At 69.4% G+C, this 55,817-nt stretch carries 58 protein-coding genes and 1 riboswitch (2 of these 59 cut by a window edge); of the genes, 24 read left to right on the forward strand and 34 right to left on the reverse strand.

Annotation, left to right across the window (positions count from 1 at the left end; genetic code table 11):
* Window positions 1-402, forward strand: partial view of an SDR family NAD(P)-dependent oxidoreductase gene (locus HFP15_RS01395; RefSeq protein WP_168510509.1) — the 3' portion only. 360 nt of this gene lie to the left of the window's left edge; 402 of the gene's 762 nt are visible here — the last part of the coding sequence; the start codon falls outside the window, past its left edge; its stop codon occupies window positions 400-402.
* Between the two features lie 13 nt (window positions 403-415).
* The gene (locus tag HFP15_RS01400; protein WP_168510511.1) at window positions 416-1,024 is read left to right on the forward strand and encodes a TetR/AcrR family transcriptional regulator; all 609 of its coding nucleotides are present in this window, start codon (window positions 416-418) and stop codon (window positions 1,022-1,024) included.
* Here the strand turns inward: HFP15_RS01400 and HFP15_RS01405 are convergent.
* The 6 genes from HFP15_RS01405 to HFP15_RS01430 are packed head-to-tail and all read right to left on the reverse strand — an operon-like array spanning window position 1,005 to window position 6,825.
* Window positions 1,005-1,823, reverse strand: coding sequence for an NAD(P)-dependent oxidoreductase (locus HFP15_RS01405; protein WP_168510513.1), 819 nt, complete (start codon window positions 1,821-1,823; stop codon window positions 1,005-1,007). The genes HFP15_RS01400 and HFP15_RS01405 overlap by 20 nt on opposite strands.
* Window positions 1,824-1,839: 16 nt before the next feature.
* On the reverse strand, window positions 1,840-2,715 hold the full coding sequence (locus HFP15_RS01410) for an alpha/beta hydrolase (RefSeq protein WP_246271248.1): 876 nt from the start codon (window positions 2,713-2,715) through the stop codon (window positions 1,840-1,842).
* Complete coding sequence (locus HFP15_RS01415) at window positions 2,712-4,364, reverse strand: thiolase C-terminal domain-containing protein (protein ID WP_312871376.1); 1,653 nt, start codon at window positions 4,362-4,364, stop codon at window positions 2,712-2,714. The genes HFP15_RS01410 and HFP15_RS01415 overlap by 4 nt, the downstream gene beginning before the upstream one ends.
* Before the next feature lie 10 nt (window positions 4,365-4,374).
* Window positions 4,375-5,727 (reverse strand): cytochrome P450, encoded by a 1,353-nt coding sequence (locus tag HFP15_RS43745; RefSeq protein WP_210716596.1) that lies wholly within the window; start codon window positions 5,725-5,727, stop codon window positions 4,375-4,377.
* 28 nt (window positions 5,728-5,755) lie between these two features.
* Complete coding sequence (locus tag HFP15_RS01425; protein WP_168510517.1) at window positions 5,756-5,947, reverse strand: ferredoxin; 192 nt, start codon at window positions 5,945-5,947, stop codon at window positions 5,756-5,758.
* Window positions 5,948-5,964: 17 nt separating this feature from the next.
* Complete coding sequence (locus HFP15_RS01430; protein ID WP_168510519.1) at window positions 5,965-6,825, reverse strand: mycofactocin-coupled SDR family oxidoreductase; 861 nt, start codon at window positions 6,823-6,825, stop codon at window positions 5,965-5,967.
* 201 nt (window positions 6,826-7,026) lie between these two features.
* On the opposite strand from HFP15_RS01430, the gene HFP15_RS01435 reads away from it, so the two are divergent.
* Both HFP15_RS01435 and HFP15_RS01440 read left to right on the forward strand, forming a co-directional pair.
* Window positions 7,027-8,526, forward strand: coding sequence for an aldehyde dehydrogenase family protein (locus HFP15_RS01435; RefSeq protein WP_168510522.1), 1,500 nt, complete (start codon window positions 7,027-7,029; stop codon window positions 8,524-8,526).
* Window positions 8,523-9,731 carry a CaiB/BaiF CoA transferase family protein gene (locus HFP15_RS01440; RefSeq protein WP_168510524.1) on the forward strand — a complete coding sequence of 403 codons (1,209 nt, stop codon included), beginning with the start codon at window positions 8,523-8,525 and terminating at the stop codon, window positions 9,729-9,731. The genes HFP15_RS01435 and HFP15_RS01440 overlap by 4 nt, the downstream gene beginning before the upstream one ends.
* A 55-nt stretch (window positions 9,732-9,786) precedes the next feature.
* Here HFP15_RS01440 and HFP15_RS01445 read toward each other — a convergent pair whose 3' ends face one another.
* Entirely contained in the window at window positions 9,787-10,506 is a 720-nt protein-coding gene (locus HFP15_RS01445) for an alpha/beta hydrolase fold domain-containing protein (RefSeq protein WP_168510526.1), read from the reverse strand.
* A gap of 121 nt (window positions 10,507-10,627) precedes the next feature.
* On the opposite strand from HFP15_RS01445, the gene HFP15_RS01450 reads away from it, so the two are divergent.
* The 6 genes from HFP15_RS01450 to HFP15_RS01475 are packed head-to-tail and all read left to right on the forward strand — an operon-like array spanning window position 10,628 to window position 16,251.
* Window positions 10,628-12,184: an AMP-binding protein gene (locus HFP15_RS01450; RefSeq protein WP_168510528.1), complete on the forward strand. Its 1,557-nt coding sequence runs from the start codon at window positions 10,628-10,630 to the stop codon at window positions 12,182-12,184.
* A 16-nt stretch (window positions 12,185-12,200) separates the two neighbouring features.
* Window positions 12,201-13,379, forward strand: a complete 1,179-nt coding sequence (locus tag HFP15_RS01455) for an amidohydrolase family protein (protein ID WP_168510530.1) — start codon at window positions 12,201-12,203, stop codon at window positions 13,377-13,379.
* A gap of 9 nt (window positions 13,380-13,388) precedes the next feature.
* On the forward strand, window positions 13,389-14,819 hold the full coding sequence (locus tag HFP15_RS01460) for a FadD3 family acyl-CoA ligase (RefSeq protein WP_168510532.1): 1,431 nt from the start codon (window positions 13,389-13,391) through the stop codon (window positions 14,817-14,819).
* Window positions 14,816-15,274 (forward strand): hypothetical protein, encoded by a 459-nt coding sequence (locus HFP15_RS01465; RefSeq protein ID WP_168510533.1) that lies wholly within the window; start codon window positions 14,816-14,818, stop codon window positions 15,272-15,274. Before HFP15_RS01460 ends, HFP15_RS01465 begins: the two co-directional genes overlap by 4 nt.
* Entirely contained in the window at window positions 15,271-15,582 is a 312-nt protein-coding gene (locus HFP15_RS01470) for a Rieske (2Fe-2S) protein (RefSeq protein ID WP_168510535.1), read from the forward strand. Before HFP15_RS01465 ends, HFP15_RS01470 begins: the two co-directional genes overlap by 4 nt.
* Before the next feature lie 24 nt (window positions 15,583-15,606).
* A complete protein-coding gene (locus HFP15_RS01475; RefSeq protein ID WP_168510537.1) occupies window positions 15,607-16,251 on the forward strand; it encodes a PASTA domain-containing protein in 645 nt (214 codons plus the stop codon).
* 20 nt (window positions 16,252-16,271) lie between these two features.
* Here HFP15_RS01475 and HFP15_RS01480 read toward each other — a convergent pair whose 3' ends face one another.
* From HFP15_RS01480 to HFP15_RS43750, 5 genes are all read right to left on the reverse strand, one after another.
* Entirely contained in the window at window positions 16,272-16,949 is a 678-nt protein-coding gene (locus tag HFP15_RS01480; RefSeq protein ID WP_210716597.1) for a class I SAM-dependent DNA methyltransferase, read from the reverse strand.
* A gap of 95 nt (window positions 16,950-17,044) precedes the next feature.
* Window positions 17,045-19,201 (reverse strand): MMPL family transporter, encoded by a 2,157-nt coding sequence (locus tag HFP15_RS01485; RefSeq protein WP_168510541.1) that lies wholly within the window; start codon window positions 19,199-19,201, stop codon window positions 17,045-17,047.
* Between the two features lie 192 nt (window positions 19,202-19,393).
* Window positions 19,394-20,968 (reverse strand): GMC oxidoreductase, encoded by a 1,575-nt coding sequence (locus HFP15_RS01490; protein WP_168510543.1) that lies wholly within the window; start codon window positions 20,966-20,968, stop codon window positions 19,394-19,396.
* A gap of 71 nt (window positions 20,969-21,039) precedes the next feature.
* Window positions 21,040-21,594 (reverse strand): TetR/AcrR family transcriptional regulator, encoded by a 555-nt coding sequence (locus tag HFP15_RS01495; protein WP_168510545.1) that lies wholly within the window; start codon window positions 21,592-21,594, stop codon window positions 21,040-21,042.
* Window positions 21,595-21,619: 25 nt separating this feature from the next.
* Window positions 21,620-22,897 carry a cytochrome P450 gene (locus HFP15_RS43750; protein ID WP_168510547.1) on the reverse strand — a complete coding sequence of 426 codons (1,278 nt, stop codon included), beginning with the start codon at window positions 22,895-22,897 and terminating at the stop codon, window positions 21,620-21,622.
* A 289-nt stretch (window positions 22,898-23,186) separates the two neighbouring features.
* Between HFP15_RS43750 and HFP15_RS01505 the strand changes: the two genes are divergently transcribed.
* The 4 genes from HFP15_RS01505 to HFP15_RS01520 are packed head-to-tail and all read left to right on the forward strand — an operon-like array spanning window position 23,187 to window position 27,702.
* Entirely contained in the window at window positions 23,187-25,517 is a 2,331-nt protein-coding gene (locus tag HFP15_RS01505; protein ID WP_168510549.1) for a xanthine dehydrogenase family protein molybdopterin-binding subunit, read from the forward strand.
* Window positions 25,514-26,389 (forward strand): FAD binding domain-containing protein, encoded by an 876-nt coding sequence (locus HFP15_RS01510; protein WP_168510551.1) that lies wholly within the window; start codon window positions 25,514-25,516, stop codon window positions 26,387-26,389. Before HFP15_RS01505 ends, HFP15_RS01510 begins: the two co-directional genes overlap by 4 nt.
* Entirely contained in the window at window positions 26,382-26,858 is a 477-nt protein-coding gene (locus tag HFP15_RS01515) for a (2Fe-2S)-binding protein (RefSeq protein ID WP_168510553.1), read from the forward strand. The genes HFP15_RS01510 and HFP15_RS01515 overlap by 8 nt, the downstream gene beginning before the upstream one ends.
* A 7-nt stretch (window positions 26,859-26,865) precedes the next feature.
* Complete coding sequence (locus HFP15_RS01520; protein ID WP_168510554.1) at window positions 26,866-27,702, forward strand: mycofactocin-coupled SDR family oxidoreductase; 837 nt, start codon at window positions 26,866-26,868, stop codon at window positions 27,700-27,702.
* Window positions 27,703-27,895: 193 nt separating this feature from the next.
* Here the strand turns inward: HFP15_RS01520 and HFP15_RS01530 are convergent, their stop codons facing one another.
* Genes HFP15_RS01530 through HFP15_RS01585 form a run of 12 tightly spaced genes read right to left on the reverse strand, consistent with a single transcriptional unit; the run spans window position 27,896 to window position 38,845 of the window.
* Window positions 27,896-28,450: a hypothetical protein gene (locus HFP15_RS01530; RefSeq protein WP_168510008.1), complete on the reverse strand. Its 555-nt coding sequence runs from the start codon at window positions 28,448-28,450 to the stop codon at window positions 27,896-27,898.
* Window positions 28,447-29,025 carry an Rv1363c family protein gene (locus HFP15_RS01535; protein WP_168510556.1) on the reverse strand — a complete coding sequence of 193 codons (579 nt, stop codon included), beginning with the start codon at window positions 29,023-29,025 and terminating at the stop codon, window positions 28,447-28,449. The genes HFP15_RS01530 and HFP15_RS01535 overlap by 4 nt, the downstream gene beginning before the upstream one ends.
* 20 nt (window positions 29,026-29,045) lie before the next feature.
* Window positions 29,046-29,582: a hypothetical protein gene (locus tag HFP15_RS01540; protein ID WP_168510558.1), complete on the reverse strand. Its 537-nt coding sequence runs from the start codon at window positions 29,580-29,582 to the stop codon at window positions 29,046-29,048.
* Window positions 29,583-29,591: 9 nt separating this feature from the next.
* Window positions 29,592-30,365 carry an MlaE family ABC transporter permease gene (locus HFP15_RS01545; protein WP_312871379.1) on the reverse strand — a complete coding sequence of 258 codons (774 nt, stop codon included), beginning with the start codon at window positions 30,363-30,365 and terminating at the stop codon, window positions 29,592-29,594.
* A gap of 13 nt (window positions 30,366-30,378) precedes the next feature.
* Complete coding sequence (locus HFP15_RS01550; RefSeq protein WP_168510560.1) at window positions 30,379-30,951, reverse strand: Rv1363c family protein; 573 nt, start codon at window positions 30,949-30,951, stop codon at window positions 30,379-30,381.
* The gene (locus HFP15_RS01555; RefSeq protein WP_168510562.1) at window positions 30,948-32,471 is read right to left on the reverse strand and encodes an MCE family protein; all 1,524 of its coding nucleotides are present in this window, start codon (window positions 32,469-32,471) and stop codon (window positions 30,948-30,950) included. Before HFP15_RS01555 ends, HFP15_RS01550 begins: the two co-directional genes overlap by 4 nt.
* Window positions 32,471-33,697 carry an MCE family protein gene (locus HFP15_RS01560; RefSeq protein WP_168510565.1) on the reverse strand — a complete coding sequence of 409 codons (1,227 nt, stop codon included), beginning with the start codon at window positions 33,695-33,697 and terminating at the stop codon, window positions 32,471-32,473. The genes HFP15_RS01555 and HFP15_RS01560 overlap by 1 nt, the downstream gene beginning before the upstream one ends.
* Complete coding sequence (locus HFP15_RS01565; RefSeq protein ID WP_168510567.1) at window positions 33,694-34,824, reverse strand: MCE family protein; 1,131 nt, start codon at window positions 34,822-34,824, stop codon at window positions 33,694-33,696. Before HFP15_RS01565 ends, HFP15_RS01560 begins: the two co-directional genes overlap by 4 nt.
* Window positions 34,821-35,828, reverse strand: a complete 1,008-nt coding sequence (locus tag HFP15_RS01570; protein WP_168510569.1) for an MCE family protein — start codon at window positions 35,826-35,828, stop codon at window positions 34,821-34,823. The genes HFP15_RS01565 and HFP15_RS01570 overlap by 4 nt, the downstream gene beginning before the upstream one ends.
* A complete protein-coding gene (locus tag HFP15_RS01575; protein ID WP_168510571.1) occupies window positions 35,822-36,829 on the reverse strand; it encodes an MCE family protein in 1,008 nt (335 codons plus the stop codon). The genes HFP15_RS01570 and HFP15_RS01575 overlap by 7 nt, the downstream gene beginning before the upstream one ends.
* Complete coding sequence (locus HFP15_RS01580) at window positions 36,826-38,010, reverse strand: MCE family protein (RefSeq protein ID WP_168510573.1); 1,185 nt, start codon at window positions 38,008-38,010, stop codon at window positions 36,826-36,828. Before HFP15_RS01580 ends, HFP15_RS01575 begins: the two co-directional genes overlap by 4 nt.
* Before the next feature lie 7 nt (window positions 38,011-38,017).
* Window positions 38,018-38,845: an MlaE family ABC transporter permease gene (locus tag HFP15_RS01585; RefSeq protein WP_168510575.1), complete on the reverse strand. Its 828-nt coding sequence runs from the start codon at window positions 38,843-38,845 to the stop codon at window positions 38,018-38,020.
* Window positions 38,846-39,063: 218 nt separating this feature from the next.
* Between HFP15_RS01585 and HFP15_RS01590 the strand changes: the two genes are divergently transcribed.
* A complete protein-coding gene (locus HFP15_RS01590; protein WP_168510577.1) occupies window positions 39,064-39,681 on the forward strand; it encodes a TetR/AcrR family transcriptional regulator in 618 nt (205 codons plus the stop codon).
* On the opposite strand, the gene HFP15_RS43755 is transcribed toward HFP15_RS01590, so the two are convergent.
* The gene (locus HFP15_RS43755; protein ID WP_210716598.1) at window positions 39,671-40,879 is read right to left on the reverse strand and encodes a cytochrome P450; all 1,209 of its coding nucleotides are present in this window, start codon (window positions 40,877-40,879) and stop codon (window positions 39,671-39,673) included. The genes HFP15_RS01590 and HFP15_RS43755 overlap by 11 nt on opposite strands.
* A gap of 104 nt (window positions 40,880-40,983) precedes the next feature.
* Between HFP15_RS43755 and HFP15_RS01600 the strand changes: the two genes are divergently transcribed.
* Complete coding sequence (locus HFP15_RS01600; RefSeq protein ID WP_168510579.1) at window positions 40,984-41,595, forward strand: TetR/AcrR family transcriptional regulator; 612 nt, start codon at window positions 40,984-40,986, stop codon at window positions 41,593-41,595.
* Between the two features lie 39 nt (window positions 41,596-41,634).
* Window positions 41,635-41,695: riboswitch (guanidine-III (ykkC-III) riboswitch) on the forward strand.
* Between the two features lie 29 nt (window positions 41,696-41,724).
* A complete protein-coding gene (locus HFP15_RS01605; RefSeq protein ID WP_168510581.1) occupies window positions 41,725-42,039 on the forward strand; it encodes a DMT family transporter in 315 nt (104 codons plus the stop codon).
* A 23-nt stretch (window positions 42,040-42,062) separates the two neighbouring features.
* Here HFP15_RS01605 and HFP15_RS01610 read toward each other — a convergent pair whose 3' ends face one another.
* The 8 genes from HFP15_RS01610 to HFP15_RS01645 are packed head-to-tail and all read right to left on the reverse strand — an operon-like array spanning window position 42,063 to window position 48,016.
* A complete protein-coding gene (locus tag HFP15_RS01610) occupies window positions 42,063-43,343 on the reverse strand; it encodes a TetR/AcrR family transcriptional regulator (protein WP_168510583.1) in 1,281 nt (426 codons plus the stop codon).
* 22 nt (window positions 43,344-43,365) lie between these two features.
* Window positions 43,366-43,800 (reverse strand): hypothetical protein, encoded by a 435-nt coding sequence (locus tag HFP15_RS01615; protein WP_168510585.1) that lies wholly within the window; start codon window positions 43,798-43,800, stop codon window positions 43,366-43,368.
* A 2-nt stretch (window positions 43,801-43,802) separates the two neighbouring features.
* Entirely contained in the window at window positions 43,803-44,120 is a 318-nt protein-coding gene (locus HFP15_RS01620; RefSeq protein ID WP_168510587.1) for a DUF4286 family protein, read from the reverse strand.
* Between the two features lie 28 nt (window positions 44,121-44,148).
* A complete protein-coding gene (locus tag HFP15_RS01625; protein WP_210716599.1) occupies window positions 44,149-44,475 on the reverse strand; it encodes a 2Fe-2S iron-sulfur cluster-binding protein in 327 nt (108 codons plus the stop codon).
* 2 nt (window positions 44,476-44,477) lie between these two features.
* On the reverse strand, window positions 44,478-44,726 hold the full coding sequence (locus HFP15_RS01630; protein ID WP_210716600.1) for a biotin/lipoyl-containing protein: 249 nt from the start codon (window positions 44,724-44,726) through the stop codon (window positions 44,478-44,480).
* Complete coding sequence (locus HFP15_RS01635; protein WP_168510589.1) at window positions 44,719-45,708, reverse strand: alpha-ketoacid dehydrogenase subunit beta; 990 nt, start codon at window positions 45,706-45,708, stop codon at window positions 44,719-44,721. The genes HFP15_RS01630 and HFP15_RS01635 overlap by 8 nt, the downstream gene beginning before the upstream one ends.
* Window positions 45,705-46,685: a thiamine pyrophosphate-dependent dehydrogenase E1 component subunit alpha gene (locus HFP15_RS01640; protein WP_210716601.1), complete on the reverse strand. Its 981-nt coding sequence runs from the start codon at window positions 46,683-46,685 to the stop codon at window positions 45,705-45,707. Before HFP15_RS01640 ends, HFP15_RS01635 begins: the two co-directional genes overlap by 4 nt.
* Complete coding sequence (locus tag HFP15_RS01645; protein ID WP_168510591.1) at window positions 46,682-48,016, reverse strand: aromatic ring-hydroxylating oxygenase subunit alpha; 1,335 nt, start codon at window positions 48,014-48,016, stop codon at window positions 46,682-46,684. The genes HFP15_RS01640 and HFP15_RS01645 overlap by 4 nt, the downstream gene beginning before the upstream one ends.
* 161 nt (window positions 48,017-48,177) lie before the next feature.
* On the opposite strand from HFP15_RS01645, the gene HFP15_RS01650 reads away from it, so the two are divergent.
* The 7 genes from HFP15_RS01650 (at window position 48,178) to HFP15_RS01680 (ending at window position 54,876) form a co-directional block, all read left to right on the forward strand.
* Window positions 48,178-49,761: a PucR family transcriptional regulator gene (locus HFP15_RS01650; RefSeq protein WP_168510593.1), complete on the forward strand. Its 1,584-nt coding sequence runs from the start codon at window positions 48,178-48,180 to the stop codon at window positions 49,759-49,761.
* Between the two features lie 125 nt (window positions 49,762-49,886).
* A complete protein-coding gene (locus HFP15_RS01655) occupies window positions 49,887-50,972 on the forward strand; it encodes an amidohydrolase family protein (protein ID WP_210716602.1) in 1,086 nt (361 codons plus the stop codon).
* A 17-nt stretch (window positions 50,973-50,989) separates the two neighbouring features.
* Entirely contained in the window at window positions 50,990-52,138 is a 1,149-nt protein-coding gene (locus HFP15_RS01660; protein ID WP_168510595.1) for an amidohydrolase family protein, read from the forward strand.
* 2 nt (window positions 52,139-52,140) lie between these two features.
* Window positions 52,141-52,530 (forward strand): Rieske (2Fe-2S) protein, encoded by a 390-nt coding sequence (locus tag HFP15_RS01665; protein WP_168510597.1) that lies wholly within the window; start codon window positions 52,141-52,143, stop codon window positions 52,528-52,530.
* A gap of 12 nt (window positions 52,531-52,542) precedes the next feature.
* Window positions 52,543-53,406 (forward strand): alpha/beta fold hydrolase, encoded by an 864-nt coding sequence (locus HFP15_RS01670; RefSeq protein ID WP_168510598.1) that lies wholly within the window; start codon window positions 52,543-52,545, stop codon window positions 53,404-53,406.
* Window positions 53,403-54,665, forward strand: a complete 1,263-nt coding sequence (locus tag HFP15_RS01675) for an NADH-ubiquinone oxidoreductase-F iron-sulfur binding region domain-containing protein (RefSeq protein ID WP_168510601.1) — start codon at window positions 53,403-53,405, stop codon at window positions 54,663-54,665. The genes HFP15_RS01670 and HFP15_RS01675 overlap by 4 nt, the downstream gene beginning before the upstream one ends.
* A 4-nt stretch (window positions 54,666-54,669) precedes the next feature.
* The gene (locus tag HFP15_RS01680) at window positions 54,670-54,876 is read left to right on the forward strand and encodes a ferredoxin (protein ID WP_168510603.1); all 207 of its coding nucleotides are present in this window, start codon (window positions 54,670-54,672) and stop codon (window positions 54,874-54,876) included.
* Here HFP15_RS01680 and HFP15_RS43760 read toward each other — a convergent pair.
* A protein-coding gene (locus tag HFP15_RS43760) for a LacI family DNA-binding transcriptional regulator (RefSeq protein ID WP_168510605.1) crosses the window boundary here: on the reverse strand, window positions 54,848-55,817 show its 3' portion. Its footprint extends 41 nt past the window's final position; the window shows 970 of its 1,011 coding nt (coding positions 42-1,011); its start codon lies beyond the right edge, outside the window; it ends in the stop codon at window positions 54,848-54,850. The two genes, HFP15_RS01680 and HFP15_RS43760, sit on opposite strands and share 29 nt — an antisense overlap.

Here is a 55,817-nt window from a genome sequence, read left to right on the forward strand (position 1 = left end):
GTCGCGGTGAACTTCAAGGGCCCGTTCCGGCTGTCGGCGATCGTCGCGGAACGGATGGCGGCAGGCGAGGGCGGTTCGGTGATCAGCGTGTCGAGCACCGGCGCGCTGCGGCCGGCACCGAACTTCGGCCCGTACGCCGGATCGAAGGCCGCACTGAACGCCGTCAGTGTGGCGCTGGCGCAGGAGTTCGCACCGAAGGTCCGCTTCAACGTGATCTCGCCCGGCGGGTTCTACACCGACATCTCCAAGGCGTGGGCCGTGCCGGGGCAGGAGGCGCCGACGGTGCTGGGCCGGTACGGCGATCCGGACGAGATCGTGACGGCGGCGCTGTACTTCGCCAGCGACGCCTCCGCGTACACCACTGGTTCGCTGCTGCGGGTCGACGGCCTCGGCCCGGTGTGAGGTGGAGGAGACGATGACCGACGTCGCGGGCCGCATCGCGCAGCGGGCGCTGGCCAAACGCGGTGCCAGCTATGCCGGCGAGGTGCGCAGGCTGCTGGACGCGGCACTGGAGATCATGCGGCAGCGCGGCACGGCGTCCCGGCCGCGCGTCGCCGACATCGTGAGCGCCGCCGGACTGTCCAATGAGGCCTTCTACCGCCACTTCCCGTCCAAGGACGCGCTTGTGGCCGCGTTGCTGGAAGACGGCACCGAGCGGCTGCACAGTTACGTGGCGCACCGGATGAGCAAGCAGGACACCGCACGGGACCGGGTCCGTGCCTGGGTGGAAGGCGTGCTGTCCCAGGCGTCGGAGGACATCGCGGCCACCACCCGGGCGGTGCTGTGGAACGGCAGGGAGATCACCGCGCAGCCACCCACCGCCGGCGAACGGCTGGCGCGCCTGCTGCACGAGCCGTTCGCCGAACTGGGCAGCGCCGATCCGGGGTTCGACGCGGCGCTGGCCGCGCACGCCACGTTCGGCAGGCTGGCCGAGTGCCTGTGGCGGTCGGTGGAACCGGGTGCGGCCGACGTCGACCGCGTCACGGCGTTCTGCCTGCGCGCGATCACCTCGGATGCTTCATGAGCGCCAGGGTCGCGTCCGCGGCGTCGAGCACGATGCCGGGCGCGGCCCCGGCGGCCTTCGCGATCTCGGCGACCAGGCCGACGTCCTTGCGCAGCAAGGGGCCCGCGTGCCGGCCGATGCGGTCCACCGTCCCGTCCGCCGAGGCGATCCGTTCCAGCGCGAAACTGTTCGCGGTGCCGCGAGAGACAACGGCGCCCAGCTTCAGCGGGTCGACGCCCAGCTCCCGGCCCAGCGCGAGCGTCGCGGCCGCCGTCGCCAGATTCGCCGTGAACAGCAGGTTGTTCAGCAGCTTGGTGACCTGCCCGGAACCCACCTCGCCCAGATGCACGATCGGATCGCCGTAGGTCGCGAACACCGGACGGCACCGCTCGACGGTCTCGGTGTCGCCGCCGGCCATGACCAGCAACCGGCCCTCGGCCGCGGCCATGCCGCCGCCGCTGACCGGCGCGTCGAGCAACGTCACGCCGTTGTCGCGCAAACGATCGGCGAGACGACGGCAGGTGTCCGGGTGGACCGTGCTGTGCACCGCGACCACCCCGCCGGAGGCGAGCCCGGCCAGCACGCCGTTCTCCCGGTCGAGCACCTCCTCGACGTCGGCGTCCCCGACGACACACAGGCACACGAGATCGCTCGCCGCGGCCAGTTCCGCCGGCGTGGCGGCGATCTTCGCGGCCGTGCCCGCGTACGGTTCCAGCGACGCGGACCGCCTCGCCCACAGCGTCGTCTCGTACCCGGCGTCGATGATCGCCCGCGCCATGGGGCCACCCTGGCTGCCTAGCCCGATGAATCCGACACGCATGTCCGTCCTTCCGTTGTCAGCCCTGCCCGGCCAGCACACATTCCTCCACGAACGACAGGATCCGCAGGTGGTAGGCGAGCGCGGACCGGCCCACGCTCAGGTTGTGCCCGCTCTCGGTCATCTCGTGCGTGACCACCCGGGGCGAGGCGGTGAACAGCGCGGCCACCGCACCGGCGTCGTTGCGCCAGATCACCTCGTGGTCGGCGACCGTGAAATGCACCGGCACCCGCACCCGCGCGGCCAGCGCGGGGAAATCGCGCTCGGTCCAGTGCGCCACGACCTCGCCCTCGTACCCGGGGGAGGCGCCGGCGAAGCGCAGGCCCAGCGCGACGCCGCCGGGATACAGCCGCGGCGGATGCCACAGCAGCGACCGCAGCCCGCTCGGCCGCTTGCCCGGCTCCCCGTTGCCGAGGATGTCCTCGGCCAGCGGGTGGTACCGCAGACCCGTGCCGGACAGTTCCAGGCCCAGCAGGTTCCAGCCGTGCCCGTCGCCCGCCATCCGCAACGCCAGCTCGCATCCGGCCGAATGCGCCAGCACGAACAGCCCCGCTCCGCGCCCGCCGGTCCCCAGTAGACGCTCGAGCGCGCCGTAGGCCAGTTCGGTGCGGCGCCGGGGTGACGCCAGGTGCGCGCCGTCCGGGCCCGAGCCGCCGTAGCCGGGCCGGTCGAGCGCCACCACGGTGAACCCGAGCGCCGCGCCGGCGTTGAGCAACGACGACCGGGGCTGTCCGGGATGGTGGAAGTACCGTGCCGTGGCCCCGCCGCCGTGCAGCGCGACGATCACGGCACGGGGATCGGCGACATCGCGCACCAGCGCGGACATCGGCACCCCGTCGACGTCGACGACACACCGCACGGCGCGATCGTCGTCGAGCGTCATGGAATCGGTCATGCTCCGGACCTGAGCAGCAGCACCCCGCTGGGCGTGAGGCCACCGCTGGTGGCGATCCCGATCCGCGCACCGGGCACCTGCCTGGCGCCGCCTTCGCCGCGCAGCTGGGTGATCGCCTCGTGGATCAGGCCCATTCCGTGCGTGCGGCCGTGCGAGAGCTGCCCGCCGTGGGTGTTGATCGGCAGCAGCCCGTCGCGCGCGATGTTCTTGCCGCCGTCGAGGAAGTCCTTCGCCTCGCCGATGCCGCAGAAGCCGAGACCTTCCAGCCAGGACAGGCAGTTGAAGGTGAACCCGTCGTACAGCTGCGCGACGTCCACATCGGACGGTCGTAGCGAAGTCCGTGACCACAGGTGCGCGGATTGGCCCAGCACCTGCGGCTCGTGGGTGAGCGTGCTCTGGTCCCACTCGAGCCGTTCGATGATCTGGGTGCCGACGGCCTCGACGTACACCGGCGGTTTCGCCAGGTCGCGCGCGGTCTCCCTGGCCGACACGATCACCGCGACCGCCGCGTCACACGGCACGTCACAGTCGTAGAGCCCGAACGGCGTGGTGATCGGCCGCGCGTCGAGATAGTCCTCCATCGTCATCGGGTCGCGGTAGATCGCCGTCGGGTTGAGCGCGGCGTTCGCGCGCTGGTTGAGCGCGATCCAGCCGAGCGTCTGTTTCGTGGTTCCGTACCGGTGGAAATGCCGCTGCGCGTTCTGCGCCAGTATGTGCGCCGCCGAGGTCGCGCCGAAAGGCAGCACCCAGCTCGTCGTGCGCCCGCCCGGCGGTGTGACCCGGCCGCTCTTGAGCAGCTCGCCGTAGGTGGACTCCCAGATCGTGCGGAAGCACAGCACGTGCCGGGCGAGCCCGCCCGCGACGGCGAGCATCGCCGCGATCACCGATCCGCCGGGCCCGAACGTCTCGCCGCCGCCGTTGTACCAGGTCGGCCGGATCCCGATCGCCGACTCCAGCGCCGTGACCCCGCCCTCGGAAAAACCGCTCAGCTGGCCCGCGCCGGGCCAGGTCGACAGCCCGTCGATGTCCTCAATGGACAGACCGGCGTCGGCGATGGCCTGCTCGCAGGCCTGGACCGTCAGCTCCAGCGGCGGCTTCATCAGCCGTCGCCCGATCTCCGACATCCCGATGCCGGTGATCGCGACCTTGTCCTCGAACTTCTCCGCCGTGGCCATCGGCCGCACGTGCCGGCAGAACTGCTCCGGTTCGATCTCGTCGTGCGGCAGGGGTGCCGGTGCACCCTGCTCGGCGACCGGCCGGAACAGCGGCACCCACACGTCCTCCGCCTGCTCGAACACGACCTCCATGCGCATGCCGAGTTCGAGGTCGCCCGGATCGCATTCCACGGCGTTGGTGGTGAGCCGGACCCGCGGATCTTCCTCGATCGCGACCTGCGCGATCACGAACGGCGCCGGCATTCCCGGCAGGCTGAAGCGGTGGTTGACGGTGAACCCGATCAGCGTCGCGTAGCCGGAGACCACCCGTGTGCCCAGCCGCCGGCCACGGCAGTGGCGGCAGACCGGTTGCGGGGGATGGATCAGCGCGGAGCAGGACTCGCACGCCTGAAACCGCAACCGGCCATCCGCCCCCGAGGTCCAGAAGAACTCGTTGTCCGCCGTCAGTTGCGGCAGGGGACGCGTCTGCGCCACGAAACCTCCCTCAGCCCGCGATCTTCGCATTCGTCCTGCGGCTGGTGATGGGCTCGGCCAGCCGCTGCTCCTCACACGCCTGCTGCAGGGTGTCCAGCGTCTTGTCGAGTCCCTCGCCGAGGCGCGGGCCGGGGGTGAAGGTGGCGGGCAGATGACGCATGCCCTGGATGACGCCGATCGTGTCGTAGTGCACGGTGCCCTCGGAATCGCATACGTAGTCGGGCATCCGGTCGAGTACCGCGGTGAGCATGCGCTTGAACGCGGTGCGCGCCACGTTCGAGCCGATGCAGCGGTGGATGCCCAGCCCGAAGCTGTGGTGCCGGTTTCCCTTGCGCTCCATGTCGACGTGGTCGGGGTCGGGGAACACCGCGGGGTCCCGGTTGGCCATCGCCCAGGACAGCCACACCCGTTCGCCCTCCTTGAAGCGTGCGCCCGCGATCTCGCAGTCCTCGGTGAAGGTGCGCGCGTCGCCGGGCGCCGGGGTGAAGAAGCGCAGGAACTCCTCGGTCGCGGAGTCCAGCAGGGTGTCGCGTTCGCGGGAGAGCCGGGTGCGTTCGTCCGGGTGCTCGCCGAGCCATTCCAGCGCGTGCGCGGTCAGCGCGGTGGTGGTGTCGAAGCCGCCGCCGATGATCAGCGCCAGCGCACCGAGCAGGTCCATGTCCAGTGGCCGCTCGCCGTCGATGCGCAGGGTGTGCATCGCGTCGATCAGGCCGGGACGCGGATTGTCGCGGACCTCGTTGAAATGGCGCATGAGGTCGCCGAACATGACCTGCTGCTGCTCGCGGACGCGGGCCATCTCCGGCGTGTTCGGCGGCGTGTACACCGCCGCGTGCGTCGGCTCGTTGTAGAGCGTCCAGTTCTTCAGCGGAACGCCCATCATCGCGAGCGTGAACACTGCGGGCACCACGTTGGCCAGATCGTCCACGAAGTCGATCCGCCCCGACTCGATCTTCTCGTCGATCGCGGCACGCACGATCTCGTCGATGAACGGGATCCACCGGCTGACCGCGGCCGGGGACAGGTAGGGGTTGAGCGCCTGCCGGTACAGGCGCTGCTCCGGCGGGTCCATTTCGAGAAAACCGCCGCGGATGGGCGGTTTCGGGTTGGGCGCGGGGATCGAGATGCCCTGGTAGCCGCGCCGCTCGTCGTTGACGTCGTGGTCGTTGGACAGCTTGTCCGCCGACCGCGCGATCTCGAACAGTTCGCGCGCTCCTGCCGCCACCCAGTGCCCGCCGTGGGTGTCCGACCACGCGATGGGGCATTTCGACTGCATCTCGTGCGTGATCGACTCGAACTGTTCGCGGTATTCGGGCCGGTGCCGGTCGAAGTCGTACCGGGGCTTCTTGCGGTCCTCGTCGTCCACGACGTGTCCTCTCTGACGGGCGGGGCGGCTAGGAGATCGAAATGGCGCGTTCCGGGCAGGACTCGACGGCTTCCCGGACCTTGTCCTCCTGATCGACGGGAACGGTCTCGCTCACCGGCGAGGAGTGGCCGTCGATGTCGTCGAGCTCGAACACCTTCGGCGCGATCATCGCGCACAATGTGTGGCCCTGGCAGCGTTCCTGGTCAACGTGAACCTTCACGGTCGTCGTCCTCCCTTTCAGGCGCGGAAGTCGTACCACTTGAGGTAGCCACCGGCGTCCACCCGCAGCTGCATCCCGGTTATGTAACGAGCCTCATCGGAGGCGAGAAACAGGATCGCGTTGGAAATGTCGATCGGTTCCACCCAGGGGATCGGCATCGCCTGCTGCGCGGGGAACGCGGGTATGGCGTCCTCGCGGGTCGGATGCTCCAGGTCGGGCCGGAACGACTGGTACATCGGCTCGCTCTGCAGCATCGGGGTGTTGACGTTGGTCGGGTGCACGACGTTCGCGCGGATCTGCAGCGGCGCCAGGTTCGCGGCCAGCTCGTGCATGTACTCCGACAGGCCGCGCTTGGCCACCACATAGGCGGCCCCGCCGGGATCCTTACCCGCCTGCTGCATCGGCCTGGTGATCATCAGCGCGGCGGTCGAGCCGGTCGCGATGATCGACGCGCCTTCGGAAAGGTGGGGCAGTGCCGCCTGGATCGCGTTGATGACGCCGAGCATGTTGGTGCCGATCACGTCGCTCCAGGCCCGCATCGGCGGTTCGCCCTTCATCCCGGCGATCCCGGCCTGCGCGATCACGATGTCGAGGCGCCCCAGCTCGCCGATCCCGCGCTCCAGCGCCGCCCGCAGCTGCGCGGGTTCGCGCACGTCGGCCTCCGCGGTGACGATCCGGCGGCCGTGTCCCTCGACGAGACGCGCCGTCTCCTTGAGGTCCTCCGGGGTGGCCAGCTCGTACTTGATCGAATCGATGTTGCGGCAGAGGTCGACGGCGATGATGTCGGCGCCCTCCTCGGCGAGCCGCACGGCGTGACTCCGCCCCTGACCACGCGCCGCACCCGTGATGAAGGCGACTTTGCCTTGGACCCGTCCCATTCGCGCCGTCCTTCCCGCTTGCCCGGACAAGAATCTCGCTTTCGAATGCGAGAACCATACTCTCACGTGGCGTCATCACGGAAGACCCGCGCGGTGCCGTGACCTTGGCGGGTGTCCGCGGGCCCGTTCGCTGCTAGAGTCTGTGCAACCTCATTATCGAATAAGAGAATGAAGTTTTCACCCCCTCATCGAGGAGACGGGATGCGATCTCAGGACCAGGGGCCGGTCGCCACGCGAACCGGCGGCGAGGCGGCGGGCGGCGCCGCGAAGCGCATGCTCATCGACGGATGGCTGATGGAGGCAGGGCGCACCTTCCCGTCGCTCAACCCGGCGACCGGCGCGGTGCTCGGCCACGCGCCGGACGCCGGCACCGTCGAGACGGAGGCCGCCATCGCCGCGGCCCGCCGCGCGTTCGACAACACCACGTGGGCAACCGACGTCGAGCTGCGCGTGCGCTGCCTCGGGCAACTCCACCACGCCCTGACCGAGCACAAGGAAGAGCTGCGCGAGCTGACGATCGCCGAGGTCGGGGCGCCGCGTGTCACCACCTACGGCGCGCAGCTGGAAGAGCCGATCGGCATCGTCGGCTACTACGCGGACCTGCTGCGCGAACACCCGATGACCGAAGAGCTCGGCGAGACCGAGATCCGCGGCCAGCGTCACCGCCGCTGGGTGGAGAAGGAGGCGGCCGGGGTCGTCGCCGCCATCACCGCCTACAACTACCCGAACCAGCTCGCGCTGGCCAAGCTCGCTCCGGCGCTGGCCGCGGGCTGCACGGTGGTGCTCAAGGGTGCGCCCGACACGCCGCTGGTGACGCTGGCACTCGGCGAGCTGATCGCGCAGCACACCGACATCCCGCCCGGTGTGGTCAACGTCGTGACCTCCTCGGACGTGGCGGTGGGCGAACTGCTGACCACCCATCCCGACGTGGACGTGGTCACCTTCACCGGATCCACGGCCACCGGCAGGCGGATCATGGCCGCCGCGAGCGCGACGGTGAAGAAGGTCTTCCTGGAACTCGGCGGCAAATCCGCGATGGTCGTGCTCGACGACGCCGATTTCGCCCTGTGCGCGCAGTTCGCGGCGTTCACGATCTGCTCGCACGCGGGCCAGGGCTGCGCGATCACGTCACGGCTGCTGGTGCCGCGCGCCCGGCACGACGAGATCGTGGCGCAGGTCGCCGCGATGCTCGGGCACATCACCTACGGCGACCCCGCCGATCCCGACATCTACATGGGACCGCTGATCAGCGAACGGCAGCGGGACAAGGTGGACGGTATGGTCGCCCGCGCGGTCGAGGCGGGCGCGAAGCTGGTGACCGGCGGCAAGCGGATCGACCCCGGTTTCTTCTACTCGCCGACGCTGCTCGCCGACGTCGACCCGGACAGCGAGATCGCGCAGGAGGAGATCTTCGGCCCGGTGCTGGCCGTCATCGCCTACGACGACGACGAGGACGCGGTGCGCATAGCCAACAACTCGATCTACGGCCTGTCCGGCGCCGTGTACAGCGCCGACGAGCAGCGGGCGATCGCGCTGGCGCGGCGGATCCGCACCGGCACGCTGAGCATCAACGGCGGCAACTACTTCGCGCCCAACGTGCCCTTCGGCGGGTACAAGCAGTCGGGCATCGGGCGGGAGATGGGCGTTCCGGGGCTGGAGGAGTTCCAGGAGCGCAAGGCCTTCGCGGCGGTGATCGCATGAGCGGGCCGCTGGAGGGGATCCGGGTCCTCGAGGTCGCGATGTATGGATTCGTGCCCTCGGCGGGTGCGGTGCTCGCCGACTGGGGCGCCGACGTGGTCAAGGTCGAGCACGCGGTCACCGGCGATCCGCAGCGCGGGCTGCGGCAGACCGGCAAGTACGTCGTCCAGGGCGATCCGAACCCCAACATCGAGCACGCCAACCGTGGCAAGCGCAGTCTCGGCCTCGACATCGCCAAGCCCGAGGGACGCGAGGTGCTGCTCGAACTCGCGTCGCGGTCGGACGTGTTCCTTACCAACTTCCTGCCCAGGGCGAGGAAGAAGCTCGCGATCGACGTCGAGGACATCCGCGCGGTCAACCCCGGCATCGTCTACGCCCGTGGCAGCGCGCTCGGCCCGCGCGGGCAGGAAGCCGACAAGGGCGGCTTCGACATGACCGCGTTCTGGTGCCGCGGATCGACGGCCGCCAGCATCACCCCGCCCAATGTGGAGGGACTGATCAACCCGCCCGCACCGGCATACGGCGACACCATCTCGGGCACGAACCTCGCCGGTGGCATCGCGGCGGCGCTGCTCAAACGCGAGCGCACCGGCGAGACCTCCATTGTGGACGTTTCGCTGCTCGGCAGCGGGATGTGGGCGATGGGGCAGGCCATCGCCGTGTCGCTGCGGCTGGACCAGCCGTGGGAGGCGCCGGAGTCGGGCAGGCACGGCGCGCCGACGAACCCGCTGTCCGGGCTGTACCGCACCTCCGACGGGCATCACATCAACTTCGTCATGCTGCAGCCCGCCAAGTTCTGGGGCGACGTGTGCCGGCACATCGGCAGGCCGGAACTGGCCGACGACCCGCGATTCGGGACCGCGGAACAGATAGCCGAGAACACCGGGGTGGCCGTGGAGATCCTGCGCGAGGTGATCGGCGGCAGGACGCTGGCCGAATGGGCCGAGCGGTTCGCGACCCTGTCCGGGCCGTGGGCGCCGGTGCAGGACACGCTCCAGCTGCGCGACGACGGTCAGGTGCGGGCGAACGAGTACCTGGTACGGGCGGGGGAGCTGGACCTGGTGGCCAGCCCGGTGCAGTTCGACGTTTCCGCGCCGAGGCTGGGTGCGGCGCCCGAATTCGCCGCACAGACCGAGGAAATCCTGGTCGAACTCGGTGTCGGCTGGGACCGCATCATCGCGCTGAAGGAGGCGGGCGCGGTCACCTGAGCCATGGAACGACCGAGGGCCGGGCGCACGTGGCGCCCGGCCCTCAGTCGGTCCTTCAAGCGGCGGTGCTGGCGCGTGGCGCCGCGTGCTGCGCGGTCACGAAATCGGCCATCGCCAGGATGCTCTCGGCCTGGAAACCCGCCTGGTCCGGCCAGACGCGCAGATCCAGCCGGACGCGCGAGCGGGCCGCGCGGGTGGCGAACGCCAGCGAGTCGTCGAGCAGAGGATCGGTACCCGCTACCAGCAGCCGCATCGGCGGCAGGCCGTGCAGGTTCGCATACAGCGGGCTCAGCCGGTCGTCGGACAGGGCCGTGCCGCGGGCGTATTCGGACACCCGGCGGCGCAACGCCGCGACGTCGAAGCCGGGGTTGACGGCCGCGTTGAACGCCAGGCTCCTGGTCTCCAGCGTCAGATCCAGCAGCGCCGACTGCAGCACCGCGCAGCGCGGGGCCGTGGCCTCCGAATCGCGCAGCTGCACGAGCATCGCGGTCGCGAGCGAGGCGCCCAGACCCTCGCCGACCACCACGACCGGGCCCGCGGCCTGGCAGTACCGGTAGGCGGCGTGGGCGTCGATGATCGAGGCGGGAAACCGCGGCCGGTACCGAGGGCACACGATCATCGCGCCGGTCAGCAATGCCAGCTGGCGCCCGTCGCCGAGCACGGCGTCCGGCCCGTGCTCGTCCCCGTGCAGATACAACACGACCAGGTCGCTCTCGTCGCGCGGGTGCACCACCGGGCCGACGGTGCTTTCCTCGACGGTCACGTCATTCGCCACGGTTCATCACCCTTTCCGCCGCGGCCCGGTGCCTCTTCGGTGGACGCCACGGATATTGGAATTCTCCAATAGCGAGAATAGCATATCCACAGATGATCCCCGCCTTTTCGGAGCCGCCACCATGCGCAGAATTCCCGCCGACGTGATCGCACGCTACGAGGCCGAAGGCTGGTGGACGCGAGACACCATCGGCGAGATGCTCGCCCGCGGGCTCGCGGAGGCACCGGACGAGCCGTTCCGCGTCCATTCCGCCGTGCGCCCGTGGTCGGGCACCTTCCGCGACGTGGAAACCGTCGCGCGGCGGCTGGCGGCCGGACTGCGCGCCCGCGGTGTGGGGCCCGGCGACGTCGTGGCGTTCCAGCTGCCCAACTGGATGGAAGCCGCGGCCGTGTTCTGGGCCTCGGCGTTTCTCGGCGCGGTCGTCGTGCCGATCGTGCACTTCTACGGGCGCAAGGAGATCTCCTACATCCTGAAGGCCGCCGAGCCACGCGTGTTCGTCACCGCGGAACGCTTCGGGCGGATGGAGTTCCAGCCCGGCTTGTTCACCGGGGTGCCCATCGTCGGCGTCGTCGGCAAGGACTTCGGCGAGCTGCTCGCCGACGAGCCGATGCCCGGTGTGCTCACGACCGACGCCGCGCGGCCCGCGTTGATCGCCTTCACCTCCGGCACCACCCGCGATCCCAAAGGGGTCGTCCACAGTCACCAGACGCTGGGCTTCGAGACGCGTCAGCTCGCCGGCCGCTATCCGCCCGACCGCGGGCTCCAGCTCACCTCGGCGCCGGTCGGGCACTTCATCGGGATGATCAACGCGTTCCTGATCCCGGTGCTGGAGAGCAGCGCGATCCACCTTGCCGACGTCTGGGATCCGCAACTGGTGCTTTCGCTGATCGCGCGTGACGGGCTCAGTGTCGGCGGCGGCGTGCCCTACTACCTGACCAGCCTGCTCGACCATCCCGGCTTCACTCCGGAGCACTTGCGGGGGATGAAATACGCCGGACTCGGCGGCGCCGCCGTCCCGTCCGCGGTCACCACGCGCCTGGCGAGCCTTGGCATCACGGTGTTCCGCGCCTACGGCAGTACGGAGCATCCCTCGATCACCGCCTCGGAGCACACCGCGCCGGAGGACAAGCGGCTGCACACCGACGGAAACCCGTGCCCCGGCGTGGAGATCCGGCTCGCCGAGGACGGCGAGATCATCTCGCGTGGCCCGGATCTGTGCGTCGGCTACACCGACGAGGGCCTCACCGCGCGTGCGTTCGACGACGAAGGCTGGTACCACACCGGCGATATCGGGGTGCTGGACGAGGACGGCTACCTCACCATCACCGACCGCAAGGCCGACGTGATCATCCGCGGCGGGGAGAACATCAGCGCGCTGGAAGTCGAGGACATGCTGCTCGGCCTGCCCGCCGTCGCCGAGGCCGCGGTGATCTCCGCGCCGGACGACCGGCTCGGCGAGCACGCCGCGGCGTTCCTCCGGCTCCGGGCCGGATGTTCGCTGCCGACGCTGGACGAGGTCCGCGCGCACCTGGACCGGGCGGGCCTGGCGAGACAGAAATGGCCCGAGGAACTGCGCGAGGTCGAGGACTTTCCGCGCACCGCGAGCGGCAAGGTGCAGAAGTTCCGGCTCCGTGAGTCATTGCGGCTCGCGGGTGAAGAGAATAACATTCTCTCGTAGAGCAAAGGAGGATCTCATGGTTTCGCGAGTACTGCCGTACCCGCTGTTCGATGCGGACAACCACCTGTACGAGACCGAGGAATCGCTCACCAAGTACCTGCCGAAGGAGTACGCGGGGGCCATCCAGTACGTGCAGGTCAACGGCCGCACGAAGATCGCCATCCGGGGTCAGATCAGCGACTACATCCCCAACCCGACCTTCGAGGTCGTCGCCCGCCCCGGTGCGATGGAGGAGTACTTCAAGATCGGCAACCCGGAGGGCAAGAGCCGCCGGGAGATCTTCGGTGAGCCGATGCGGTCGGTGCCGGCGTACCGCGAGCCGGGCCCGCGCCTGGAGCTGATGGACGAGCTCGGAGTGGACCGCACCCTGATGTTCCCGACGCTGGCGAGCCTGGTCGAGGAACGCATGCGCGACGATCCGGAACTGATCCACGTCGTGGTGCACTCGCTCAACCAGTGGCTGCACGAGGTCTGGGGCTTCAACTACAAGGACCGGATCTTCACCACGCCCGTGATCAGCCTGCCCATTGTGGACAAGGCGATCGCCGAGCTGGAATGGTGCCTCGAGCGCGGCGCCAAGGCCATTCTCGTGCGGCCGGCCCCCGTCCCCGGCTTCCTCGGTCCGCGCTCGTTCGCGCTGCCCGAGTTCGACCCGTTCTGGAAGAAGGCGGAGCAGGCCGGCGTTCTCGTCGCGATGCACTCCTCCGACAGTGGATACGCGCGCTACACCAGTGAATGGGAGGGCGGCCGCACCGAGATGCTGCCGTTCAAGCCGAACGCCTTCCGCATGATCGGGGAGTGGCGTCCGGTCTCGGACGCGGTGGCCTCGTGGGTCTGCCACGGCGCGCTGTACCGGTTCCCGGAACTGAAGGTCGCCGTGATCGAGAACGGTTCGGCGTGGCTGGAGCCGCTGCTGGAAACCCTTGCCGACATCTACAAGAAGATGCCGCAGGAGTTCCCCGGCGACCCGGTCGAGATGGTCAAGAACCGCATCCACGTCAGCCCGTTCTACGAGGAGGACCTCGGTCACCTCACGAATCTGATCGGCGTCGAGCGGGTGCTGTTCGGTTCGGACTATCCGCACCCCGAGGGGCTCGCGCACCCGACGACCTTCGTCGACGCGCTCAAGGGCCTCGACGAGGAGGAGAAGGCCAAGGTCATGGGCGGCAACCTCGCCCGGCTGATGGGAATGTGAGCCGACACCATGGACTGGGAGACCATCCCCGCGATGGTCGCCAGCGCCGGCGATCGTTTCGGTTCGGCCGAGGCGGTCGTCGACGGCTCGCTCCGGCTCTCGTTCGCCGAACTGGCCGAGCGGGTCCGGGTCGCGGCGGGAGCCTATGCCTCGGCGGGCATCAGGAAGGGCGACCGGGTCGCGGTCTGGGCGCCCAACTCCGCCGAGTGGATCATCGCGGCGTTCGGGCTCGTCACCGCGGGTGGCGTACTGGTCCCGGTGAACACGCGGTTCCGGGCCGGCGAGGCAGGCGACATCATCCGCCGTAGCGGGTCGAAGATCCTGCTCGTCCAAAAAGGATTTCTCGGCCAGGACTACCTCGCCCCGCCCGGCGTGCCGGTGATCGATCTCAAGTCCGACTTCCTCGCCGGCGGCTCGCCCTATGTCTGCGGAGGCATACGCGGCGAGGACATCGCCGACGTGGTGTTCACCTCCGGCACGACCGGCAGGCCCAAGGGCGCGATGATGAACCATCGGCAGAGCCTGCGGCTGTACGCGGAATGGTGCGATCTGGCGGACCTGCGCGAGGGTGACCGGTACCTGCTCGTCAACCCGTTCTTCCACACCTTCGGCTACAAGGCGGGCCTGATCGCGTCGATGATCAGGGGTGCGACGATGCTGCCCGTGCCGGTGTTCGACGTGCCGCACGTGCTCGATGTGATCGAGCGGGAACGGGTGACGATGCTGCCCGGCCCGCCCACGCTGTACCACTCGCTGCTGCAGGCGCGCCACGATCGCGATCTGTCCTCGCTGCGCGCGGCGGTGACCGGCGCCGCCGACATTCCGGTGGAGCTGATCCGCCGCATCCGCAACGAACTTCCCTTCCAGTCGATCATGACCGGTTACGGGCTGACCGAATGCGGTACCGCGACCGCGTCGCGGCGCTGGGACTCCTTCGAGGACATCGCGACGACGGTCGGCACCCCGTGCGAGGGAGTGGAGATCCGTATCGCCGGCGACGGCGAGGTGCTCGTGCGCGGATACTCGGTGATGCAGGGATATCTGGACGACCCGGAGGCCACCAGGGCGGCGATCGACACGGACGGCTGGCTGCACACCGGCGATCTCGGTTCGGTCGACGAGCGCGGGCATCTGCGCATCATCGGCCGCAAGAAGGACATGTTCATCGTCGGCGGCTTCAACGCCTATCCCGCCGAGATCGAGGGCTTCCTGCTGGAGCATCCCGCCGTCGCACAGGCGGCGGTGATCGGCGTGCCCGACGACCGGCTCGGCCAGGTGGGCAAGGCGTTCGTCGTCGCGCGTGCCCCGGTGTCGGAGCGGGAACTGCTCGACTGGGCGAAGAAGCGGATGGCGGGTTTCAAGGCGCCCCGGTATGTGGAATTCCTCGACGAGCTTCCGCTCAACAGCACGGGCAAGGTCATGAAGGATCGGTTGCGATGAAACTCCTGACCGCGGACCAGGCGCTGGCCGGTGGTTCGGCCGGTGCCGCCCGGGGCTGGACCGCGGCGGAGTACCGGTCGGTATTCGGCTGGGACGTCGGCAAGAGCGACGGGCGGATCGTGCTCACACTCGGCCGCGGCGTGGTGGCGCTGCTGGTGCCGGTGCCGGTCGCGATGCGGGTCGTGCCGCGGCTGAAACGGCTCGACGCTGTCGGGCCGGTGTTCGCCGAGGCCGGTGACGAGCCGCACTGGGTGCTGCTCGCCGATGCCAACGAATTCGTGACCACCGCGGGCGACGTGCCGAAGGGAATCGTCGTACTCGGGGCAGGGCAACGGATTCCGGTACCGTGCGCCGAGACACGGGCGTCCGGGCCGCGCTGGATCGTGCCGCCCGATCCCCGGCGGCGGTGGCTGCCGACGTTGAGCACGGTACTGACGGCGATCTGGCGCGTATGACGGTTTTCGACCTCGGTCGCGCGGACGAGGTGCTGGCCGGCGGACGCGCGCGGGTGACCCTCGGGCCGGACGAGACGCCGGTGCTGATCGTGCGCACCTGGCGCGGCGTCTTCGCGATGCGCAACAGCTGCCCGCACCGCGCCCGCCCGCTGGACGAGGCCACCGTGCGCGGCCGGCTGGTGCGCTGTCCCTTTCACGGCAGGGAATACGACCTGCGCGGGGGCCGCTGCCGTTCAGCTCCGCGCGAACCGGGGCTGCGTGTGTACCGGGCGTGGATCCGGGGTGGGCGATTGTTCGTGGCACTGTGAGTTCTGTCAGGGTAGCCTGACAGCATGGACTTGTGGGAAGAAGGACAGCGGGCGTGGCACCGGCTGTCGGGATGGCGTCAGGCCCCGAGCGGGGGTGAGGACGCGCTGGCCGCGTTGACCGATCTCGGTCTCGTGCGGCGCTCGCTGGACCAGGTCGAGCTGGACGCGGTGCGGGAAGCGCGCGGGCATCGCAGGTCGTGGTCGGAGATCGCCGTGCGGCTGGGTGTCACCCGGCAGTCCGCGTGGGAGCGGTGGCGCGACGTCGACGAAGCGGTGGGGCGTGCTTCCGGGGAACAGGAGAGCGCGGCCGCGATTCGCGAGGCGGCCATCGGCGAGGTCGCGAGGGCGCGCCGGCGGGCCGGCACGGTGAAGGTGCCGGACGTGGTCGGCCTGTCCTGGGACAATGCGCGTTCGGCGTTGGTGCGCAAGGATCTCGTGCCCGCGACGCCGGATCCGGACGACCTGCCGCTGGCCGCGATCGGGTGGCCGGGTGGCGTGGTGACCGACCAGAGCCCGGAATCGGGGGCGAAGGTGGAGCGCGGTTCGACGGTCACGCTGTGGATCGACCGCAGCGGCGGTTCGGGCGTGCGTGAGCCCCGCCGCCCGAAGCCGGATCCGAAAACCGGCCGCAAACTACGGGACGAGATCACCGACGACGCGGTGACCTGAGCGGCTGCCTGGCCGAGTGCTCAGGATTCCTGGGGTTTGTGCATCAGCAGGTAGCCGTGGCGGAAGCGCTCGTCTTCGTGCGGCTCGCGCAGCATCCTGCCGATCTCGGCGAATCCGGCCTGGCGCAACAGTTCCGCGAGACGGTCGGGCGGCCAGCGATAGGCGAGCGCGACTTTGTGGTCGGCTGCTTGCGGCTGCGGGTCGTCGCCGGCGAGGAAACCGAGCAGCAGGTGGCCGCCCGGTGCGAGCACGCGGCCGAACTCGGCGAACACGGCCGGCAGCTCTCGCGGTGGCAGGTGGATGGTGGAGAAGAACGCGAGAATGCCGCCGAGTGAGCCGGTGTCCAGGTCGAGGGCGGTCATCGAGCCCTCGTCGAACCGCAGGTCCGGATGTTCCTGGCGGGCCAGGGCGACCATCTCGGGGGACAGGTCGATGCCGAAGGTGACCGGCCCGAGCGCGTGCAGGTGGGCGGTCACGTGGCCGGGCCCGCACCCGATGTCGGCGACGGGCCCGGCGTCGTGCGCCCGCACGAGCTCGGCGAACGCGGCCAGCAGTGCGCGCTCCAGCGGCAGGATCTCGAGCACGTCGCGGAAAAGCTCGGCGTAGAGCGAGGCGACGGAGTCGTAGGCGGCCCTGGTGTCGCGCAAGAGGAAGGATTCACTCACGGCGCGAATCGTAGCCGCGGCAGACGGTGCCATCGAGCACATTCGGCTCGCCGTGCGCACGGTTGTGCCGCAACCGGGCCGGTACCGGCGGGAGCCCGGCTCATGTGATCCGGGCTCCCGCCGGGTGCTCAGCCGTGCGTGAAACTGATCTTCGGTAGCACCCGGCGCATCCAGGCGGGGCACCACCAGGCGCCGTGTCCGGTGAGCCGGAGCAGTGCCGGGAGCAGCACCAGCCGTATCAACGCCGCGTCGAGCAGTACCGCGACGCCGAGGATGATTCCCATCTCCTTGGGCGGCAACGGGTCGGCGAGAGCGAAGGTGAAGAACACCGCGACCATGACGCCTGCGGCCGCCAGGATCACCCGCCCCGAGTGGGCCAGTCCTTCCAGCTGACCGGCACTGGGCTCACCGGTGATTTCGTAGTGTTCCTTCGCGGTCGAGAGCAGGAAAACGGTGTAGTCCATGGCGATGGCGAAGATCATCGCGAAGAAGAACACCGGAGCCCAGCCGTCGAGGAATCCCTGTGGGGTGAATCCGAGCAGGCTCGCGCCATGTCCGTCCTGGAAGATCAACTTGGCCGCGCCGAAGGCCGCGGTTGTCGACAGGAGGCTGACCACGGCGCCCAGCAGCGCGATCAGTGGCGCCTGGAGTGCGGCGAGCATGAGCAGGAAGCCCAGGCCGAGGATCACTCCGACCACCAGCGGCAGGTAGTTGTCCAGCGCCGTTTGCAGGTCGACGTTCTCCGCCGCGGCGCCGCCGACGAGCGAGCCGTCGGGCATGTGATCGCGCACCCTGTCCAGCGTGGTTTCGAATTGGGGGCTGGACGGATCGTCGGCGGGCAAGGCCTGGATCAGGCTGTATCCGCTACCATCCGGCGCCGGCTGCGGTGGCATTACCGCAGTCACGCCGTGGACACCGCCGGCAATCCTGGCCGCCTCCGAGGATTCGGCGGCTGGGGTGATGATCTGCAGCATGCCTGGCGCGCCTCGCCCCATGGCTTGCTGCACCGTGTCGTATCCCTGCCGGACGGGCGCATCGGCGGGCACGACCTGAATGGAGGGCATCGCCACTTTCAAGCCGAACACGGGAATGGTGAGCAGGATCAGCAGAGCCAGGGCGCCGACCGCGAAGGGCCACGGCCTGCGGTGCAGCAACGCGCCCCAGCGCGCGAACATCGGGGAGCGGTGCTGTTGCCGGCGGGCCCAGGGAAGCGAGGCGGCGTTCACGCGCCGGCCGAGTCGGCCCAACACGACCGGGAGCAGAGTCAGGGTGGCGGCGAGGACGAACACCACGGCGAGCATGATGCCGACCGCCATGGTCCGGACCGCCGGTGCGGGCACCAGCAGCACCGCGGACAGGCTGACGAGCACCGTCAGCCCGGACAACAGCACCGCCTTACCGGCCGTGTCCATCGTCTCGGAAACCGCCGCGAGCGGGTCGCCGTGGCGGCGGATACCGGCGCGGAAACGAACGACGAGGAACAGGGCGTAGTCGATGCCGAGCGCGAGGGCGAACATCATGGCGAAGTTCATCGCCCATACCGAGATCGGGGTTATTTCGTTGAGCAGCACCAGCCCGCCCGCGGAGGCGACGAGCCCGGCCAGGGTCAGCAGCAGTGGCAGGCCCGCCGCGACCAGCGAGCCGAAGGCGAGCACCATGATCGCCAGCGTGACCGGCCAGGACAGCATCTCGGCCGTGATCATGGCATCGTGGTTGGCCTGGTTGAAGTCGCTCCACAACGCCGACGCGCCGGTCGGGTTCACCTGGACGTCCGGTGTGGACAGACCGGTGAGCCGGCCTTTGTGGTCGTCGGCCACGCGGACCATGTCGTCGCTGCCGGCGCGGGCGCCGCCGAGCACGATGGCGGTGTGGCCGTCGCGGCTGATCGACGTTCCCGGTTGTGGAGCCACGACTGACGCGATCCGCTGATCGCCGTGGAGTACGCCGGTGACCTGGTCGATCACGTGCTGCATAGCAGGATCTGCGACGGTGAGCCGGTCGGAGTGCACCACAACCTGAAGCGCGGTCGATCCCTGCCCGCCGAAGTGCTGACGGGCGAGTTCACGGACCTGGACCGAGTCCGAGCCGTTGGCCTGCCAGCCGGCGCCGGCCAGAGAGGAGAACACGCTGGGCGCCAACGCACCTAGCGCGACCACCACGACGCCCCAGGCCAGCAGTACCCACCGCGCGTTACGCACCATAGTGGCACCCCACCGTCCCAGCAGGCCGGCGTGTGTTGAGCTGGGCGCCGCACCGGGCGGATCGGACTCGAGAGAAGTCACCATAGGTAAACGGTCAGCCTTTCGTGTGATCGAGAGAAGAGGTGGAGGCAAGTCCGATGTCGACACCGACTGCTGGGACGGGCCACCATGTGCTCGCCCCACACCAACTCCTCGCACGTTCATAACGAGATACCCCTGGGGGCATAAAAACATGCCCCCAGGGGTATTGGCCAACCGATCACCGGCGGTGGTGCGCTAGATCACGCTTCCCACGTCGGTGCGCACGATGTTGTCCAGTGCGCGTTCGGCGACGGCGGCGATCGTCATCGACGGGTTGCACGCGCCGGTGCTGCCGGGAATCAGGGCTCCGTCGAGCACGTACAGGCCCCGCTGCCCCCGCACCCGGCCGTCGAGATCGCACACCGTGCCCATCGGCGCGCCGCCGAGTGGATGCCACGTGCTCGGCACGACCGCGTTCGTGTCGGCCAGTGTGCCCAGTTGCCCCGCGATCCGGGTCGCGCGCTCGTGGATCGCGCTGTGTACCGCGGCGTCCCCGTCACGCGGCCACTTCAGCGTCGCCTGGCCGGTCAGTCCGTTGTAGACGAACTTTCCGCGCGCCGCGCTGACACCGAAACCGACCATCATCGTCGAGCGCAGGTCGAGACCGATCGGCGGGATGGAGGCCTGGATGACCGTGTTGGCCAGCTGCGGATCGGCCCAGTCCTTGGTGCCGTACACGACCGGACCACCCTGCGTGGCACCGAAATCGTCCTCCAGATTCGTCCACACGTAGATCCGGTCGCCGTTGGTGCCCCAGCCGCCGCCGAGCCCGTCCGGCAGATCGGGAATCGCGCCCTGTGCCGCCGCCCGCACCAGCATCCTCGTCGTGTTGACGCTGCCCGCCGCCATCACCAGCGCCGGGGTGGTGATGATCTTGTTCTCCAGCACCGTGCCACTGGTGTCGATGCGGTCAACGTCGATCTGCCAGCGGCCGTCGGCGGTACGCGAGATGCCGGTGACGTTGTGCAGCGGCGCGACGGTGACCAGCCCGGTGGCCTCCGCGGCCGCGAGGTAGGTGACGTCGACCGAGTGCTTGCCGCCGTTGTTGACGCCGAGCGCGCAATCGCCGTTGGTGTAGGACGGTTTCATCTCGCCCTTGAGCTCCCGCAGCGCATACGACCAGTCGATCGGCATCGGGATCTTCTCGACCATGTTGCCCGCCCGCTCGGCGTTGCGCTTGAACACCCGCGGTGCCTTGTAGGCCGGGCTGTCCACGAGCTCGTCCGGGGCCGTCGCGACCTGCAGCATGCTCGCCACGCGCGGATAGTGCACGCGCGCCATGGTCCGGTAGTCCAGTTCCTCGGGCAGCACGGCGTTGAACACGGCCTCGGCGGGCTGCAGCGTCATGCCCTGGTACACCAGGGATCCGCCGCCGACACCGGCCGCGGTCATCACGACCATGTTCTCCCCGACGACCGATTCGAGCACCCCCGTGTAGGGCGCCAGGCTCACCGGTTTGCCGAACAGCTGCGGCGCCGAGCCGTACCACAGCGCGCGCTTGTCGGGGCTCGCCGCGTGGGGGAAGGTCTCGGCGTTGGGACCGGTCGGCCAGCGCTTCCCGCGCTCGAGCACGAGCACCGGCACACCGGCCTCGGCCAGCCGCAACGCGGTCACGCCGCCGCCGAAGCCGGAGCCGATGACCACGACGCGGTGTTCCTCGCGCGTCAGCGGCACCCGGCTGGTACTGGCCCAGGCCGGTGCCGCGAAACCCGTCGCGATGCCGGCTCCGGCGGCAGCGGCCAGGAAGGAACGCCGGGTCAGGTCGGCCATGAAGTTCTCCACCCCTCGGATCGATCATCAGAGGAGCGCAAAACTAGACAGTTTGAATAATACTGTCAAGATCACTGGGAAGACAGGAACGGCGCCAGCCAGTGGGCGAGGTAGCGGCGCAGGTCGTCGTCCGAGCGCACGGCGTCGCTGTCGAACAGCACGACCGACAACGCGACCCTGGTGACCAGTTCGACGGTCGTGTCGTAGCCGGTCTCGTCGGCGAGGCGGGGATCGAGGGGGCGCACCGGGGACATCAGGTCGGCGACCACGGCCCTGGCCCGGCTGATCATGTCCTCGTCGAAGATCGGGTTGCCGTCCCCGGCGCGCACCAACGCGCGGAACACCGGCTCGCGACGGGTCAGCTCCCGTCCGGCGACGATCATCTCCACGACGTAGGCCAGCGCGTTCCCGGTCGCGTCCAGCCGGCACTGAACGCTCGCCCACGCGTCCACGGCGAGCGTCGCGACCGCTTGCGACACCAGCGCTTCGCGACTGCCGAAAATGGAGTACACGGTCTGCCTCGACACGTTCGCGGCGACGGCGACCGACGACATGTTCACCGCCGCGAACCCCCGCTCCTCGATCAGCGAGAGCGTGGCACGCAGAATCGTCGCCCTGGACCGCATCCGGACAGCCTAGAGGCGCCGGTCCTCAGCCCGCCGGGGTGTACTCCAGGTGCAGTTCGTTCAGCCCGCGCAGGATGAACGTCGGCTCGTAGTTGTACGTGCGCGCGCCCTGGGGCCCGTGGACCTTCTCGGAAATCCCGATCTCGCTCATCCGGTCGAGGATTCGTTCGAGGCTGACCCTGGCCTCGGCGCGGGCCAGCGGGGCACCGGCGCACGTGTGCACGCCGCGGCCGAACGCGATGTGCTCCCGGACGTTGGCGCGATCGACCTGGAACTCGGCCGGGCACGCGAACCGGCGCGGGTCGCGGTTGACCGCACCCGGCACGATCATCACCGTGGTGCCGGCCGGAACGTCCACGCCGCCGAGGGAGGTCGACCGGCGCGCCAGCCGGAAGTCCGATTTGACCGGGCTTTCGTACCGCAGCACCTCTTCGACGAAGTTCGGGATGCGCTCCCGCTCGGCACGCAATCGCTGCTGCAGCGCGGGATCCTCGCCGAGGATCAGCAGCGAGGACGCCAGCAGCCGCGCGGTGGTCTCCTGGCCGGCCGCGAACAGGAAGGTCGCCACGCGCACCACGTCGATGACCTCCGGTATCGACCCGTCGGGGAACGGGGCCGTCGCCATCCCGGTGAGTACGTCGTCGCGTGGCCCGGCTCGCCGATCCTCCACATAGGACGTGAACTTCTCGACGAGGAACTGCAGCGGATCGCTGACCGCCATCGCCTGTTCCTTGTCCAGTGAACCGGGCACCTGCGATTCGGTCTTCAGCAGCATCCGGAACAGCTCGTGGTCCTCTTCGGGCACGCCGAGCAGGTCCGCGATCACGAGCAGCGCGAAGGGCTGCGCGTAGGCGCCGATGAACTCGCACTCGCCGCGTTCGAGGAACGTGTCCAGCTGGCGGTCGGCAAGCCGCCACATGAATTCCTCGTTCTCCTTGAGCCGTTTCGGCGTCAGCAGCCGCTTCAGCAGATGCCGGTGCGCGGTGTGTCTCGGCGGGTCGAACGTGATCATGTGCTCGCTCAGCGGAAACGCGTCGCGGTGCTGCTCGATCTGCGCGCTGATGTCGTCGCCCTCTGGTTCGAACATCAGCCCGGGAAACGGCCCCATCGGCGAGTTGACCGAGGAATACGTATCCGGGTCGCGGTAGACCTCGACCGCCTCGTCGTAACCGGTCACCGCCATGACGCCGTGGTGTGGTTCGCGGGTGACCGGGCATTTCGCGCGCAGATGCTCGAAATACGGGTACGGGTCGGCGGTCAGGGACTGGTCGGTGAAGAAGTCGATCTCGTCGAACGTGGTCACGCGCGCCCTCCAGACACCGTCGGCTGACCGTTCGCGAGCGCTGAGCAGTCGCTTAAAACGGTTGCTCACTTGCTTAGCACAGGGCTTGCAGGGGGTCAAGGAATATGCCTTCGGCGCAAGGAAATCCGCCTGCTTCCGGGGATCCCGCGGCTTTCCTTGACCCCCGTGTCCCGAGCATGTTAAACAGTCGCTTAGCGCGGCGTTCGCGGCGCGGGCGACGAGGCCCGCCTCGAGTCGATGGAGGAACCCGTGTCATGAACCGGATCGAAATCCCGCGCCTGGAGCGCCGATGAGCGTCGTGGACGCGGCGGCCACCCGCTACGCAGGAACCCGTGTCCGCCGGGTCGAGGATCCGCGCCTGCTGACCGGGCACGGGACCTTTGTGGACGATGTCGTACGGCCCGGCATGCTGCACGCCTGTTTCGTGCGCAGCCCGCTGGCCCGCGCCCGCATCACCGGGATCGACACCGCCGAAGCGCTCGCGCTCGACGGGGTGCACGCGGTGTTCGTCGCCGCCGACCTGAATCCGGACGTGCGCGAACAGTGGTACACGTTGCTGGGCCGCGACATCCCGGACACTCCGCGGCCGCCGCTGGCCGAGGACGAGGTGCGTTTCGCCGGGGACCCGGTCGCGCTCGTGGTCGCGACGGACCGCTACATCGCCGAGGACGCGGCCGAACTCGTCGCCGTCGACTACGAGCCGCTCCCGCCGATCGTGGACTACGAGACGGCGCGGGAATCGGCGGAACTGGTGCACGAGAACTATCCCGGCAACGTCGCGGGCGAGCTCAGCGGCCGCCCCGCCGCGGATCTGGCGCCGGTGTTCGAGGGCGCGGCGCACGTGGTCGGCACGACGATTCACCAGCAGGCCTACGCGCCGGTGCCGATGGAAACCCGAGGCCTGGTCGCGGAATGGTCGGCCACCGACGGCGAGCTGACGATGTGGGCCTCCACCCAGGCCCCGCACGAGGTGCGCCTGTTCTGCTCCCGGCTGCTGGGCCTCGCCGAACACAGGGTGCGCGTCATCATGCGCGACACCGGCGGCGGTTTCGGCCAGAAGGTGCTGCCGATGCGCGAGGACATGTGCATCATGCTCGCGGCGCGCAAACTGCCCGCCGCGGTGAAATGGGTCGAGGACCGGCGGGAGAACCTGTTGTCGGCGGGCCAGGCCCGGCACGAGCACGCGGACGTCAAACTCGCCTTCGACGAGCAGGGCGTGATGCTCGCCGCGCAGATCGACCACGTGTCGGACGCCGGCGCGTATCCGACGCCGTGGCCGGTGCAGAGCGCAGCACCCGTCGGCATGCTCTTTCCCGGCCCCTACCGCATCACCCAGGCCACCTTCTCGGTCACATCGGTGTTCTCCAACACCAGCGGCCGCGCGGCCTACCGCGGCCCGTGGCAGTTCGAGTCGGTGGCGCGCGAGGTGCTCGTCGATCGCGCCGCCCGTGAGCTGGGTATCGACCCGGTCGAGCTACGCCGGCGCAACCTGCTGCGGCACGACGAACTGCCGTTCTTCAATCCCAACGGCATGCCCTATTCCGACATGACCCCGCTGGAAACCTTCGAGCACGCCCTGGAAATCCTTGACTACCAGGGATTCCGCGCCGAACAGAAACGGGCGCGCGCACAGGGCCGGTATCTGGGCGTGGGTACGGCGAGCTACGTCGAGCCGACGACCGCGGCCATGGGACTGCACGCCACCGAGGGCGCCACGATCCGGATCGAACCCTCGGGCAAGGTCAACGTGTACGTCTCGGGCGGCTCCACCGGCAACAGCCTGGAAACCACCGCGGTCGCTCTGACGGCCGACGAACTGGGCGTCGACATCGCCGACGTGCACACGATCCAGGGCGACACCGCCATCACCCCGTTCGGCGGCGGCACCGGGGGCAGCCGGTCGGGCTCGATGATCGCGGGCGCCGTCGCGGAAACCGCGTCGATCCTGCGGGAACGGATCGTGGCCATCGCCGCGCACCGGCTGGAGGCCGCCGCCGAGGACATCGAACTGGCCGAGAGCCGGGCCAGGGTGCGCGGTGTCCCGGACAAGGGCGTGAGCCTCGCCGACATCGCCGCCATGGCCTACTTCCAGGTCGACGCGCTGCCGCCCGATGTTCCGCCGGGTCTGGAGGCCAGCGCGCGCTATCGCGGCAAGAGCCCGATCATCTGGGCCAACGCGACGCACGTGTGCACCTGCGAGGTGGACATCGTGACCGGGCAGGTGAAGCTCCTGCGCTACATCGTCAGCGAGGACTGCGGCCCGATGATCAACCCGAACATCGTGGAGGGCCAGATCGCGGGCGGCACGGTGCAGGGCATCGGCGGCGCGCTCTACGAGCAGCTGGCCTACGACGACGACGGCAACCCGGTCAGCACGACGTTCATGGACTACCTCCTGCCCACCGCCACCGAAGTGCCCGACATCGAGTACGGCCACGTCGAAACGCCGGGCCCCGGTCCCGGCGGCTACAAGGGCGTCGGCGAGGGCGGCGCGATCGGCGCCCCGCCCGCGGTGATCAATGCCGTCGCCGACGCGTTGCGGCCGTTCGGGGCCGAGATCACCCGGCTGCCGCTGTCGCCCGCCGCGATCGTCGAGCTGATCGAGGCGGCGAACCGATGAAACCTCCGGCATTCGACTATCACGTGCCCACCGGCATCAAGGAAACCGTGTCGCTGCTGGCCGAACTGGGCGAGGAGGCGAAGGTCATCGCCGGCGGGCAGAGCCTGGTGCCGATGCTGGCTCTGCGGCTGGCCGTGTTCGAGCATCTCGTCGATCTGCGCGACGTGGCGGGACTGCGCGGCATCGAACACCGCGACGACGCGGTGTGGGTGGGCGCGGCGACCACACAGGCCACGATCGAACGGTCCGCCGAACTCGCCGCGGCCGTGCCGCTGCTGACCCGGGCCACACCGCTGATCGGGCACTTCCAGATCCGCAACCGGGGCACCATCGGCGGTTCGCTCGCGCACGCCGACGCGGCCGCCGAATACCCCGCCGTGGTGCTCGCGCTCGATGCGATGCTGGAGGCGGAATCGCCCGGCGGAACGCGCTCGATTCCCGCGACCGGGTTCTTCACCGGTTTGTGGGGTACCGAACTGGCCGCCGACGAGATCCTCACCGGCATCACTTTCCCGCTGTGGCAGGGGCGATCGGGGTTCGCGATCGAGGAGTTCGCGCGCCGCCACGGGGATTTCGCCATCGCGGGCGCCACCGTCGCGGTGCGGCTCGACGATGAGGACCGGGTGAGCCGGTGCGGCATCGGTTTGTTCGGGCTGGGGCCCGCGGCGCAGCGGGCGTCCGCCGTGGAAACCGAGGTCACCGGAAGGCCCGTCGCCGGGATCTCGGCGACCGAGGTGGGGCAGGCCGCGATGTCGGACCTGGACTCCGTGCCTTCGGATCTGCACGGCCCCGCCGCCTACCGCAAGCGGGTGGGGGCGGCGATGGTGGCGCGCGCGTGGGAGCGAGCAGTGGGAGAGGCACGCGATGTCTGAGGTCGAGATCGAGCTGAAGGTCAACGGCGGCGTTCGCCGCGCGGCGGTCGAGCCGCGGCTGACGCTGGCGGACTACCTGCGCGTGCACTGTGGACTCACCGGCACGCATCTCGGCTGCGAGCACGGGGTCTGCGGTGCGTGCACGGTGCTGGTCGACGGTGCCGCCGTGCGGGCGTGCCTCGTGTTCGCCGCGCAGGCCGACGGAGCCGAGGTCACCACCGTGGAGGGCCTCGCCGGTGATGACGGTGAGCTTTCCCCGGTGCAGGATGCCTTCCGCGACCACCACGGGCTCCAATGTGGATTCTGCACCCCGGGTTTCGTGGTCTCGGCCACCGCGTTCCTGCGGGACAACCCGCGGCCCACCGACGAGCAGATCCGCGAAGCACTGTCCGGGAACCTGTGCCGGTGCACCGGATACCAGGGAATCCTCCAGGCCGTCCGCGCGGCGGCGGAGTCCGATCAGGAATGAGGTAACGATGGCTGGACGAGTTGCGGGCAAGGTCGCTTTCATCACCGGCGCGGCGCGCGGCCAGGGCCGCAGTCACGCGGTCCGGCTGGCGCAGGAAGGTGCCGACATCATCGGCATCGACGTGTGCAAGCAGCTGGACAACGTGCCGTTCCCGATGTCGACACCGGAGGATCTCGCCGAAACGGTGTCACTGGTGGAAAAGGAAGGCCGCCGGATGCTGGCCACGCAGGCCGACGTGCGGGACTTCGCGGCGGTGAAGGCGGCCGTGGACGCCGGTGTCGAGGAGTTCGGCAGGCTCGACATCGCCATCGCGAACGCGGGGCTGGGCAACACCGGTGCGCCGCTGGCTGAGATGGACGAGCACCTCTGGCAGGACATGATCGGCGTCAACCTGACCGGCGTGTGGCTGTCGGCGAAGGCGGCGATCCCGCACATCCAGGCCGGCGGCCGGGGCGGGTCGATCATCCTCACCAGTTCGGTCGGTGGGCTCAAGGCTTACCCGAACGTGGGCCATTACGTCGCCGCCAAACACGGTGTGGTCGGCGTGATGCGCACGCTCGCGGTGGAGCTGGCGCACCAGAGCATCCGGGTGAACTCGGTGCATCCCACCCAGGTGAACACGCCGATGGTGATGAACGACGCCACCTTCCGGATGTTCCGCCCCGACCTGGAGAACCCGACCGTCGACGATTTCGCCCCGCTCTCGCAGATGGCGCACATGCTGCCGGTACCGTGGGTCGAGGCGCTCGATATCAGTAACGCGGTGCTGTTCCTGGCCTCCGACGAGTCGCGCTACATCACCGGCCTGACGCTGCCGGTCGACGCGGGCAGCATGCTCAAGTAGCCGTGGGGGACGTACGCGACTTCGCCGCGCCGAAATCCGCTGTGGACACCGTCGCGCGCGACCCTCTGCTGCCGGTGCCCTGGGTGGAGGCGATGGACGTCAGTAACGCGGTGCTGTTCCTGGCCTCCGACGAATCCCGCTACATCACCGGGCTGACACTGCCGGTGGACGTCGTCGTGGCAGGCCCGGCCGGTCACGACGACGTCGGCGTCAGCTCGCTGATGAGCCACTGGCCCGCGACCTTCGTCATGGTCACCCGGGCCGTGCTCGACGTGCTGCGCGGGTCCGGCTGGGCCTTGCTGGAGGTCTTCTGGTCGATGAAGACCACGACCACGACGGAGTCCGGGTTCACGCTCACCGCGGCGGCCCGGCTCACGATCGCGACCGACGTGGTGCCCTCCTGCTTGACCGCGGGCGCGATCGCCTGCCGGGCGAAAGGCACGTAGTACTGCGCGAAGGAGCCCGCCGTGCTCTGCTGGGCCCGTTCGATGTCGGCGTCGATGGTGTCGGCGCCGTAGCTGAGCACCTGCGCCACCCGTAGCCGCGCCTGCGCCACCGCGTCGGACCGCGCGTCGTCGATGGCCTCCGCGCGCCGCGCGGCGAAGACCAGCAGCGTGGTGCCCGCGACGGCCAGCACGGTCAGCACCGCCAGCAGCGAGACGGTGACCCGTCGCTTCCGGACGGAGACGGTCCTGGCGCGCGCGAGGCCGGGCCGGGGGAGACGGGGCCGGGGGAGGCGGAGTTTCATGCGATCACGTCATTCGACTGGACGAGCCACGTCTCGCCCTGGCGGACCAGGCCGATCGCGACGCGGTAGAACCGGTCGCGGGGAGTCGTGATCTCGGTGTTGGTCACGTGCGTGGTGATGGCGAACAGCACGGTGGCGGAGTTGTCGTCGGCACGTTCCACGCCCGACGCGGTGATCGTGCAGGTCGATCTCACCTTGCCCTGCGTGAGGATGTACTGCAGGCCCTGCTGGCTGTCGATCAGGCCCTGACGGTACGCGCCGGTCGTGGCCGCGACGATCTTCGGCATCTGCTGGGGGAACGTCTGGTAGTCCAGCGAGTAGGACTGCCGGGCCACGTCGGTGGCCACGGACAGGATCGCTGCCCGCCGGTCCGCGGTGGCGCGGTAGTCCAGCACGGAGCGCAGCAGAAGCCCGCCCACCACAAGGGAAGCCGTCAGCACCACCGCGAGCACCAGTGCCGCGACGAACCAGGTCGCCGAGCGCGGCGGCGCGGCGGTTTCCTCCGCCCGTGCCTCGGGCTCCTGTTCGGCGGCTTCGGCCTCGACGGCCTCTTGCGCTGTCTCGCTCGAGCTCATCACGATGCCCTTTCCCGCGCTCAGAGCGGCTCGAACCCGGCCAGCAGCCACTTGCCGTCCACCCGGGCGGCGGTGACCCGCGCGACGCGGCTGTCCACCCTCGGCGCGGTCAGGCTCTTGCCGGTGGTCGTCTGGTTCAAGAACACCAGGACGACGACCCGGTCGGGCTGCGCGTCGGCGACCCCGGCCGAGCGCACCACCGTCTGCGTGGTCGCCTGCTCCTGCACGACGGCGGGTTTGAGCGTCGCGGCGAGCCCGTTCTGCGCCCAGTACTCGCCCGTGGTGACCGACTTCGCGCGCTCGATGTCCGCGTCGATCGTGCGGTAGTCGAAGTTGAGCAGCTTCGGCGTGAGGTCGAGCACCGCCGACACCGCCTGCGCACCGGCCCGCTCCTTGGCGATGGTGTCCACCGTGGACAACGAAAGGACGGTCACCGCGGCGGCGGCCGCCGCGGCGAGCAGTACGGTGATCGCCGCCAGCACGATGCGCACGCGTCTGGTGGGCAGGACCCGGTCGGCCCGGCCGACCACCGCTCGGGGAAACGCGAAAACCGTCACCGGACCTCCCTAGAAACCGCCGGAACCGCTGAACTGCATGTAGATGAGGGTGATGATGGTGTTGACCACGAACAGGATCGCCACCACGAGCACCACCGTCTCGTTGACCGCCTCGCCGACGCCTTTGGCGCCCGCGCTGACCGTCAGGCCGCGGTAGCAGCCCACGAGCCCGGCCGCGAGACCGAACACGATCACCTTGATCACCCCGACGATCACGTCGGGCAGCCCGACCAGCAGCGTCAGGTTCGCGACGAACTGGCCGGGGCTGGCACCCTGCACGAGCACCGAGAACACGTATCCGGTGCTGATGCCCACGACGCACACGATCGCGTTGAGGCCGATCGCGACGAGCGTCGCGGCCAGCACCCGGGGCACGACGAGCCGCTGGATCGGGTCGACGCCGAGCACCTCCATCGCGTCGATCTCCTCGCGGATGGTGCGGGAGGCGAGGTCCGCGCAGATGGCCGTCGATCCCGCGCCGGCGAGCACGAGCACGCTGGCCATCGACCCGATCTCACGCACGACGGCCAGCGCCGTGCCCGCGCCGGAAAGGTCGATCGCGCCGATCTGGCCGAGCAGCTGGTTGACGAAGAAGATCGTCACACCGAGGAACGGGACCGCGAGGAAGATGCACGGCAATACCGTGACCCTGGCCAGGAACACGGTCTGCTCGAAGAACTCCGTGAGCTGGAACGGGCGGCGGAACACGGCCCTGATCGTGTCCAGGCTCATCGCGGTGAACCCGCCGATCGCCTTGATCGTGCCTACCGCACTCAGTGCCACCGATCCCACGTCCTCACGCGACGAACTGCAGATCCGACACGAGCCACTTGCCGTCCTGCTGCTCCATGCCCAGCAGCACCCGGTAGACCGCGGGATAACCCTGCGGCGAATCGGTGTTGGTGACCACCGCGTTCGCCGACACCAGCACCGTCGCCCGGTTGTCGTCGGCGTTCTGGATGCCCGAGGCGCTGATCGTGGCCTGCGCGCGCACCTGCCCGTCCCGCACGACCTGGGTGAACTGGTCGGCCTGCTGGGCGAACTGCTGCCGCCAGCCGCCGGTGGAGCCGGAGAGCACGCGGTCGAGCGAGCCCTGCACGCCCTCCGGGCTGAGGCTGAGCAACGCCAGCACTTCCTCTCGTGCCGCGACGGTGATCGCGGCGTCGCGCGCCTGGTGGTCGTGCGTGCCGCGCACGTACCACAGCGCGCCGCCCGCGACGACCAGCAGCACGACCACCACGAGGGAGACGACGACCGTGGCCGCCAGGCCGCGCTTGTGCCGCACGCTCCATTTTCGCGGAACGGGGGAGGGACGCGGCTTTTCTTCCGCTTCGGTGTCCTTTTCGGTCAGTTCGGAGGTCTCGGTCATGACCCTCCTCCAATCGGTGCGAGCAGCGGGGCGAGCAGGAACTGCTCCAGGGGAGTCACCGGCCCGCCCGGTGTGCTGACCTGCGGCAGCGGCAAACCGCCCTTGAGGAACGGCTGGCCGTCGGCGTAGAACAGCCCGTTCGGGCCCTCGTGCGAGGTGTTGCCGGCGCCGTTGATCGCGGGCGGTGGCTGTCCCGGTGGGGCCGCTCCCGAGAAGTCGGCATCGCCGATGAAGGCCTTGTTCTCCGCACGCGTCTTCGGGTTGCGTGCCGCGACTTCCAGCATGTGCGCAATGGCGGTGTCGGTGGCGGCCTTGGCTTCCTGTGGGGACTGGAAGTTCAGCCCGCACTGTGCGGCGGTCGCGCCCGTGCTGCCCGGACCGGCCGGACTGCCGGGCGGGCAGGGCGCGTTGCGGTAGCCACGCACCTCTATCGGGGAGTTCTTCGGTTCCTTGCAGTAGGCGTCCGTCGGTGGCGGGCGCGAGTTGGACAGGTCGGTCGGTGCCGTACGGTCCTGCTCGTACCCGTTGGTGCAAGGCGGCGGGGAACCGAACGTCAGCTTGAAGCCCATCGCCGAATACGGCGGCGGGTTCTGCCCGGAATCCTTGATGCCCCACGCGGTCGTGCTGGTCAGCGAGGAGATCGCGGCGGGGAAGATCACCAGTGTCTGCTGGATGTTCGGGATGAACACGCGCAGCACCTGGCCGGTCGAGGTGAGATCGCCCAGCAACTGCGGCAGCGTGGGGCGGATCTGGTCCAGCAGCCCGGTCAGCTGGTCGGCCATCGGCCCGGTGTTGTCGATCGCCCCGCGCAGGCTCGGATCCACCGAGCGCAGGGTCCCGGTCACGGCGGCGAGATCACCGGTGAACGCGGTGACCTGCGGCGCGATCTTGCGTTGCGTCGCCAGTACCGGCACCAGGTCGTTGAGTAGTTTCACCGTGGGGTCGAGGTTGGCCGCCGCCTGGTCCTCCAGTTGCGAGGCCGCGCGCAACAGCCCGGCGAGATCGGGGCCGGTTCCGTTGAACGCGCGGTAGACCTCGTCCACGGTGCTGTTCAGCTTGTCCAGCGGCAGGGTCGAGGCGAGCTGGTCCACAGCGGACAGCATGTCCCCGACGGGCGTCGGGAAGGACACCTGGCCGGCGGGGATGACCTGCCCGTCGCGCAGCGGTGCGGAGTCCGAGCGCGGTTCGAAGTTGACGTACTGCTCGCCGATCGCCGAGGTGCTGCGCACCGCGACGGCGGAATCGGCCGGGATCTTCGCGCTGTCGTCGATGCCGAGCACCGCGCGCACCCCACCGCTGGACAGTTCCAGCTTGTCGACCTTGCCGACCTTGATGCCGCGCAAGGTCACCAGTGCGTTCTCATACAGCCCGCCCGCCCTCGGCAGATCCAGCGTGACGGCATAGGTCCCGATCCCGAACATGCGCGGGACCTGGACATACCGCACGGCGGCGAACGCGACGCCGATCACCGTGACGATGACGAACGCGATGAGCTGGCCGCGGACCATCCTGCTGAGCATCAGTTGCCTCCCGGGATGATCAGGCCGAGCAGGCCACCGCTCTGCCCGTTCACCGGCTGGGGTGCCGTCGGCGTCGACGGGATCGGGGTCGGCACCGGTTCGCGCTGGCCGAGGGGCAGCGGCAGCAACTGTGCCACGCCTGCGGTGAGCGGGTTGGCGTTGACCAGGCCGCCGGCCAGCGAGGAACCGCCCAGCAGCGGCACTCCGGCGAGTGTGAAGCCACGCAACAGGTTGTCGGCCAGCACGTTGGCGTCCAGATCGACGGTCACGTACAGGTTTCCGTAGTCGCCGTTGATCACCGCGGGGAACGCGGTGTTGGAGGCGAAGGGGAAGGTGGGCAGGAAGCCCAGGGACCCGGTGAGGTCCTTGCCCGAGTTCGCGAGCTGGGTCAGCACCGGTTGCGCCGCCTGGAGATCGGCCCGCAGGTCGTCGCGGCCGGCGTTGATCACGTGCGACGCGACGTCGCCGAACGCCGACACCGAATTCAGCGTCTGCACCAGCGTCGTCCGCTGCCGTTCGAGCACGGCCAACCCCGGCGGGATCGTGCGCAGCGCGTTGTCGATGACCTGCGTTTGCCGGGCGAGTGTGCCGGTCAGGCGGTCGATGTTGTTCAGCGCGCGCACGATGTCGCCCTTGCGCGCGTCGAGCGTGCTCGCCAGCTGGCCGAGGTTGTGAATGAGCCCGCGGAACTCGTCCTCGTGCCCGGTGAGCGCGTTGTTCAGCTCGGTCGTGATCGTCTGGACCTGGGCGAGCCCGCCCTGGTTGAGCAGGGCCGACAGGGCGGTCAGCAGTTCCTCGGTCTCGGGGTACTGGCCGGTGCGGGTGACGGGGATGTCGTCGCCGGGGCGCAGCGTGCCGACCGGCTGACCCTGTCGCGGCGGCGACAGTTCCAGGTATTCCGCGCCCAGCAGGCTTTTCTGCGCCACTCGGGCTTCGGCGTTCGCGGGCAGGCTCACCGTTTTGAGCAGGTTCACCGTCAGCTTGGCCGTCCAGTTGTCGAACGCGACCGCGGTGACGGTGCCGACGGTGATGTCGCCGACCTTCACCTCGGCGTTGGGCACCAGGTTGCCCAGGTCGCTCATGTGCACGGTGATCTGGTAGCCGGCCTCGCCCGTGCCGGTGCGAAACGGCAGCGGCAGCGCGGTCAGCGGTGAGGCACTGCACGCGGTGAGCACGAGTGCCGCGACGAAGACGACGAAAAGACCGGCGGGGGACCGTTTTCTCATCGGCCGCCTCCGGAATTCTGCGGCGCCGTCTGCAACGGCATCACCAGCGGGACGTTGTTCATCTTGAGTATCTGGACGAACGGCACGAGCGCCGTCTCGCATGCCTTGTTCGTGTTGTCGTTGTGCCCGCCCGAGGCGAAGATCAGCGAGCAGATGAAGGTCGCCGGATCGCTCATGTTCGTGATCGCGAAGGCGCCGGCCATGAGACTGCCGGTCGGGTCGTAGACGTTGTTGAAGTTGGACACCCCGACGGGCGCGCGTTGCAGGAAGTCGGCCAGTGCCTGCCGGTTGCCGGCGATCTGTTTGGCCACTTTCGCCACCCCGTCGAGGTCGGTGGCCAGCGCGTTGCGGTTGTCGCGGACGAAGTTCTCCACCAGTACCGCGGTCTGGTCGAGTGTGCGCACCACGGTCGCGAGCTGGTCCCGGTTGTCGTCCAGCATCGCCGAGACGTCGGTGAGCTGCTTGCTGAAGGCCTGTACCGCACCGTCGTTCTGGGCGAGGCTGGTCACCACCGACTGCAGGTTGCGTACGGTGCCGAACAGGTCCTCGCCGCCCGCGGCGAGCGTGGTCATCGCGGCGGAGGCGTCGCGGATGGTCTCGTGGATCTGGTCGCCCTGTCCCGCGAGGTTGGCCTGCGCGGTGTCCAGCACCCGGCCGAGCGGCCCGGCGAGCTGCCCGGAGGCGGGGCCGAGCTGGGTGGCGAGCTTGTTCAGCTCGGCGACGGTGGTGTCCCATTCGACCGGGGTCACCGTGTGCGACAGCGGAATCGTGGCGTCGTCGGGCAGTTCGGGCCCGCCGGTGTAGACGGGCGTCAGCTGGATGAAGCGGCTGCTGACCATGGTGGGCGCCACGATCGCGGCCTTCACCTCGGCGGGCACCTTCAACGCCGCCTTGTACCGCAGAACCACTTTGACCCGGCCCGGTTCCGCCGTGATCGAGTCGATCTTGCCGACGTCGATGCCGAGCACCCGCACCGAATCTCCGGAATACAGCGCGGGCGCCTCGGTGAAATAGGCGGTCAGCGTCTTGTCGGGACGCTGGGGGGTGAGCACGGTGACCACCGCGCACACGACGAGTGCGACGATGATCCCGAGCACCAGCGTGGAGTGACTGAGCAGCCTGGTCATGGTCCGACCGCCTTCAGCACGTCGGGAAGCAGCGGGATGATGTTGGTCGGCGGCAGATCCGGGATGTAGCCGTAGAACCACGGGCCGCCGCCGACCGACTCGCCGAGCGTGCCCGCGTAGATGTTGAGTCCCTGCAACATGGAACCGAACAGCTGGTCGTCCTTGTTGAGCAGATCGAGCACCCCGTGCAGCTGCTGCAGCGCGGGCTGGAGCTGCTGCTGGTTGTCGTGCACCAGTCCGGTCAGCTGGTCGAGCATCGTGGTCGTGCTGGTCAGCAGCTCACTGATCACCGCGCGACGCCGGCTCAGCTCGCCCAGCAGCAGGTTGCCGTCGTCGAAGAGCTGCGACAGCTCGCGGTTGCGCTGGGCCAGCACACCGGTCACCGAATTGGCGCGGCCCAGCAGATCACGCAGCGCCCGGTCCTGGTCGGCGACGGTGAGCGCGAGCCGGTTCACACCGTCCAAAGTGGCGTGCAGCGAGTCCGGAGTGTCCTTGAGCGTGCTGCTTACCGTGTCCATCGCGGTGGCCAGTTTCGCGGTGTCGAGCTCGCCGGCCTGCGTGGTCAGCTGACCGAGGATCCCGGCGAGGTCGTAGGGCGAGCTCGTCCGCGTGACCGGGATCTGCGCACCTGGCGCGAGCTGCCCGCCACCGGAGGGCAGTACCGCGAGGAACTTCACGCCCAGCGGGGTCGCCGTCTTGATCGCCGCGCCGGTCAGCTCGCCGAGATTTCCCGGTCCCTCCACGCTGAACTGGACCTTCACGTGGTCGCCCTCGAGCTCGACACTGTCCACTTTGCCCACGTTGAGCCCGCCGATGCGGACCTCGGCGCCCGAGGCGAGCCCGCCGGCCTCGGTGAACAACGCCGAGTAGGACACGCTCGTCAGCGAACGGTAGATCGAACCGGAGGACATGGCGGTGGCGAGCAGCACCAGGACCAGCAGCACACCCGCGATCCCGACCTTGCGCGGATCGCGTTCGCGGAACCTCTTCTCGGCGTTCAGCATCGGGTCACGTTCCCGCTGTTGATGAAGGGCATGTCGATCCGTCCGGCCGGTGTCGTGACGCGCAACCGCACGCCGCACACGTAGAACTGGAACGCGCTCTGGTTGGCGCCGAGCCGTCCGAGCGGGATGTAGTAGCCGGGCAGCCTGCGGATCAGGTTGTCCAGCGCCTTCTGGTCGGCGTTGATCGTCTGCGAGAACCGGGTCAGCTGGGCGATCGTGTTCCGCAGATCCGGGCGGTCCTGCTGCAACAGGCCCCCGACGGTGCTGGTCAGGTTGTCGATGTCGGTCAGCGAACCGCCGATCTGCTCCCGGTCCGAGGCAAGCCCGCTGACCACCCGCTGCAGATTCACGATGGTGTCGTTGAGTTCCGGCGCGCGCCGCACCAACGTCTCCAGCACGGTGTTGAGCTGGTTGACCACGTCGCTGATCAGCGAGCCGCGGTCGGCCAGCGTCGTGGTGACCGAGCCGAGGTCGCTGAGCAGGCCGTCGACGGCACTGCCTTGTCCTTGCAGCACCGAGATCAGCGACGCGGAGAGCCGGTTGACCTCGTCCGGCCGCAACCCCTGGAACAGCGGGGTGAAGCCGTTGAAGAGCTCGTCGAGGTCCAGCGCCGGCCGGGTCCGCGTCTTCGGGATCGTGCCGCCCGCCGGGAGCAGGGGCCCGTCGCCCTTGGCGAGCTGCAGGAACCGGTCGCCGACCAAATTTTTGTACCGGATGACGGCCGTCGTGCCGGTGGTGAGGGGAATCTGCTTGCCGACGCTGAAGGTGACCGCGATGGTGTTGTCCGGCAACCGTTCGGTGCTCTCGACGCGGCCGACGTCGACGCCCGCCGCGCGCACCTCGCTGGAGGGCTTCATCCCGGAGATGTCGTCGAACACGGCCCGGTAGGTGGTGGTCGGCTCGAACCGGAACCCGCCGAACACCACGACCAGCACGCCGGTCATCGCGACCGTCGTCATCACGTAGGCGAGCACCTTGATCAGCAGCCCGGTCCTTCTCATTTGCCACCACCGCCCACGTAGGGCGCGATCGCGGGCCCCAGCAGCTGCTGGGCGAGCTCGAGCGGGCTGACGATCGTGGTGGTGCGCCGGTAGAAGTCCGGTGTGGTCGTGCCGTCGTCGAACGCGTAGTGCGGCCCGTTGGAGACCAGCGACGGATAGCACTTCGGCGGATTCGTCGCGGCCACCTTCGGATCGTCGAGTCCTTTCTGGTATCCGGGCTGTCCCGGCATGAACGTGATGCTGCCGCTGATTCCGTTGTAGAGCCCGCCGACCGCCTGGCTGCTGGAGAGCCGCATCGTGTTCACCGTGGCGAACGTGCAGGGGAACTCCGGCGAGTAGTACGCCAGCAGCTGGGTCGTCGGGCGCATCACGTCGAGCAGGTTCACCAGCTGTTGTCCCTGGTCCTGCAGCAACGCGCGGCCGTCGTCGGAGACGCGGGTCAGGCTCAGCAGCATCGCGTGCAGCCCGGCTTCCTTGTCCTGCACGGTGCGCGACAGCGTGGTGGCGTTGTCGACGATGCGCAGCACGTCGGGAGCGACGTCGGCATAGGTGCCCGCGACGTCCGGCAGTGCCGCCAGATCCTGGTTCACCGCGGGCAGCGTGGGGTTGAAGCGGCTGAGATAGGTGTTGAGATCACTGACGAACTGGCCCAGGTTGTGCCCCTGCCCTCGTAACGCGGTCGCGACGGCGCCGAGCGTGGCGTTCAGTTTGGCCGGTTTGACCGTCGTCAGCAGCCGCATCAGGTTGTCGAACACCGAGTTCGTCTCGGTGGAGACCGCGGTCGCCTTGATCACCGCGCCTTCGCCGATCGGGCGTGTGCTCGGCGAGGGCGCGGGTACCAGGTCGATGAACTTCGCGCCGAACACGGTCGGCGAAATGATCTGCGCGCCGACGTTGTCCGGAATGTCGCCGGCGTATTCACGGCGGATCGCGATTCCGATGACGGCCTTTCCGCCGACGGCGTCGATCGTGCGGGCCTCGCCGACCGTGATGCCGTGCAGCGTGACATCGGCCTTGGGGTCCAGCAGCAGGCCGCTGCGGTCGGCGACGACCTCGGCCCGCAGCACCGGGACGAACATCTGGTTGTAGCTCGCGAAAACGCCGAAAAGCGCCAGTGCGAGTACGCACACGCCGAGCAACCCGAACAGCTTGTACCTCACCGGCCGCGATCCGGGAACCATCGCGCCGTCACCTCGAAATGTGGAGCGTGTCGGAATTGCCGTACAGAACCAAGCTCATGCCAAGTGCAACGAACATGACGCCGATAAGTGACAGGCGAACCGCGCGGCCGACGGCATGTCCCACTCCGGCGGGCCCGCCCGTCGCGGTGTAGCCGTAGTAGCAGTGCACGGAAATGATCACCAGCGCCATCACGAGCACGACCGCGAAGGAGCTCAGAATGTCACTGGGGACCAAGAACGTCTCGAAATAGTGATTGTAGGTACCGGGGGACTGGCCATAAAGGACAGTGGTGGTCACCTGGGTGAGCGTGTAGGACATGACCAGCGAGATCGCGTACAGCGGAGTCACCGCGATGAGGCCGGCGACGACCCTGGTGGTGACCAGATAGGGGATCGACGGGATCGCCATCACCTCGAGCGCGTCGATCTCCTCGTTGATCCGCATCGCACCCAGTTCCGCGGTGAATCCCGCGCCGACCGTGGCCACGAGCGCGATTCCGGCGACCAGTGGCGCGGCGATCCGGGTGTTGACGTAGGCGGAGACGAAGCCGAGCAACGCATCGATCCCGATGTTCGTCAGCTGCGCGTACCCCTGGATGGCCAGCTCGACGCCCGTCGTGCCGGTCAGGAACGCGACGATCATCGCCGTGCCGCCGACCATCGCGAGCGCGCCGCGCCCGAAGCTCACCGACGCGAGCTGACGCAGGATCTCCTGCCGATACCTTCTGACAGCACGGAGAAACCAGCCGTAGGCGCTGCCGTAGAACACGACCTGGTACCCGATCGTGTCGAGTGCCGCGCCCACCGCGGAGGTGGCCCGCCGGGTCCAAGGCATCTTCGCCTCTTTCGGTCACTGGGAAAATCAGCCATGATGGCGTGTCCAGGCAGTGCTGTGCACATGCTTAGCATCTGGTGGATGATGTGGTCAAGGCCACTTCGCGTCGATCCCAAGAGGACCGCGCGCTGGTTGAACCGCGTTCGCCGCGGTGAGGTTACGATCGAAGACGCTCGTGCCGAGAGACCGGCGCGGGAGTTCAGGGAGGTAGGTCAACGATGGCATCGCAGCGCCGGATCGGCGCACCGGATGCGAAGAACCGCGGCATCCTGCTCGACGCGGCGGAACAGCTCATGCTGGAGGAAGGCTACGCCGCGGTCACGTCCCGGCGGGTCGCCGCGAAGGCCGGGCTGAAGTCGCAGCTGGTGCACTACTACTTCCGCACCATGGACGACCTGTTCCTCGCGATGTTCGAGCGCCGCGCGGAAGAGGGGCTCGCGCACCAGAAGGAACTACTGGAATCCGACCGGCCACTGCGCGCGCTGTGGGCGTTCAACACCGAGTCCGCGGCCACCGCGTTCTCGCTGGAGTTCGGCGCGGTGGCCAATCACCGCAAGGCCATCCGCGCCCAGGTCGCGCGCTACTCGGAACTGTTCCGGGCGGCGCAGCTGGACGCGGCGGCCGGGGCGTTGAAGAGCTACCGGGTGCCGCCCGAGGTGTGCACGCCGGAGGCGCTCGTCATGATGATGACCGCGATCGCGCGGATCATGGCGATGGAGGACAACCTGGGCTTCACCATGGCGCACAACGAAACCGTCGAGTTCATGGAGCGCTATCTCGACCAGCTGGAGAACTACGGCAAGCGGCGTACCCGCACGAAGAAGCTCACGGGGTGAGCACCGGCAGCGTTTCCCAGCCGCGCACGGTGGAGGTCGGCGAGAGCTGAGCCTCGTCGAGGTCGACCTCCCATTCCGGGAACCGCTTGAGCACCTCCTCCAGCGCGATGCGTCCTTCCAGCCGGGCCAGCGCCGAGCCCATGCAGTAGTGGGTGCCGAGCCCGAAGGTCAGGTGCTGGCGCACCTCGCGGTGGATGTCGAAGCGCTCGCCGTCCGGGAAGTGCCGTTCGTCGCGGTTCGCGCTGCCGATGAGGAACATCATGACGTTGCCCGCGGGCACGGTCTGGCCGTAGTACTCCACGTCGCGCGTCATGTACCTGGCCACGTGCGGGGCGGGCGGCTCGAACCGCAGCAGTTCCTCGACCGCGCGCGGGATCAGCGACGGGTTCTCGGCCAGCTCGCGCCGCTGGCCGGGGTGGTCGGCCAGCACCTTGCCCGCCCAGCCGATGAGCCGGGTGGTGGTCTCGTTGCCCGCGCCCGCGACGACGTTGACGTAGATGAGCAGCTCGTCACGGGTGAGCCGGCGGACGGTGCCGGTCTCGTCCTCGAACTCGGCGTTCATCAGCTCGGTCATGATGTCGTCGGAGGGATGCTCGGCACGCCAGTCGAGGTACTTGGCGAAGATCTCGCCGCTGGCGAACTCCTTGTCGTCGGTGTATTTGATCATCGGCTTGCCGGCCTCGGTGCGCAGCTCGGCGTCGACGCTGTCGCGGACCGACTCCTGGTCCTCCTCGGGAATGCCGAGCAGCCCGCCGATGACCCACATCGGCATCAGCTTGCCGAGATCGCGGACGAAGTCGAACCCGCCGGCGCCGACCAGCGGGTCGAGGCTGCGCGCGGTTAGCTCGCGGATCCTCGGTTCCAGCTCGCGGATCTTCTTCGGCGCGAACATCCTGGCCAGCAGGTTGCGGTGAATCGTGTGGATCGGCGGATCCTCGAAGATCAGCACACCGGACGGGATCTCCATGTTCGCCTTGATCAGTTCGAGGATGGCGCCGCGGCCGGAGATGAAGGTGTCCTTGTCGGCGAGGCCGGCGCGGACGTCCTCGAAGCGGCTGACCGCGTAGAAGTCGTGTTCCTCGTTGCGGTAAAGCGGCGCCTCTTCGCGGAGGCGGCGAAACATCGGGTACGGGTTCGCGTTGATCTCTACGTCGTACGGGTCGTAGCGGACGCCGGAAGCTTCGGTTGTCGCCGTCACGGGAACGGTCCCCTCTCGCCGGGAGCAGCGTCGCCCCCATTCGAATTGGTGTCAGTATGCTGGCGTGAATATGCCCTTCCTGTCAATGTGGTTACGGTGAGTATGTGAACGACCCAGAACCCAGGCGCCGTCCTTACGACAGCCCGATCCGCAGGCAGCGGGCCGCGCAGACGCGCGAGCGCATAGTGGCGGCGGGCGCCGAACTCGTGCACGAGCGGCCCGTGTGGGACTGGCGGTTGCTGACCGCCCGCACCGTCGCCGAGCGCGCCGGGGTGAACGAGCGGACCGTGTACCGGCATTTCGCGACCGAACGCGGCCTGCGCGACGCCGTACTGCAACGCCTGCAACAGGAAGCGGGCGTCACCGCGGCCGGCACCATCGAACTGGACGACATCGCCGACATCACCGCGCGCACCTTCGCCTACGTCTCGTCGTTCCCGACGGCCGAGCGCAAACCGGCCGACGCCACCTTCGCCGCGGTGGACAAGCGCCGCCGTGATTCCCTGCTCGACGCCGTCGGCCGCGCCGCGGCGGACTGGCCGGAGGAGGACCGCACCGCCGCGGCGGCGATGCTGGACGTGCTGTGGAGCCTGGTGTCCTACGAGCGGCTGGTCACGGCGTGGGAACTGGACCCGAAGCAGGCGACGCGGGCCATCCGGTGGGTCATGGGCATGGTGGAGAACGAGATCAGGCAGGGCCGGCGCCCCGCGCCCTGATCGTCCATTGAGGACTGTCGATTGTGGCGTGCTAACCTGAAGGCGGTGGCACGCCACCCCGGACGAGTGCGTCGTACCCGGCAAGACAAGACGACGTGGATCACTGTCGGTGTCCGGGAAGGTCTTGTCATGGCGTGGGTTGTTCTTGTCGTATCCGGTGTTCTCGAAACCGTGTGGGCCGCGGCGCTCGAAGCCACACGCGGGTTCACGCGCCTGTGGCCGACGCTGCTGTTCGCCGTCGCGCTCGCGGGCAGCATGGCGGGCCTGGCCTACGCGATGCGCACGATCCCGCTCGGCACCGGATACGCCGTCTGGGTCGGCGTCGGCGCGGTGGGCACGGCCGTCTACGGCATGATGGTGCTCGGCGAGCCCGCCACCGCCGCCCGGCTGGCCTGCCTCACGCTCATCGTCGCCGGGGTCGCCGGGCTGAAGGTGCTGCACTGAGCCCGCTCAGGCAGGCGAAGGGCTCACAACGCCTTGACCACGGACCGTTCGGCGGGGCTGGCGGCGCCGTCGAGCAGGGTCTGCCGCAGCAACGCGTGCCGCCGCGGCGCGGAGGACGCCGGGCCGGAGTCGGTCAGCGGAACCCACAGCAGGCTGCGCAGCGCCACCGCCAGCACGCTGACGTCGGCGGGCGTGGCGAACTGGCGGGCGCGGATACCCTCGTCCAGCATCTCCTCCATGATCCGCAGCCGCGCGGCGTTGTCCACCGGTGGCGCGTCCACCGGCGGGTTGAGCACGTACCACCAGTCCTTGACGATCATGAACTCGTGCCGGAACAGCCGTGCCGCCGAGGTCATCAGCGAGAACACCCCGTCGAGCCGCTCAACGGCCGTACCCGGTGCGGCGGCGACGGTCTCGTAGCCTTCGAGCAGGTGATGCGAGAACCGCTCCATGATCGCGGCGAGGATCTCCTGCTTCGCCGCGAAATGCCCGTAGATGCTGCTGGCCCGCATCCCCGCCGCGGCGGCGATGTCGCGCATCGTGGTGGCCTCGTAGCCGCGCCGGGCGAACTCGTCGCGCGCGGTCGCGAGGATCAGCCCGCGCCGGCTCTCGTCGGCCGCGGCAGGCGGGCGCCAGCCCGCGATCCGTTCCCGCGCGACCCGCGCCGGCCCGGACGCGTCGAGCTCGGCGGGGGAGTGCGCCTCGGTGGTCAGGCCGTGCAGCAGCTGCGAGACCAGCGAGCACACCAGGTCACTGGTCGACAGCGGCGTGACGAGGGCCGCGAGGTCGAGCACCGCGATGGGCAGCACGGCCTGCAGCACCGGCAGGTCCACCTCGGCCCGCAACGTCCCCGCGTCCCGCGCGGCCCGCAGCAGCGTCGCCCATCGGCGGTTCAGCGCGACCGGTTTGCGCCGGACCAGCGTGGTCATCGTCTCGGTCGCGGTGGTGGGCGCGTCCCGGCGGCACATGTGCACCGCCGCGCGGTGCCGTCCGGCGATCTGCCCGACCTTGTCGGCGAACTCGACCAGGTCGGTCAGCGGATGTCCGGATTCCAGGCGCGGGCGCCGCGCGAGCTCGTCCATCTCGGCCTGGAACTCCGAGATCAGCTCGACCGCGAGCGCCTCCTTGGACGGGAAGTGGTGATACAGGCTCCCGGTCAGGATCCCGGCGGCGTCGGCGATGTCGCGCAGCGACGTACCCGCGTAGCCTGCCTGCGCGAACACGCGGCCGGCGATCCGGAGCAGTTCGTCACGCCGAGTGAGCTCCGCGGACGCGGGGACGTCTCCGGATGATGTTCCAACCACCGTCCCAGTATGCCCGCGCCGCTCACACGTACCGGAGCCGGATCTCGCAGTTGAGCGCCGCCTCCAGCGCGGTGTGCAGCCTGCTCTCCGGCACGCGCCGCTGGTCGGCGGCGGCCAGCGTGAACACCGCGACCTCCTCGCCGTCCTCTTCGAGCCGCTGCACGCCCGCGCGCACGCCGAACGCCTCGATCACGCCGAGCGCATCCTCGTCGGTGCCGCGGCTGAGGAAGGTCACCGAGCGCAACCGCGGCACGGTGCCGAGCACCTGCTCGCACACGCCGGCCACCCTCGCCCCGGCGGATTCCTTGTCCTCCGCCTCGACCGTGACGGCGAGTTCGCGGCGTGCGGGATGGCGGCGCGCACGCAGCCCGCGCGCCGCCAGAGCCCGGACACCGTCGTCGAGGTCCTGTGTGGACAGTCCGGCCGGGAACTCGACGCGGACCTCGGCTTGCCGCACGGTCAGGCCGATCCGCCCTCGATGGGCTCCCAGAAGTAGATCCGCGCGCCCGCGGCGTCGATCGCGGGGGAGGGAGCGGGCAGGGTGCCCATCTGGGCGAGGATCTCCTCCGGCGTGCCGTCCACGTCGTAGACCGCGACGTAGCGGTGTTCCGAAGCCGCACCGTGCACGGCCTCGGTGACGCGGTAGCGTGTCCCGCTCGACACTCCCGGCAGGCTGAGCAGTTCCTTGAGATGCACCTCGTTGTACCAGGTGTTGTACTCCTCGTCCTGCTCGGGCGTGGCCGGGTTGCTGTACACCGCCATGACCGCCTTGGGCATATGCAGTTCCTTTCTCCTCCGGCCGGAGTCACCCGGCCGGTTCCGGGGGTGGACGCACGCCTCTCTTCTCTACCACGGCCCCGTCCTCACGGAAACGGAGCCGGCAGGCCAATCGTGATCTCGTGGTGCGGAGATGGCGCGGCATCCGGTCGCGCAGCGCCCCGGTTTCCTCGTCCTCGGCGGGCAGCGTGGCTTCCGCGCCGCCGACCACGACCACGGCGCAGACCGTGCATTCCGCCTTGCCCCAGCACGTCGTCGGCCACCGGTAGCCCTGCCGCCAGGCCGCGTCCGCGAGCGATTCGCCGGGTTCCACGTCGATCGTGAACCCGGCGGGCTCGACCACCACACGCGCCACGGTCAGCCCGCCTTCTCGATGCTGCCGAGCTGCGTGCCGACCGGGTAGTCGACCTCGAACTCGGCCTCTCCATGCCGCAGCACCCCGCTCGCGGGCGCCTCGACCCGGGTTTCGACCTTGTCGGTGCTCACGGTGTAGATGGGCTCGCCCTCGGCCACCGGTCCGCCGTCGGCGACCAGCCAATCCACGAAGGTCGCCTGGGTGGCGGCCATGGTGAGCTTGGGCATCCGCACGGGCACGATCTCAGCCACGGGCGTCACCCACGACCTTGCGGACAGCGTCCTCGATCCGTGCCGGGCTCGGATAGACCTGGGACTCGAGCGCCACCGACGCGGGGATGGGGCGGAACCGTGAACCGACGCGCACCACGGGGGCGGCCAGCGTGCCGAACAGGTCGTGGCTGATCCGCGCGGCCAGTTCCGCGCCCGGGCCGGCGAACTCGGTGGCGTAGTGCGCGACCACCGCGCGCCGGGTGCGGCTCACCGACTCCAGCACCGCGGGCAGGTCGAGCGGTACCAGCGTGCGCAGATCGACGACCTCGGCCTCGATCCCGTCCGCGGCCAGCGTTTCCGCCGCGGCGAGCGCGTCGAGCACACCCCGGCCGTAGCTGATGATCGAGACGTCCCGGCCCTGGCGTTTGACCTCGGCCCTGCCGAGCGGGATCTTCTTGTCCGGAGTGGACAATCGCGGTCCCTTGGTGCCATACAGGGCGGTGGTGTCCACGAACACGCACGGGTCCGGGTCGAAGATCGCCGAGCGCAGCAGACCCTCCGCGTCGGCCGGGGTGCTCGGTATCACCACCTTCAGTCCCGGGATGTGCATGAACCACGCCTCCAGCGTCTGGGAGTGCGTGGCGCCGTTGCCGGTGCCGCCGTAGACGCTGGTGCGGATGGTCACCGGGCAGGTGGTCCTGCCGCCGGAGGCGAACCGCACCTTCGCCGCGTGATTGGCGATCTGGTCCAGCGCGATGCCGATGAAGTCCATGATCATGATCTCGGCGACCGGGAGCAGTCCCTCCATCGCCGCTCCGATGGCCGCGCCCGCGATCGCGGCCTCCGAGATCGGGGTGTCCAGCACCCGGTCGTTACCGTATTTCGTGGACAGTCCACTTGTGACGCCCGAGACGCCGCCGCCGGGATCGGCGACGTCCTCGCCCAGCACGAGCACCCTCGGATCCTCGGCCAGTGCGCCGTCCAGAGCCGCGCTCAGCGCCTGCCGCATCGTGTAGGTCATCGCGGTATCCCCGCCATGTCCGCATAGACATCGGTGTCGAGTTCGCCTGCGGGCGGGAGCGGGCCGGCGAGCACCTCGGTCATCGCCGCGTCGATCTCGGCCACCGCCGCGGCGTCCACGCGTGCCGGCTCCTGCTCGCTCACGCCGTGCTCGGTGAGGAACCGTTCGAAGCGGGGGAACGGGTCCAGCTCCATCGCGCGGGCCATCTCGTCCTCGGGGATGTAGGGCTGCGGATCACCGAAGTAGTGCCCGCTGAACCGGAAGGTGAGACATTCGACGAGGGTCGGCCCACCGCCGGAGCGGGCGCGGTCGACGGCCTCGAGAAGTCCATTGTGGACGGAGACTGGATCGTTGCCGTCCACGCGCAGGCCGGGGATGTCGTACCCCGCGGCGCGGTCGGCCACCCGTTCGACCCGCATCGTGTCGGCCACCGGGGTCATTTCGGCGTACTGATTGTTCTGGCAGATCAGCACCAGTGGCAGCGCCCAGACGGCGGCGAGGTTGACGGCCTCGTGAAAGGATCCGGTGTTCGTCGCGCCGTCGCCGAAGGTCACCGCCACGACGCGGTCGCCGCCGCTTCGTTTGGCGGCCAGCGCCAGCCCCGCCGCGACGGGCGGGCCGGCGCCGACGATGCCGGTGGAGAGCATCACGCCGACCTCCGGGCACGTGATGTGCATGGTGCCGCCCTTGCCGCGGGAGGCTCCGGCGCTGCGGCCGAGCACCTCGCCGAGGATCTCCGCGGGCGGCACGCCCTTCGCGATCAGGTCGTGGATGCCGCGGTAGGTCGTCACCAGCCGGTCGTCCCGGCGCAACGCGGTGGACAACCCGCCCGCGATCGCCTCCTGGCCGCGGGAGGGCCAGATGACACCGGCGAACTCCCCGCTGGCGAATCCCTTGCGCAGGCGCATTTCGCATGCCCTGGCCCGCGTCATCGTGCGGTACATCGTCAGCAGCGTGGCCGTGTCGGGGACGTTCACGACGCCGCCAGGCGCTTGTCGAGTTCGACGTGCATGTTGCTGATCGCGGCCTCCCAGCGGGTGGCCAGCCGTAGTTCCTCGAAGCCCATCGTGTGCAGGCCACGCTGCTGGCGCTCGATGTTGCCGAAGTCCTGCCGGGGGATCAGGCCCCAGTTCGCGGTGTCGGTCTTGTCGAAGCGGCCGAGCAGGTCCGCGCGCGGCCGGTCCTCGGTCTCCGGGTACGTCGTCAGCGACCACACCTCGAACCGGCACCATTCGGGGTCGTCGTTGTACGGGCGGATGCGGTAGCTCAGGCAGTTCCCGAACTGTGGCAGGAAGAACATGTTGGGGAACAGGAACACCTCACCACCGAAGAACAGCGGGCTGTCCTCCATGCCCGGCCGCCACGGGATGCCGGCGCCCTCGGCGTGCCGCCGCAGCGTGGCCGCGACCGTCTCGGCGACCGCGCCATCGGGAATCTCCCTGGTGCGCAACGACTCCAGCACCGTGATGTCGCGTTCGAGTGTCATCGCGTCCTGGCCGTCGGCCAGCAGCTGCCCGGACAGCAACAGCCCGTCGACCGAGGTGTAACCGGGCCTGCTGCCCTTGACCTGGAAGCTGGAGTGGCCGCCCGCGAACACCAGGTACTCGGTGGTGTCGATCGGAAACTCCTCGCCCATGCCCATCGCCAGCTGCGGATGGGTCTGCATGACGTGGTAGCCCTCCATGAACGCCTCCTGGGCCATCTTCCAGTTGGCGTTGAGGATCACCTCCTTCCACCACTTGACCTGCCAGTTGTCGATCCCGATCTCCTTGAGCAGGGAAGCGGCGGGCGACAGCGAGGCCCGCAGCGGCCCTGCCCCGGGATCCATGGTGATCCACACGCAACCGCCCCAGACCTCGACCCGGCATTCGCGCAGCCGCAAGTCCTCCGGGCGCAGGCATTCGGGCTCGAACCCGTAGTCGCCGTAGACGAACGAACTGGTGCCGTCGGCGTTCCAGCGCCAGCCGTGGAAGGGACACACCAGCTGCCCGCCGCCGAGCCGCCCGCATCCCTTCGCGAGCTGCGTCGCGCGATGCCGGCACGCGTTGTGGAACGCCTTCACCGATCCGTCGCGCTGGCGCACCACCAGCACGGACTGATCGCAGATCTCGTACTCGACGAAATCGTGCGGCTCCGGAATCTCCTCCAGCCGGCACGCCATCTGCCACGTCCTGGTCCACAGCTTCTGCTTCTCCAGCTCGTAGAAGCCGCGGTCGTAGTAGCGTTCGCGTGGCACGTGCAGCCGGTCGCGCATCGCGAAGGGGACGCTGCTCGTATCGACCGTGCGCCTTTCCTCAACTGCTGTCATCGTCGACATCTCCCGGCGGGGGCGGCGGCTTGAGAACGGGGACGGAAGACACCGGCCCCGAGTCGCAGTTTCGCCCGGGTTCCCGCAGGTGCCCAGTGGCATCGATGGATCAATATATTTAAAACCTTGCCATCATGTAAACGGGTCGCGATCATAGGAGAATGCGGCGACTCCCCAGCGTCGAGGACGTGCTCGCTTTCCCGGAGGTGCAACGTGGCCATCCGGCGCTCCTCGCGGGGCGGCGGGGGATGGCGCGCGAGGTCACCTGGGTCCACGTGCTGGAGCTCAGCGGCATCTCCGGCCTGCTGCGCGGGGGCGAGATGGTGCTGCTCACCGGCGTCGCACTGCCCGACAGCAACGACGAACTGCGCCGCTGGGTCGAGGAACTGGCCGCGATGGGTGCCAGTGCGATCCTGATCCAGCTAGGCGAGCGCTGGGCCAAGCTGCCCGCCGCGCTCGTGCACGCCGCCGACGCCGCGGGCCTGCCGCTGATCACCCTGCGCACCGCGGTGCCGTTCGTGGACATCACGCGTGCGGTGCTGACCTCGATCGTCGACTCCTCACACGCCGAGCTGGAGGAATCCGCCCGGGTGTACGAGTTCCTGCACCGGATCGCGCTGGAGGGCCGCAGCGACACCGAGCTGGTGATGGCGGTGAGCTGGCTGGCGGCCTCCTCGATCGTGTTCGAGAACCGCAACCACCGGGTCGTCGCCGCGCACACGCTGCCCGAGCACGATCCCGAGGCGGTACTGCGGGACTGGGAACGCCGTTCGCGCCGGGACGGCGCCGGCGAGGGCTGGATCATCAGCGAGGTCGGTGCGCGCGGTCAGTCCTGGGGACGGCTGATCGCCCAGCCGGTGCCGGGCGCCCAGGCCACCCGCGCGCAGCGGCTGGCCGTCGCGCGCGGCGCGGAGACCATCGCGCTGCGCCGGATGATCGACGGCGACGGGATGCGGTTCGAGCTGGAGTCCAGGGCCGGTCTGCTCGCCCAGTTGGCGCGTGGCTACTACCGCTACGAGGGGGAGGGGCGGGCCCGCGCGGAAGCGGCGGGCTTCCCGGTGAACGGCCGTGTGCTGGCCGGGGTCGCGATCCGCGTCCCCGGCATCGAGGCGGCCAAGGCAGGGCTCGTCGTCGAGCGGTGCGCGTCGGCGGCGCGGCTGGACCTGTTGCTGGGCGAGGACAACGTCGGCCTGCTGTCGGTGCCCGCCGACCGTGACCCGGTCGCGGTGCTGCGCGGCTGGGCGAGGGCGCTGCGCCGCGAGCTCGCCCCGGCGGTGATCGGGGTCGGCGAGCCGGGCACGACGATGGACTCGATCCGGGGCTCGCTCGGCGAGGCGGTGGCGGCCGCGCGCGCCGAGGTCGCCAGCGGCGGCAGGCGGGCGGTGGTGCGGATGACCGACGTGGGCGTGCGCGGCCTGCTGGCGCAACTGGCGGGCGACCCCCGGCTGCAGTCCTTTGTGGAGCGGGAGCTGGGCGAGCTGCTCGGCGCCGATCACGCCGGTGAGCTGGACGCGTTGCGCGCCTACCTCGCCGAGGGGCGCAACAAGTCCGCCGCGGCCAACGCCGTACGGGTCAGCAGGCCCGCGTTCTACGCGCGCCTGCGCCGGGCCTCGGCGGTGCTGGACGCGGACCTGGAGGACCCGGAAAAGTGCGTCTCGCTGCAGCTGGCCTTCCTCGGGCTGGAGAGCCTGCGCGAACCGGACGCGACGCCGCACGCGACAGTGTGTAAGCGGTCGGCGGGCTGAGCTTACTGCGCGGCAAGCGCCGGCGCGTACCTCGACGGTTTTCTTGTGCCGCCATCGTGCCGCCGGGTAGTCTTCCGAACAGAAGTTAGGTCGGCAATGGTGCGACGCGAGGAGGCATCAACCCGGTGAGCGATCCAGCCGCATCCCGCCCGACGCCGGTGATCGATTCGAGCGTCCACGTCTTCTTCCCGGCCAATACGATGTTGCGGGAGTACCTGCGCGAGCCCTTCCGCGGCCGCGGCTTCCCCGACTACGAGATGACCTGGTACGGCGCGCCGGGCGGGGAGTACTCGCCGCGGGCGCGGACCCGGCCCGGCGAGGTGCCCGGTTCGGATCCCGACCTCGCGGGCAGGCAGTTGTTCGAGGAAACCGGCGTGGACGTCGCCGTGCTGCACCCGATGACCCGCGGCAACCTGCCGGACCGGCATCTCAACAGCGCGATTCACGCCGCGCACAACCAGATGCTGGTCGAACATTGGCTCGATTCGGGCACCTACGCCGACCGCTACCGCGGCACGATCCGGGTCAACGTCGAGGACGTCGACGGCGCGCTCAAGGAGATCGAGCGCTGGCACGACCATCCCCGCGTGGTGCAGCTGGGCATCCCGTTGCAGACGCGGGATCTCTACGGGCATCCGCGGTACGAGCCGATCTGGCGTGCGGCGTGCGAGACGGGACTGCCGGTGGCCGTGCACGTCGAGGTGGGGCACGGGGTGGACTCCTCGCCGACGCCCTCCGGCGCCGCCCGCACCTACCCGCAGTACTTCGGGTTCATGGCACTGAACTACCTCTACCACCTGATGAACATGATCGCCGAAGGCGTGTTCGAGAAGTACGACGACCTGAAGATCGTGTGGGCCGACGGCGGCGCGGACCTGCTGACGCCCTTCATCTGGCGGATGGACACCTTCGGCAGGCCGCACCTGGAGCAGACGCCGTGGGCTCCCCGGATCCCGAGCGCTTACCTGCCGGGACACGTGTTCTTCGTGCACAACAGCGTGGACGGCCCGCCGGACCCCGGGATCGCGGCGGAGTGGATGAGCATGACGGGCAAGCAGGACATGGTCATGTACGGGTCGAGCTACCCGCACTGGCACATGGCCGGTCCCGGGTCCCTGCCCGGCGGGTTGAGTGCTTCGCAGCGCGAGAAGGTGTTGTGGCGCAACGCCGCGAAGCTGTACGGGATCGACGTAGCGGCCCCGGTCGCCTGAGACGAGAGGAAACGGCTATGACGCTCGCGCAGGTCGAGGACAGGATCGCGGACACCAGGCTGGTACCGGTACGCGTGGTCGACAACGACGTCCACCCGGTGCCCAAGAACGGACAGTTCGGCGAATACATTCCCGAGCCCTACCGCAGCAAGTACTTCATGAAGCGGCGCTCGGGGGAGAGCATCACCTACGACGCCCCGGACTACAACGAGGCCAAGGCGATGCGGATGGACACCTTCCCGGCCGACGGCGGGTTTCCCGGCAGCGATCCGGCGATGGCGTTCCGGCAGGTGATCATGGAGGCCGGCTGCGACATCGCGATATTGGAGCCGGGCTCGCCCGACGACATCAGGCCGGAGATCGCCTCGGCGCGCTGCACCGCGATCAACCGGTGGCTCGACGATCAGTGGCTGACCGGCGAGGGCAACTGGCACGGCCGGTGGCGCGGCTCGATCTGCGCGGCCATCGAGGACCCGCAGGGGGCTGCGCGCGAGATCGAGTACTGGGCCGGGCACCCGTTCATGGCGCAGGTGCTCATCCACGCCGAGCCGCGGCCGTCGTGGGGCGACCCCAAGTACGACCCGGTATGGCAGGCGGCGACCAAGCACGACATCACCGTCGCGTGTCACCTCGGCCGCGGGTCCTTCGAGAACTACCCGCGCCCGCCGGTGGGCTGGCCCAGCTTCAACCACGACTTCATGGTCACCTACTCGCTGCTGGCCGCGAACCAGGTCATGAGCCTGATCTTCGACGGCGTGTTCGAGCGGTTCCCCACGCTGCGGATCGTGCTGGTGGAGCACGCGTTCACCTGGATACTGCCACTGATGTGGCGGATGGACGCGATCTACGCCGCCCGCAAGGGCGATCTGGACACCGTGCGCCGCAAGCCCTCGGACTACGTGCGCGAGCACATCTTCTTCTCCACCCAGCCGCTGGACTATCCGGAGGACAAGCTGGAGCTCACGCGCGCGATGGAGATGATGCGCGCCGACGAGCTGCTGCTGTTCTCCTCGGACTATCCACACTGGACATACGACGATCCGACGTGGGTGCTCAAGCACATCCCGGAGAAGATGCGGGACGCGATCATGTTCGAAAACGGCATCAGGCTGTACAAACTGCCCGAATCGCTGCCCGCGCTCGAAGGCCAGAAGCGGGTCTTCTGACCGTGACGATCGAATCGGGACGGCGGCTGGCCGCCGGGCGCGAGCACGTCGTGGCGAAGGTCGGCGAGATCGAGCCGGGCGGTTTCAAGCTGGTGCCCATCGGGCGGCACGGTGTCGGCGTCTACAACGTCGACGGCGACTACTACGCCATCGCCAACTACTGCCCGCACGAGGGCGGCCCGCTGTGCTCGGGCCGCCTCGGCGGGCGGAGCGTGACCGACGAGGACGCCCCGGGCGGCGCGTCGATCGTCGAGCAGGGCCAGTACATCTACTGTCCCTGGCACCAATGGGGTTTCGAGCTGGCCACCGGCACCACCGCCGTGAAACCCGAATGGACCATCCGCACCTATCCGGTCCGCGTCGACAACGACGACATCATCGTCACGGCTTGAGGAGGACGGCACATGCCCTCGGTGGAGATCAAGGGCGGTCTCGTCGAGTACGAGCTGCTCGGTCCCGACGACGGGAAACCGATCGTGCTCACCTACGGCGGCCGCTTCGGCAAGGACCATCCCGGCGCGCGCAAGCTCGCGGAGGCACTGGCCGCGGGCGGGCTGCAGGTGCTGATCTGGGACCGGCCCAACTGCGGCCGTTCCGATGTGCGGTTCCAGGGGCAGTCGGAGTCGCACATGCGCGCCGAAACGTTGGGCGCGCTGGTGAAAGCGCTGGATCTGGCACCGATCGTGTTCGCGGGCGGCTCCGGCGGCTCGCGTGACTCGGCGCTGACCGCGGCGTTGTATCCGGGGCTGGTCGACAAGCTCGTCCTGTGGCACATCGTCGGCGGCGTGTACGGCCCGATGTCGCTGGCCTCCTACTACGTGCTGCCCAGCATCCTCGCGGTGCGCCAGGGCGGGATGCAGGCGGTGCTGGCCCTGCCGGAATGGGCCGAGCTGATCGAGGCGAACCCGCGCAACAAGCAGCGGTTCCTCGATCTCGGCGCCGAGGAGTTGCTGACCGTGATGTTGCGGTGGCTCAACGCTTTCGTGCCCAAACCGGGCCAGACCTTCCCGGGCGTGGACGACTGGCTGATCGAGCAGATCAGCGCGCCAACACTGGTGATCCGTTCCGGCGAGGGCGACCTCGACCACCCCCGCCGCACCTCCTACGACGTGCACACGCTGATCAAGGGTTCGAAGTTCGTCGAGCCGCCGTGGGCCGAGGACGCGTGGGAACGGGCGATGGATCGTGCCGCCCGCGGCGAAGGCACCGTGCTCGATCCGTGGGTCGAGGCGGCGCCGGTGATCCTCGATTTCGTGGCGGAGTCATGAACGTCGGCGTGCTGCCCGGCGTGACCCCGCGCCTGATGCGGGACTCCGGAGGCTGGGAATCGATCGCCGAGTACCGCGACACCGGCGGCTACGCGGAGCTTCCCGGCGCCACCGCACTGCTGGACATGATCGAGGCGTCCGGGCTGCGCGGCCGTGGCGGCGCGTCGTTCCCGGCAGGGCGGAAGATGCGCGCGGTGCGCGCCGGTGAGGGTGTCCCGGTGATCGTCGCCAACGGCGAGGAGGGCGAACCCGCGTCGGTGAAGGACCGGTGGCTGTTGCGGACCCGGCCGCACCTCGTGCTGGACGGGATCCGGCACGCGGCCGTCGCGGTCGGCGCCGACCTCGCCTACGTGTACCTCTCCGACGCCGATGCCGAGCGCAGTGTCATCGACGCGATCGCCGAACTGGCGGCACAACCGGTGGAGCTGCGCGTGGTCCGCGTCGACCCGGCCTACATCGCGGGCGAGGAAACCGCCGCGGTGCGGTATCTGGGCGGCGGGCCGGCGAAGCCGGCCGACAAACCGCCGCGCCCGTTCGAGTCCGGTGTGGACGGCCGGCCGACGCTGGTGTCCAACGTCGAGACGTTGGCCAACCTGCCGTTGCTGACCCGTCTCGGGGTGGACGGCTACCGGGCGCAGGGCACGCACACGGCGCCGGGCACGTTCCTGCTGACACTCGGCGGCAGCGCGTCCAGTCCCGGGCTCTACGAAGTGCCGCTCGGCACCCCGATGGCCCGGGTGCTCGAGGCGTGGGGAGGCGTCGCGCCCGCGGGATTGCTGATGGGCGGCTATTTCGGCGGACTGCTGGGGGAGCGTGGCCAGGAGTCGACACTGGACTACGACAGCGTGGCACTCGGCTGCGGGGCGGTGACCGTACTGGGCCGGGAAGACTGCCCGGTGCACGTCGCGGCCGCGGTGATGGCCTACTTCGACCGGTCCAACGCGGGACAGTGCGGCTCGTGCTTCAACGGCACCGCGGCGATGAGCGCGGTGCTCTCGGCGCTGGTCGCACGCACGGCCACCGGCGAGGACGTCGCGCGCCTGCGGCGCTGGTCGACGATGCTGCCCCGGCGCGGCGCCTGCGGCACGCTCGACGGGGCCGCGCAGCTCGCGGCCTCCCTGCTGCGTGAGTTCCCCGGCGCGGTCGCGTCGCATGTGGACGGTGTGTGCGCGGCCTGTCCCGCCGACGGGCGGGTCGATGCCGCGGTGCCGTTCGCGATGGAGGTTCCGGGCGTGCCGGCCGGGCTGCTGAGGAGCTGAACAGATGCGGATCAAACTGGATCGCACGCTCTGCGACGGGTTCATGCGCTGCGCCGAGCACGCGCCGGAGATCTTCTCGCTGGACGACTGGGGTTACGCCTCGCTGACTTCGGACGGCACGATCGAGCCCGCCGACGAGGACAAGGTGCGCCGTGCGCTGCTGGACTGCCCGGCGCACGCGATCATCGAACTGCGTTCCGTGCCGGAGTAGCGGTCGATTCGCGGGGGACCAGGGTGGCGGCGATGGCCGGGCCGTCGCCGAGCCCGGCCGGCGCGCCCGCGATCTTGCGCAGCGCGAACGCCGCGACCTCCTGTGCGATGGCCCTGAGATTGATCCGGACCGTGGTCAGGCTCGGCACGAACACCTCGGCGAGCGGGCTGTCGTCATGACCGATGATCGACAGCTCGTCGGGCACCGCGACCCCCGCGCGCAGCGCGGCCCCGGTGACGACGGAGGCGACGTAGTCGTTGTAGGCGACGACGGCCGTGCATCCGGCATTCAGCCAGTCCCGCACGGCCGCGGCCGCCGAGCCGAGATCGGTCACGCGGTCGTCGACCACGTGCAGGCCACGGCGTCCGGCCTGCTCGTGGACCAGGCGGAACCGGTCGCCGGCAAGGAAAGCCAGCCGGGGATCGGCCGGGCGAGCGTAGGCGATGCGGCGGTGCCCCAGATCGGCCAGATGATCGACCTGCAGGCGCGGTCCCGCGGCGAAGCGCCCGCCGCCGTGCCCGGACTGGCCGGGATCGTCCGGTTCGGGAAAGATCGCGACCCCGTTCGCATGCAGCGCGGCGACCTGTTCCGCGTCGAACGGCGCCATGCCCATCACCAGGTCCGCGGGAATGAGCTCCCACAGCGGACGCCCGGCCCCGCTCACGTGCGGGCTCCAGGCCACGAGCGTGTAGCCCGCCTCGTCCAGTGCCAGCGCGATCTCGGTCAGCAGATGGTGCATCACGTCGTCGATGGGCCAGTCGGGAAGCACGAGCAGCACGATGTCGCTGTAGCCGCGGGCGAGCGCCTGCGCGGCGCTGTTGGGGCGGTAACCGAGCTGGAGCGCGGCGGTCAGCACGCGGCGCCTGGTGTCCTCGGAGATGGACTGACCCGGCGTGTCGTTGAGGACGAAGCCGACGGTCGCGCGGGAGACCCCGACCGCC

Source organism: Amycolatopsis acididurans (assembly GCF_012328925.1).
In the GTDB taxonomy this organism is placed as follows: domain Bacteria; phylum Actinomycetota; class Actinomycetes; order Mycobacteriales; family Pseudonocardiaceae; genus Amycolatopsis_E; species Amycolatopsis_E acididurans.

Coding starts and splice junctions, on each gene's coding strand:
- HFP15_RS01400 (WP_168510511.1), top strand. CDS start 416: ATGACCGACGTCGCGGGCCGCATCGCGCAGCGGGCGCTGGCCAAACGC.
- HFP15_RS01405 (WP_168510513.1), bottom strand. CDS start 1,823: ATGCGTGTCGGATTCATCGGGCTAGGCAGCCAGGGTGGCCCCATGGCG.
- HFP15_RS01410 (WP_246271248.1), bottom strand. CDS start 2,715: ATGACCGATTCCATGACGCTCGACGACGATCGCGCCGTGCGGTGTGTC.
- HFP15_RS01430 (WP_168510519.1), bottom strand. CDS start 6,825: ATGGGACGGGTCCAAGGCAAAGTCGCCTTCATCACGGGTGCGGCGCGT.
- HFP15_RS01435 (WP_168510522.1), top strand. CDS start 7,027: ATGCGATCTCAGGACCAGGGGCCGGTCGCCACGCGAACCGGCGGCGAG.
- HFP15_RS01440 (WP_168510524.1), top strand. CDS start 8,523: ATGAGCGGGCCGCTGGAGGGGATCCGGGTCCTCGAGGTCGCGATGTAT.
- HFP15_RS01450 (WP_168510528.1), top strand. CDS start 10,628: ATGCGCAGAATTCCCGCCGACGTGATCGCACGCTACGAGGCCGAAGGC.
- HFP15_RS01455 (WP_168510530.1), top strand. CDS start 12,201: ATGGTTTCGCGAGTACTGCCGTACCCGCTGTTCGATGCGGACAACCAC.
- HFP15_RS01460 (WP_168510532.1), top strand. CDS start 13,389: ATGGACTGGGAGACCATCCCCGCGATGGTCGCCAGCGCCGGCGATCGT.
- HFP15_RS01465 (WP_168510533.1), top strand. CDS start 14,816: ATGAAACTCCTGACCGCGGACCAGGCGCTGGCCGGTGGTTCGGCCGGT.
- HFP15_RS01470 (WP_168510535.1), top strand. CDS start 15,271: ATGACGGTTTTCGACCTCGGTCGCGCGGACGAGGTGCTGGCCGGCGGA.
- HFP15_RS01475 (WP_168510537.1), top strand. CDS start 15,607: ATGGACTTGTGGGAAGAAGGACAGCGGGCGTGGCACCGGCTGTCGGGA.
- HFP15_RS01480 (WP_210716597.1), bottom strand. CDS start 16,949: ATGGCACCGTCTGCCGCGGCTACGATTCGCGCCGTGAGTGAATCCTTC.
- HFP15_RS01485 (WP_168510541.1), bottom strand. CDS start 19,201: ATGGTGACTTCTCTCGAGTCCGATCCGCCCGGTGCGGCGCCCAGCTCA.
- HFP15_RS01490 (WP_168510543.1), bottom strand. CDS start 20,968: ATGGCCGACCTGACCCGGCGTTCCTTCCTGGCCGCTGCCGCCGGAGCC.
- HFP15_RS01495 (WP_168510545.1), bottom strand. CDS start 21,594: ATGCGGTCCAGGGCGACGATTCTGCGTGCCACGCTCTCGCTGATCGAG.
- HFP15_RS01505 (WP_168510549.1), top strand. CDS start 23,187: ATGAGCGTCGTGGACGCGGCGGCCACCCGCTACGCAGGAACCCGTGTC.
- HFP15_RS01510 (WP_168510551.1), top strand. CDS start 25,514: ATGAAACCTCCGGCATTCGACTATCACGTGCCCACCGGCATCAAGGAA.
- HFP15_RS01515 (WP_168510553.1), top strand. CDS start 26,382: ATGTCTGAGGTCGAGATCGAGCTGAAGGTCAACGGCGGCGTTCGCCGC.
- HFP15_RS01520 (WP_168510554.1), top strand. CDS start 26,866: ATGGCTGGACGAGTTGCGGGCAAGGTCGCTTTCATCACCGGCGCGGCG.
- HFP15_RS01530 (WP_168510008.1), bottom strand. CDS start 28,450: ATGAAACTCCGCCTCCCCCGGCCCCGTCTCCCCCGGCCCGGCCTCGCG.
- HFP15_RS01535 (WP_168510556.1), bottom strand. CDS start 29,025: ATGAGCTCGAGCGAGACAGCGCAAGAGGCCGTCGAGGCCGAAGCCGCC.
- HFP15_RS01550 (WP_168510560.1), bottom strand. CDS start 30,951: ATGACCGAGACCTCCGAACTGACCGAAAAGGACACCGAAGCGGAAGAA.
- HFP15_RS01555 (WP_168510562.1), bottom strand. CDS start 32,471: ATGCTCAGCAGGATGGTCCGCGGCCAGCTCATCGCGTTCGTCATCGTC.
- HFP15_RS01560 (WP_168510565.1), bottom strand. CDS start 33,697: ATGAGAAAACGGTCCCCCGCCGGTCTTTTCGTCGTCTTCGTCGCGGCA.
- HFP15_RS01565 (WP_168510567.1), bottom strand. CDS start 34,824: ATGACCAGGCTGCTCAGTCACTCCACGCTGGTGCTCGGGATCATCGTC.
- HFP15_RS01570 (WP_168510569.1), bottom strand. CDS start 35,828: ATGCTGAACGCCGAGAAGAGGTTCCGCGAACGCGATCCGCGCAAGGTC.
- HFP15_RS01575 (WP_168510571.1), bottom strand. CDS start 36,829: ATGAGAAGGACCGGGCTGCTGATCAAGGTGCTCGCCTACGTGATGACG.
- HFP15_RS01580 (WP_168510573.1), bottom strand. CDS start 38,010: ATGGTTCCCGGATCGCGGCCGGTGAGGTACAAGCTGTTCGGGTTGCTC.
- HFP15_RS01585 (WP_168510575.1), bottom strand. CDS start 38,845: ATGCCTTGGACCCGGCGGGCCACCTCCGCGGTGGGCGCGGCACTCGAC.
- HFP15_RS01590 (WP_168510577.1), top strand. CDS start 39,064: ATGGCATCGCAGCGCCGGATCGGCGCACCGGATGCGAAGAACCGCGGC.
- HFP15_RS01605 (WP_168510581.1), top strand. CDS start 41,725: ATGGCGTGGGTTGTTCTTGTCGTATCCGGTGTTCTCGAAACCGTGTGG.
- HFP15_RS01620 (WP_168510587.1), bottom strand. CDS start 44,120: ATGCCCAAGGCGGTCATGGCGGTGTACAGCAACCCGGCCACGCCCGAG.
- HFP15_RS01635 (WP_168510589.1), bottom strand. CDS start 45,708: ATGACCTACACGATGCGGCAGGCGCTGAGCGCGGCTCTGGACGGCGCA.
- HFP15_RS01645 (WP_168510591.1), bottom strand. CDS start 48,016: ATGACAGCAGTTGAGGAAAGGCGCACGGTCGATACGAGCAGCGTCCCC.
- HFP15_RS01650 (WP_168510593.1), top strand. CDS start 48,178: ATGCGGCGACTCCCCAGCGTCGAGGACGTGCTCGCTTTCCCGGAGGTG.
- HFP15_RS01660 (WP_168510595.1), top strand. CDS start 50,990: ATGACGCTCGCGCAGGTCGAGGACAGGATCGCGGACACCAGGCTGGTA.
- HFP15_RS01670 (WP_168510598.1), top strand. CDS start 52,543: ATGCCCTCGGTGGAGATCAAGGGCGGTCTCGTCGAGTACGAGCTGCTC.
- HFP15_RS01675 (WP_168510601.1), top strand. CDS start 53,403: ATGAACGTCGGCGTGCTGCCCGGCGTGACCCCGCGCCTGATGCGGGAC.
- HFP15_RS01680 (WP_168510603.1), top strand. CDS start 54,670: ATGCGGATCAAACTGGATCGCACGCTCTGCGACGGGTTCATGCGCTGC.